Origin of the sequence: Bradyrhizobium iriomotense (assembly GCF_018130765.1) — a bacterium.
Classification (GTDB): Bacteria; Pseudomonadota; Alphaproteobacteria; order Rhizobiales; family Xanthobacteraceae; genus Bradyrhizobium; species Bradyrhizobium iriomotense_A.
Map to the genome: position 1 here is coordinate 1 of NZ_JAFCJZ010000003.1, position 52,278 is coordinate 52,278.

The 52,278-nt window shown below is 64.4% G+C and carries 71 protein-coding genes and 1 pseudogene (1 of these 72 only partly in view); 56 read left to right on the forward strand and 16 right to left on the reverse strand.

What is annotated here, in order from left to right; all coding sequences use genetic code 11:
- From JQ635_RS06060 to JQ635_RS06080, 5 genes are all read left to right on the forward strand, one after another.
- Positions 1–497: SufD family Fe-S cluster assembly protein (locus tag JQ635_RS06060; protein WP_211408971.1), on the forward strand; the 497-nt coding region annotated here is incomplete at its 5' end.
- A gap of 34 nt (positions 498–531) precedes the next feature.
- Positions 532–1,290, forward strand: coding sequence for a Fe-S cluster assembly ATPase SufC (gene sufC / locus JQ635_RS06065; RefSeq protein ID WP_211408972.1), 759 nt, complete (start codon positions 532–534; stop codon positions 1,288–1,290).
- Positions 1,291–1,294: 4 nt separating this feature from the next.
- Positions 1,295–2,614 (forward strand): Fe-S cluster assembly protein SufD, encoded by a 1,320-nt coding sequence (gene sufD / locus JQ635_RS06070; protein WP_211408973.1) that lies wholly within the window; start codon positions 1,295–1,297, stop codon positions 2,612–2,614.
- Positions 2,615–2,618: 4 nt separating this feature from the next.
- On the forward strand, positions 2,619–3,860 hold the full coding sequence (locus JQ635_RS06075; protein ID WP_211408974.1) for a cysteine desulfurase: 1,242 nt from the start codon (positions 2,619–2,621) through the stop codon (positions 3,858–3,860).
- A gap of 77 nt (positions 3,861–3,937) precedes the next feature.
- The gene (locus JQ635_RS06080; protein WP_211408975.1) at positions 3,938–4,195 is read left to right on the forward strand and encodes a nitrogen fixation protein NifZ; all 258 of its coding nucleotides are present in this window, start codon (positions 3,938–3,940) and stop codon (positions 4,193–4,195) included.
- Positions 4,196–4,209: 14 nt separating this feature from the next.
- Here JQ635_RS06080 and JQ635_RS06085 read toward each other — a convergent pair whose 3' ends face one another.
- Positions 4,210–4,653 (reverse strand): SufE family protein, encoded by a 444-nt coding sequence (locus JQ635_RS06085; protein ID WP_211408976.1) that lies wholly within the window; start codon positions 4,651–4,653, stop codon positions 4,210–4,212.
- 33 nt (positions 4,654–4,686) lie between these two features.
- Entirely contained in the window at positions 4,687–5,235 is a 549-nt protein-coding gene (locus tag JQ635_RS06090; RefSeq protein ID WP_211408977.1) for a hypothetical protein, read from the reverse strand.
- A 331-nt stretch (positions 5,236–5,566) separates the two neighbouring features.
- On the opposite strand from JQ635_RS06090, the gene nifD reads away from it, so the two are divergent.
- The 9 genes from nifD (at position 5,567) to hspQ (ending at position 13,643) form a co-directional block, all read left to right on the forward strand.
- Positions 5,567–7,069: a nitrogenase molybdenum-iron protein alpha chain gene (gene nifD / locus JQ635_RS06095; RefSeq protein ID WP_131870822.1), complete on the forward strand. Its 1,503-nt coding sequence runs from the start codon at positions 5,567–5,569 to the stop codon at positions 7,067–7,069.
- A gap of 86 nt (positions 7,070–7,155) precedes the next feature.
- Positions 7,156–8,715: a nitrogenase molybdenum-iron protein subunit beta gene (gene nifK, locus JQ635_RS06100; RefSeq protein WP_211408978.1), complete on the forward strand. Its 1,560-nt coding sequence runs from the start codon at positions 7,156–7,158 to the stop codon at positions 8,713–8,715.
- A 122-nt stretch (positions 8,716–8,837) separates the two neighbouring features.
- Positions 8,838–10,505, forward strand: a complete 1,668-nt coding sequence (gene nifE, locus JQ635_RS06105) for a nitrogenase iron-molybdenum cofactor biosynthesis protein NifE (RefSeq protein ID WP_211408979.1) — start codon at positions 8,838–8,840, stop codon at positions 10,503–10,505.
- A 10-nt stretch (positions 10,506–10,515) separates the two neighbouring features.
- Positions 10,516–11,898 (forward strand): nitrogenase iron-molybdenum cofactor biosynthesis protein NifN, encoded by a 1,383-nt coding sequence (nifN, locus tag JQ635_RS06110; protein WP_211408980.1) that lies wholly within the window; start codon positions 10,516–10,518, stop codon positions 11,896–11,898.
- A gap of 21 nt (positions 11,899–11,919) precedes the next feature.
- Positions 11,920–12,315, forward strand: a complete 396-nt coding sequence (nifX, locus tag JQ635_RS06115; protein WP_100178669.1) for a nitrogen fixation protein NifX — start codon at positions 11,920–11,922, stop codon at positions 12,313–12,315.
- 11 nt (positions 12,316–12,326) lie between these two features.
- Positions 12,327–12,797 carry a NifX-associated nitrogen fixation protein gene (locus JQ635_RS06120; protein ID WP_211408981.1) on the forward strand — a complete coding sequence of 157 codons (471 nt, stop codon included), beginning with the start codon at positions 12,327–12,329 and terminating at the stop codon, positions 12,795–12,797.
- Positions 12,798–12,806: 9 nt separating this feature from the next.
- Positions 12,807–13,007, forward strand: a complete 201-nt coding sequence (locus JQ635_RS06125) for a CCE_0567 family metalloprotein (RefSeq protein ID WP_028137114.1) — start codon at positions 12,807–12,809, stop codon at positions 13,005–13,007.
- 13 nt (positions 13,008–13,020) lie between these two features.
- Complete coding sequence (gene fdxB, locus JQ635_RS06130; protein ID WP_188096640.1) at positions 13,021–13,308, forward strand: ferredoxin III, nif-specific; 288 nt, start codon at positions 13,021–13,023, stop codon at positions 13,306–13,308.
- A 17-nt stretch (positions 13,309–13,325) separates the two neighbouring features.
- Positions 13,326–13,643 (forward strand): heat shock protein HspQ, encoded by a 318-nt coding sequence (gene hspQ / locus JQ635_RS06135; protein WP_211408982.1) that lies wholly within the window; start codon positions 13,326–13,328, stop codon positions 13,641–13,643.
- A gap of 25 nt (positions 13,644–13,668) precedes the next feature.
- On the opposite strand, the gene JQ635_RS06140 is transcribed toward hspQ, so the two are convergent.
- Positions 13,669–13,983, reverse strand: coding sequence for a hypothetical protein (locus JQ635_RS06140; RefSeq protein ID WP_246583341.1), 315 nt, complete (start codon positions 13,981–13,983; stop codon positions 13,669–13,671).
- Complete coding sequence (locus JQ635_RS06145; protein ID WP_211408984.1) at positions 13,983–14,429, reverse strand: hypothetical protein; 447 nt, start codon at positions 14,427–14,429, stop codon at positions 13,983–13,985. Before JQ635_RS06145 ends, JQ635_RS06140 begins: the two co-directional genes overlap by 1 nt.
- A 245-nt stretch (positions 14,430–14,674) precedes the next feature.
- Between JQ635_RS06145 and JQ635_RS06150 the strand changes: the two genes are divergently transcribed.
- Positions 14,675–15,079, forward strand: a complete 405-nt coding sequence (locus JQ635_RS06150; RefSeq protein WP_211408985.1) for a Rieske (2Fe-2S) protein — start codon at positions 14,675–14,677, stop codon at positions 15,077–15,079.
- Positions 15,080–15,089: 10 nt separating this feature from the next.
- Here JQ635_RS06150 and JQ635_RS06155 read toward each other — a convergent pair whose 3' ends face one another.
- Entirely contained in the window at positions 15,090–15,680 is a 591-nt protein-coding gene (locus tag JQ635_RS06155; RefSeq protein WP_211408986.1) for a hypothetical protein, read from the reverse strand.
- Positions 15,681–16,015: 335 nt separating this feature from the next.
- On the opposite strand from JQ635_RS06155, the gene JQ635_RS06160 reads away from it, so the two are divergent.
- From JQ635_RS06160 to JQ635_RS06255, 20 genes are all read left to right on the forward strand, one after another.
- A complete protein-coding gene (locus JQ635_RS06160; protein ID WP_080136068.1) occupies positions 16,016–16,336 on the forward strand; it encodes an iron-sulfur cluster assembly accessory protein in 321 nt (106 codons plus the stop codon).
- Positions 16,337–16,377: 41 nt separating this feature from the next.
- Positions 16,378–16,671 carry a NifU family protein gene (locus JQ635_RS06165; RefSeq protein WP_211405654.1) on the forward strand — a complete coding sequence of 98 codons (294 nt, stop codon included), beginning with the start codon at positions 16,378–16,380 and terminating at the stop codon, positions 16,669–16,671.
- A 29-nt stretch (positions 16,672–16,700) separates the two neighbouring features.
- Complete coding sequence (nifS, locus tag JQ635_RS06170) at positions 16,701–17,897, forward strand: cysteine desulfurase NifS (RefSeq protein ID WP_211408987.1); 1,197 nt, start codon at positions 16,701–16,703, stop codon at positions 17,895–17,897.
- Positions 17,894–18,115, forward strand: a complete 222-nt coding sequence (nifT, locus tag JQ635_RS06175) for a putative nitrogen fixation protein NifT (RefSeq protein WP_211408988.1) — start codon at positions 17,894–17,896, stop codon at positions 18,113–18,115. The genes nifS and nifT overlap by 4 nt, the downstream gene beginning before the upstream one ends.
- On the forward strand, positions 18,115–18,981 hold the full coding sequence (locus tag JQ635_RS06180; RefSeq protein ID WP_211408989.1) for an SIR2 family NAD-dependent protein deacylase: 867 nt from the start codon (positions 18,115–18,117) through the stop codon (positions 18,979–18,981). Before nifT ends, JQ635_RS06180 begins: the two co-directional genes overlap by 1 nt.
- Positions 18,982–19,263: 282 nt before the next feature.
- On the forward strand, positions 19,264–20,820 hold the full coding sequence (gene nifB, locus JQ635_RS06185) for a nitrogenase cofactor biosynthesis protein NifB (protein WP_211408990.1): 1,557 nt from the start codon (positions 19,264–19,266) through the stop codon (positions 20,818–20,820).
- A 10-nt stretch (positions 20,821–20,830) separates the two neighbouring features.
- Positions 20,831–21,055 carry a 4Fe-4S binding protein gene (locus JQ635_RS06190; protein WP_211408991.1) on the forward strand — a complete coding sequence of 75 codons (225 nt, stop codon included), beginning with the start codon at positions 20,831–20,833 and terminating at the stop codon, positions 21,053–21,055.
- Positions 21,056–21,065: 10 nt separating this feature from the next.
- Positions 21,066–21,374 (forward strand): HesB/IscA family protein, encoded by a 309-nt coding sequence (locus JQ635_RS06195; RefSeq protein WP_211408992.1) that lies wholly within the window; start codon positions 21,066–21,068, stop codon positions 21,372–21,374.
- 13 nt (positions 21,375–21,387) lie between these two features.
- Complete coding sequence (locus JQ635_RS06200; protein WP_211408993.1) at positions 21,388–21,918, forward strand: hypothetical protein; 531 nt, start codon at positions 21,388–21,390, stop codon at positions 21,916–21,918.
- A complete protein-coding gene (locus JQ635_RS06205) occupies positions 21,911–22,684 on the forward strand; it encodes a 4Fe4S-binding leucine-rich repeat protein (protein ID WP_211408994.1) in 774 nt (257 codons plus the stop codon). Before JQ635_RS06200 ends, JQ635_RS06205 begins: the two co-directional genes overlap by 8 nt.
- Positions 22,681–22,998, forward strand: a complete 318-nt coding sequence (locus JQ635_RS06210; RefSeq protein ID WP_211408995.1) for a nitrogen fixation protein NifZ — start codon at positions 22,681–22,683, stop codon at positions 22,996–22,998. Before JQ635_RS06205 ends, JQ635_RS06210 begins: the two co-directional genes overlap by 4 nt.
- Positions 22,998–23,237 (forward strand): nitrogen fixation protein NifZ, encoded by a 240-nt coding sequence (locus JQ635_RS06215; RefSeq protein ID WP_100181328.1) that lies wholly within the window; start codon positions 22,998–23,000, stop codon positions 23,235–23,237. Before JQ635_RS06210 ends, JQ635_RS06215 begins: the two co-directional genes overlap by 1 nt.
- A 10-nt stretch (positions 23,238–23,247) precedes the next feature.
- Positions 23,248–23,607 (forward strand): hypothetical protein, encoded by a 360-nt coding sequence (locus JQ635_RS06220; protein WP_211408996.1) that lies wholly within the window; start codon positions 23,248–23,250, stop codon positions 23,605–23,607.
- 14 nt (positions 23,608–23,621) lie between these two features.
- The gene (locus JQ635_RS06225; RefSeq protein ID WP_211408997.1) at positions 23,622–23,891 is read left to right on the forward strand and encodes a hypothetical protein; all 270 of its coding nucleotides are present in this window, start codon (positions 23,622–23,624) and stop codon (positions 23,889–23,891) included.
- Complete coding sequence (locus tag JQ635_RS06230) at positions 23,888–25,096, forward strand: DegT/DnrJ/EryC1/StrS family aminotransferase (protein ID WP_211408998.1); 1,209 nt, start codon at positions 23,888–23,890, stop codon at positions 25,094–25,096. Before JQ635_RS06225 ends, JQ635_RS06230 begins: the two co-directional genes overlap by 4 nt.
- Before the next feature lie 34 nt (positions 25,097–25,130).
- Complete coding sequence (locus JQ635_RS06235; protein WP_211408999.1) at positions 25,131–25,439, forward strand: 2Fe-2S iron-sulfur cluster-binding protein; 309 nt, start codon at positions 25,131–25,133, stop codon at positions 25,437–25,439.
- Between the two features lie 16 nt (positions 25,440–25,455).
- Positions 25,456–25,680, forward strand: coding sequence for a hypothetical protein (locus JQ635_RS06240; protein WP_211409000.1), 225 nt, complete (start codon positions 25,456–25,458; stop codon positions 25,678–25,680).
- Between the two features lie 17 nt (positions 25,681–25,697).
- Complete coding sequence (locus JQ635_RS06245) at positions 25,698–26,147, forward strand: Rieske (2Fe-2S) protein (RefSeq protein ID WP_211409001.1); 450 nt, start codon at positions 25,698–25,700, stop codon at positions 26,145–26,147.
- A 13-nt stretch (positions 26,148–26,160) separates the two neighbouring features.
- Entirely contained in the window at positions 26,161–26,328 is a 168-nt protein-coding gene (locus JQ635_RS06250; RefSeq protein ID WP_167523652.1) for a hypothetical protein, read from the forward strand.
- A gap of 24 nt (positions 26,329–26,352) precedes the next feature.
- On the forward strand, positions 26,353–26,781 hold the full coding sequence (locus JQ635_RS06255) for a group II truncated hemoglobin (RefSeq protein ID WP_211409002.1): 429 nt from the start codon (positions 26,353–26,355) through the stop codon (positions 26,779–26,781).
- A gap of 37 nt (positions 26,782–26,818) precedes the next feature.
- Here the strand turns inward: JQ635_RS06255 and JQ635_RS06260 are convergent, their stop codons facing one another.
- From JQ635_RS06260 to JQ635_RS06280, 5 genes are read right to left on the reverse strand one after another with little or no spacing between them, the layout of a single operon-like run.
- Positions 26,819–27,064 (reverse strand): hypothetical protein, encoded by a 246-nt coding sequence (locus JQ635_RS06260; RefSeq protein WP_211409003.1) that lies wholly within the window; start codon positions 27,062–27,064, stop codon positions 26,819–26,821.
- Positions 27,065–27,087: 23 nt separating this feature from the next.
- Positions 27,088–27,333, reverse strand: coding sequence for a hypothetical protein (locus tag JQ635_RS06265; protein ID WP_211409004.1), 246 nt, complete (start codon positions 27,331–27,333; stop codon positions 27,088–27,090).
- A gap of 11 nt (positions 27,334–27,344) precedes the next feature.
- Complete coding sequence (locus JQ635_RS06270) at positions 27,345–28,112, reverse strand: dienelactone hydrolase family protein (RefSeq protein ID WP_211409005.1); 768 nt, start codon at positions 28,110–28,112, stop codon at positions 27,345–27,347.
- Positions 28,113–28,147: 35 nt separating this feature from the next.
- Positions 28,148–28,495, reverse strand: a complete 348-nt coding sequence (locus JQ635_RS06275; RefSeq protein WP_433996551.1) for an iron-sulfur cluster assembly protein — start codon at positions 28,493–28,495, stop codon at positions 28,148–28,150.
- Positions 28,482–28,961, reverse strand: coding sequence for a tetratricopeptide repeat protein (locus tag JQ635_RS06280; protein ID WP_211409007.1), 480 nt, complete (start codon positions 28,959–28,961; stop codon positions 28,482–28,484). The genes JQ635_RS06275 and JQ635_RS06280 overlap by 14 nt, the downstream gene beginning before the upstream one ends.
- A 356-nt stretch (positions 28,962–29,317) precedes the next feature.
- On the opposite strand from JQ635_RS06280, the gene JQ635_RS06285 reads away from it, so the two are divergent.
- Genes JQ635_RS06285 through JQ635_RS06295 form a run of 3 tightly spaced genes read left to right on the forward strand, consistent with a single transcriptional unit; the run spans position 29,318 to position 30,255 of the window.
- Positions 29,318–29,551 carry a BolA family protein gene (locus JQ635_RS06285; RefSeq protein WP_211409008.1) on the forward strand — a complete coding sequence of 78 codons (234 nt, stop codon included), beginning with the start codon at positions 29,318–29,320 and terminating at the stop codon, positions 29,549–29,551.
- Positions 29,552–29,569: 18 nt separating this feature from the next.
- A complete protein-coding gene (gene grxD / locus JQ635_RS06290) occupies positions 29,570–29,905 on the forward strand; it encodes a Grx4 family monothiol glutaredoxin (RefSeq protein WP_211409009.1) in 336 nt (111 codons plus the stop codon).
- Complete coding sequence (locus JQ635_RS06295; protein WP_211409010.1) at positions 29,902–30,255, forward strand: (2Fe-2S) ferredoxin domain-containing protein; 354 nt, start codon at positions 29,902–29,904, stop codon at positions 30,253–30,255. Before grxD ends, JQ635_RS06295 begins: the two co-directional genes overlap by 4 nt.
- 3 nt (positions 30,256–30,258) lie before the next feature.
- Here JQ635_RS06295 and JQ635_RS06300 read toward each other — a convergent pair whose 3' ends face one another.
- Positions 30,259–30,669: an ArsC/Spx/MgsR family protein gene (locus tag JQ635_RS06300; RefSeq protein WP_211409011.1), complete on the reverse strand. Its 411-nt coding sequence runs from the start codon at positions 30,667–30,669 to the stop codon at positions 30,259–30,261.
- A gap of 10 nt (positions 30,670–30,679) precedes the next feature.
- The gene (locus JQ635_RS06305) at positions 30,680–31,114 is read right to left on the reverse strand and encodes a response regulator (protein ID WP_211409012.1); all 435 of its coding nucleotides are present in this window, start codon (positions 31,112–31,114) and stop codon (positions 30,680–30,682) included.
- Positions 31,115–31,506: 392 nt separating this feature from the next.
- Here JQ635_RS06305 and nifH point away from each other — a divergent pair, with 392 nt between their 5' ends.
- The 11 genes from nifH (at position 31,507) to JQ635_RS06360 (ending at position 40,131) form a co-directional block, all read left to right on the forward strand.
- Positions 31,507–32,391, forward strand: coding sequence for a nitrogenase iron protein (nifH, locus tag JQ635_RS06310; protein WP_211409013.1), 885 nt, complete (start codon positions 31,507–31,509; stop codon positions 32,389–32,391).
- A gap of 76 nt (positions 32,392–32,467) precedes the next feature.
- Positions 32,468–33,184 carry a nitrogen fixation protein NifQ gene (locus JQ635_RS06315; protein ID WP_211409014.1) on the forward strand — a complete coding sequence of 239 codons (717 nt, stop codon included), beginning with the start codon at positions 32,468–32,470 and terminating at the stop codon, positions 33,182–33,184.
- A 2-nt stretch (positions 33,185–33,186) separates the two neighbouring features.
- Positions 33,187–33,678, forward strand: a complete 492-nt coding sequence (gene irr / locus JQ635_RS06320) for a Fur family transcriptional regulator Irr (RefSeq protein WP_246583342.1) — start codon at positions 33,187–33,189, stop codon at positions 33,676–33,678.
- Positions 33,679–33,819: 141 nt separating this feature from the next.
- Entirely contained in the window at positions 33,820–35,001 is a 1,182-nt protein-coding gene (gene nifV / locus JQ635_RS06325) for a homocitrate synthase (protein ID WP_246583343.1), read from the forward strand.
- Positions 35,002–35,008: 7 nt separating this feature from the next.
- Positions 35,009–35,779 (forward strand): serine O-acetyltransferase, encoded by a 771-nt coding sequence (gene cysE / locus JQ635_RS06330; protein WP_211409016.1) that lies wholly within the window; start codon positions 35,009–35,011, stop codon positions 35,777–35,779.
- Positions 35,772–36,101, forward strand: coding sequence for a nitrogenase stabilizing/protective protein NifW (gene nifW / locus JQ635_RS06335; RefSeq protein ID WP_211409017.1), 330 nt, complete (start codon positions 35,772–35,774; stop codon positions 36,099–36,101). Before cysE ends, nifW begins: the two co-directional genes overlap by 8 nt.
- A gap of 194 nt (positions 36,102–36,295) precedes the next feature.
- On the forward strand, positions 36,296–37,138 hold the full coding sequence (locus tag JQ635_RS06340) for an electron transfer flavoprotein subunit beta/FixA family protein (RefSeq protein WP_211409018.1): 843 nt from the start codon (positions 36,296–36,298) through the stop codon (positions 37,136–37,138).
- Positions 37,139–37,157: 19 nt separating this feature from the next.
- On the forward strand, positions 37,158–38,264 hold the full coding sequence (locus JQ635_RS06345) for an electron transfer flavoprotein subunit alpha/FixB family protein (RefSeq protein WP_211409019.1): 1,107 nt from the start codon (positions 37,158–37,160) through the stop codon (positions 38,262–38,264).
- A gap of 16 nt (positions 38,265–38,280) precedes the next feature.
- The gene (locus JQ635_RS06350) at positions 38,281–39,588 is read left to right on the forward strand and encodes an FAD-dependent oxidoreductase (protein WP_211409020.1); all 1,308 of its coding nucleotides are present in this window, start codon (positions 38,281–38,283) and stop codon (positions 39,586–39,588) included.
- 36 nt (positions 39,589–39,624) lie between these two features.
- The gene (locus tag JQ635_RS06355; RefSeq protein WP_061026949.1) at positions 39,625–39,921 is read left to right on the forward strand and encodes a ferredoxin family protein; all 297 of its coding nucleotides are present in this window, start codon (positions 39,625–39,627) and stop codon (positions 39,919–39,921) included.
- Between the two features lie 3 nt (positions 39,922–39,924).
- Positions 39,925–40,131 (forward strand): TOBE domain-containing protein, encoded by a 207-nt coding sequence (locus JQ635_RS06360; protein ID WP_211409021.1) that lies wholly within the window; start codon positions 39,925–39,927, stop codon positions 40,129–40,131.
- Here JQ635_RS06360 and JQ635_RS39370 read toward each other — a convergent pair.
- The 4 genes and pseudogenes from JQ635_RS39370 to modA form a co-directional block, all read right to left on the reverse strand.
- Positions 40,105–40,728, reverse strand: a complete 624-nt coding sequence (locus JQ635_RS39370) for a DUF2478 domain-containing protein (protein WP_433996556.1) — start codon at positions 40,726–40,728, stop codon at positions 40,105–40,107. The two genes, JQ635_RS06360 and JQ635_RS39370, sit on opposite strands and share 27 nt — an antisense overlap.
- 45 nt (positions 40,729–40,773) lie before the next feature.
- Positions 40,774–41,472: pseudogene (gene modC, locus JQ635_RS39375) on the reverse strand (molybdenum ABC transporter ATP-binding protein); the annotation flags it as partial.
- Positions 41,469–42,155 (reverse strand): molybdate ABC transporter permease subunit, encoded by a 687-nt coding sequence (gene modB, locus JQ635_RS06375; protein ID WP_211409022.1) that lies wholly within the window; start codon positions 42,153–42,155, stop codon positions 41,469–41,471. The gene modB and the pseudogene modC, both read right to left, overlap by 4 nt.
- 5 nt (positions 42,156–42,160) lie before the next feature.
- On the reverse strand, positions 42,161–42,913 hold the full coding sequence (gene modA / locus JQ635_RS06380) for a molybdate ABC transporter substrate-binding protein (protein ID WP_211409023.1): 753 nt from the start codon (positions 42,911–42,913) through the stop codon (positions 42,161–42,163).
- Positions 42,914–43,149: 236 nt separating this feature from the next.
- Here modA and modD point away from each other — a divergent pair, with 236 nt between their 5' ends.
- The 7 genes from modD to JQ635_RS06415 form a co-directional block, all read left to right on the forward strand.
- Positions 43,150–44,073 (forward strand): ModD protein, encoded by a 924-nt coding sequence (gene modD / locus JQ635_RS06385; RefSeq protein ID WP_211409024.1) that lies wholly within the window; start codon positions 43,150–43,152, stop codon positions 44,071–44,073.
- Positions 44,074–44,447: 374 nt separating this feature from the next.
- Positions 44,448–45,527: a HoxN/HupN/NixA family nickel/cobalt transporter gene (locus tag JQ635_RS06390; RefSeq protein WP_211409025.1), complete on the forward strand. Its 1,080-nt coding sequence runs from the start codon at positions 44,448–44,450 to the stop codon at positions 45,525–45,527.
- A complete protein-coding gene (locus tag JQ635_RS06395; RefSeq protein WP_211409026.1) occupies positions 45,508–47,832 on the forward strand; it encodes a TonB-dependent receptor in 2,325 nt (774 codons plus the stop codon). Before JQ635_RS06390 ends, JQ635_RS06395 begins: the two co-directional genes overlap by 20 nt.
- A 39-nt stretch (positions 47,833–47,871) precedes the next feature.
- Entirely contained in the window at positions 47,872–49,191 is a 1,320-nt protein-coding gene (locus JQ635_RS06400; protein WP_211409027.1) for a DUF3422 family protein, read from the forward strand.
- Between the two features lie 83 nt (positions 49,192–49,274).
- Positions 49,275–50,291 carry a HupU protein gene (locus JQ635_RS06405; protein ID WP_211409028.1) on the forward strand — a complete coding sequence of 339 codons (1,017 nt, stop codon included), beginning with the start codon at positions 49,275–49,277 and terminating at the stop codon, positions 50,289–50,291.
- On the forward strand, positions 50,288–51,727 hold the full coding sequence (locus JQ635_RS06410) for a nickel-dependent hydrogenase large subunit (RefSeq protein ID WP_211409029.1): 1,440 nt from the start codon (positions 50,288–50,290) through the stop codon (positions 51,725–51,727). Before JQ635_RS06405 ends, JQ635_RS06410 begins: the two co-directional genes overlap by 4 nt.
- A 339-nt stretch (positions 51,728–52,066) precedes the next feature.
- Positions 52,067–52,278, forward strand: the 5' end (the start) of a protein-coding gene (locus JQ635_RS06415) for a hydrogenase small subunit (protein ID WP_211409030.1). Its footprint extends 880 nt past the window's final position; 212 of the gene's 1,092 nt are visible here — the first part of the coding sequence; it begins with the start codon at positions 52,067–52,069; the stop codon falls past the right edge of the window.

Sequence of the window (52,278 nt, forward strand, 5' to 3'; positions counted from 1 at the left end):
GCTGCATTCTGCGCGGCGACAATTCGCGCGGCGAGTTCTACTCGATCGCGATCTCGAACGGCTTCCAGCAGGTCGATAGCGGCACCAAGATGATCCATCTCGGCAAGAACACGTCGAGCCGCATCATCTCCAAGGGCATCGCCGCCGGCAAGTCGCAGAACACCTATCGCGGTCTCGTCACCGCGCACCGGAAAGCCATCGGCGCGCGCAACTTCACCGCCTGCGACTCCTTGCTGATCGGCGACAAATGCGGTGCGCACACCGTGCCGTACATCGAGGCCAAGAACTCCTCGGCGACGTTCGAGCACGAGGCGACGACCTCGAAGATCTCCGAGGACGTGCTGTTCTACTGCATCCAGCGCGGGCTCAGCCAGGAAGAGGCCGTCGGCCTCGTCGTCAACGGCTTCGTCAAGGACGTGCTGCAGCAGCTGCCGATGGAATTCGCGGTGGAAGCGCAGAAGCTGATCTCGATCTCGTTGGAAGGAAGCGTCGGATGACCATCTTCGGACCCAACAGGCAAGGAGAAGTATGATGACGGCGCTCCTCGACATCCGCGGACTGAAGGCCGAGATCGACGGTCGCCAAATTCTCAATGGTCTCGATCTCACGGTGAACAAGGGCGAGATCCACGCCATCATGGGCCCGAATGGCGCCGGCAAATCGACGCTGTCCTACGTGCTGTCGGGCAAGCCGGGCTACGAGATCACCGGCGGCGAAGTGTTCTTCAACGGCGAGGATCTGCTTGCCATGGACCCCGACGAGCGGGCCGCCAAGGGGCTGTTCCTGGCCTTCCAATACCCGCTCGAGATCCCTGGTGTTGCGACGCTGACATTCCTGCGAACCGCGCTCAACGCCCAGCGCAAGAAGCGCGGCGAGGAGGAGCTGTCTTCGCCGGACGTGCTGAAGCGGGTGAGGGATCTCGCCAAGCAGCTCAGCATCGACCCGGAGATGCTGAAGCGGCCGCTCAATGTCGGCTTTTCGGGCGGCGAGAAGAAGCGCAACGAGACGCTTCAGATGGCGCTTTTGGAGCCGAAGTTATGCGTGCTGGACGAGACCGATTCGGGCCTGGACATCGATGCGCTGCGCATCGTCGCTGACGGCGTCAATCGCCTGCGCGCGGCCGACCGCGGCATGATCGTGATCACCCACTACCAGAGGCTGCTCGACTACATCGTGCCCGACGTCGTGCACGTGCTCTCGGCGGGCCGTATCGTCAAGACCGGCGGCAAGGAGCTCGCGCTCGAGCTGGAGGCAACGGGCTACGCGCAGTATCAGAGCGAGGCGGCGTGATCCCATGAATGCCGAGATCCGCGCCGTGAAGACCGCCGCCGAAATCGGCCTGGCCGATCTGTTCGCTGCTGTGCGAAAGGACCTGCCCGGCGGCAGCAGCACCGAGGCGATCCGGTCTGATGCCTTCGATCGCTTCGCGGCCCAGGGTTTGCCCCACTCCCGCGTTGAGGCGTGGAAGTACACCGACCTGCGGCGCCTGGTGCGCGATGCCAAGCCGCTGGCGTCTCGACCTGATGCGGCCGCCAAGACCGCGGCCGGCGGAGCCGGGGCGGTGTTCGCCGGTCTTGACGTTCGGCGGCTCTTGATTGTCGACGGCGCCTTCGTGCCCGAACTCTCCGATCTCGCTGCTCTCGAAGCCGGCGTCGCCATTCGTGCGACGGTCGAGGCGCTGGCGGCGGAGGAAATGGTTCTCCCATTGGGGATGGCTGGGACCGATCCGGTTGCGGCACTCAACACCGCGCTCGCCGGCGACGGTGTCGTGATCACGGTTGCCGCCGGTGCCGTCGTGGCGCGGCCGATTCATCTCGTCTTCGTAACGACGAGTGCTGCGCCGGCGGCGATGTTTACGCGATCGCGGCTGGAGCTCGGTAATGGCGCCTCGCTGACGCTGATCGAGACGCATGAAGGACCGGATCAGTCCGACTACCAGGTCAATGCGGCCTTGCAAGTGGACGTCGGTGACAAGGCCAGCCTGGATCACATCAAGATCACGAGCGAAGGTGCGGCTGCGCTGCACATCGCGACGCTGGAGGCGTCGATCGGTGCGCGCGCGAACTACCGTGAGTTCGGGTTCACGACGGGCGGCGCCGTGGTGCGCAACCAGCTCTTCCTGAGACTGGCCGGCGAGGGGAGCATCGCCAGTGTGCACCAGGCGAGCCTTCTGTCCGGCCGGCAGCACGCAGACACCACACTCACCGTCGATCATGCCGCCGCAGGCTCGCAGAGCCGCGAGGTGTTCAAGGCGGTGGTCGACGACGAGGCGCGCGCGGTGTTCCAGGGCAGGATCACGGTGCAGCCGGGCGCGCAGCAGACCGATGCCAGGATGATGGCCCGGGCGTTGCTCCTGTCCGACGAAGCCGTAGCCAATTGCAAGCCGGAGCTCGAGATCTTCGCGGATGACGTCCAGTGCGGCCACGGCACCACCACCGGCGCGCTGGACGATCAACTGAAGTTCTACCTGATGGCCCGCGGCATAGCGGAAAAGGAAGCCGAAGCGCTGCTGATCGAGGCCTTCGTCGGCGAGGTGATCGACGCCGTCGCGCGGGATGATCTGCGCGAGGCACTGTCGAGCAAGATGCTCGACTGGCTCAAGGGGCGGGAATGATCCCATGCATCCGGCGGTCAGCAACGGAAGCTATGATGTCTATCGCGTCCGGCAGGACTTTCCGATCCTGTCGATGCAGGTGCACGGCAAGCCGCTGGTCTACCTGGACAACGCGGCCTCGGCACAGAAACCGAAGGCCGTGCTGAGCCGACTAACCGAGGCCTACACCAGCGAATACGCCAACGTGCATCGCGGACTGCATTACCTCGCCAACGCCGCCACTGAGGCTTATGAGGGCGCGCGCGACAAGATCGCGAAGTTCCTCAACGCGGAGCGGCGCGAGGAGATCATCTTCACCCGCGGTGCCACGGAGGCGATCAATCTCGTGGCCCAGACGTTTGGCCGGGAGCGGATCGGCGAAGGCGACGAGATCGTGCTTTCGATCATGGAGCACCACGCCAACATCGTGCCCTGGCACTTCCTGCGCGAACGGCAGGGCGCCGTGATCAGATGGGCGCCGGTCGACGACGACGGCAGTTTTCTGATCGACGAGTTCGAAAAGCTGCTGAACGAGCGGACCAGGCTGGTCGCCGTCACCCAGATGTCGAACGTGCTCGGCAGCGTCATCCCAGTGAAGGAGGTCGTTCACCTCGCCCATTCACGCGGAATCCCTGTCCTGGTTGACGGCTCGCAAGCCGCTGTCCACATGGATGTCGATGTCCGAGACATCGACTGCGACTTCTACGTCGTTACCGGACACAAGCTGTACGGGCCGACCGGCATCGGTGCGCTCTATGGCAAGTACGCGCATCTGTCGGCCATGCCGCCCTTCAACGGCGGCGGAGAGATGATCCGCCAGGTCTCCCGCGACACCGTCACCTATGGCGAACCGCCGCACCGCTTCGAGGCCGGCACGCCGCCGATCGTGCAGGCGATCGGCCTCGGCGCCGCGATCGACTATGTCGGATCGATCGGAAAGGAACGAATCCGCCGGCACGAGAGCAGCCTCCTGGCCTACGCCCAGGAACGGCTGCGCGGGATCAACTCGTTGCGGATCATCGGGACGGCGACTGACAAGGGGCCGGTCGTGTCGTTCGAGATGAAGAATGCCCACGCCCACGACTTTGCAACCGTCATCGACCGCTCGGGCGTCGCTGTGCGCGCGGGCACCCATTGCGCGATGCCGTTGCTCGATCGCTTCGGGGTGACCGCGACCTGTCGTGCTTCGTTCGCGCTCTACAACACCATGGAAGAGGTCGACGCTCTGGCCGAGGCCTTGGTCAAGGCCCAGGAGATGTTCTCATGAGCGACCAGATCGCTACCAAACCACGGCCCGTGGCCCGAATCGTATGCGATGCCCATCGACGCCGTGCGGTGCGGAACATGGAACGGCGGTTCACCGGTGAGTTCTCGCCTGGCGAGCCGATCCGCGCCGCGGCCGTGATCAGGAACGACGGCATGTATCCGCACAAGGACATCGGCGAGCCGCTGGTGCATCCCGGTGACGCCGGCGTCGTCCGCGAGAGCTGGCGCTTCCTCGGCGAGGTCTACTACACGGTCGAGTTCGTGGCTCGCTCGGTGTTCGTCATCATGCGCGGCCACGAAATGGCGCGAATGGGGACCGCGTTCGACGCTGCCTGACGCGCTGCCGGATATCACACGGCTTCCGCCAGCGCTGCGGTCGCGTCGGCCCGCATCCGCGACACCATGGACCGGAAGCCGTTCGAGCGTTGTGGCGTCAGGTGTTCGCCGAGTCCGAGGCGCTCGAACAGGGCCAGGGCATTTTCGCCGGCGATCTCCGCCGCGGAGCGCCCGGACAAAAGCGCAATCAGGATGGCGACCAGGCCGCGGACGATGTGAGCATCGCTGTCGCCGGCAAAGCTGAGGAATGGCCGCCCGTCCCGGTGCTCGACGGTGGTCGCCAGCCAGACCTGGCTGACGCAGCCCTGTACCTTGTTGGCGTCAGTGCGCCGCGCTTCGGGAAATGGCGCCAGCTTGCGACCGAGCTCGATCACATAGCGGTAGCGATCATCCCACTCATCGAGCAGGGCGAAGTTCTCGATGATGTCGTCGATCGGCGTTGGCTGGGATGGGGTCATGAAATATCTCCGGGGTCGGTGACTGATCAGTCGTCAGCCAGAGGCTGCGTGGATGAGGCGCGATGAGCCGTCGCGAGAGGTCGGATCTGCCAGCGCCCGATCGACCGCATCACAGACGGAGTCGAACGAGATCGGCTTGCGAATAATCCCGCAAACGCCATGTTCGAAAGACAGCCGTGCGAGCGGATCCGAATTGCTGTCGGCGACAAGCAGGATCGCGGCTCTGCCGAATGGCCAGGATTGCGCTGGCGGCAACACGTCACGCCGTTCCTGCAGAAATGACACTCCCAGCAGCACCGCATCGGGCGCGTCCATGACGCCGGCCGCCGCCTCGTCGAGAGATGCGAATGCGCGGGTCCGGTGGCGCTCACGCAGGATATAGTGGAGCGCGGATCGCACCACCTGTTCGCGCTCGATCACGAATATTGTCGCCGGCGTTCCGGTCGGCTGAAATCTCGGTTCGAACTGCATGAGCGCCTCAATGCGTTGGTCAAAGGCGTCAAGCAAGCTCCATACCGCAGCGCGGATCGGTCCTGCCGTACAGGAAAATGCATGTTCAACGTCATTTGGCGACGCGCGCATTGTTTTGTTTCGAACAGCCGTCCGTGCACGCACATGTCGGCATGAAGCGATGTCGGGTTTGCAACAAAGACGAGGAGCTGAGCTATCTCTCTCCAATCGCTTCGTTTTTTGTCTTCGGCGAAGGCTGGCACACTCGTTGCAAAAGTCCTTATGCAACGCGACCTCGCGGAAAGAGATCGCGAGAGCGGCGCGCCGGTTGAGGGCAATCGGCCGAAGGAGAGCAGAGTGACCACATCGGGACAGGTCGCGTTGTGAGGCCTGTCGATCGTCTATCAGGCGCTTCGGAGGAGGCGTCCGACCCCTCGCACAGGGATAACCGAAGGATATTCGTATGAGCCTAGCAACCACAGAGAGCGTCGCGGAGATCAAGGCCCGCAACAAGCAACTGATCGACGAAGTCTTGAAGGTCTATCCGGAGAAGACTGCCAAGCGTCGCGCCAAGCACCTCAACGTACACGAGGCCGGCAAGTCCGATTGCGGCGTCAAGTCGAACCTGAAGTCCATACCCGGCGTGATGACCATCCGCGGTTGCGCCTATGCCGGCTCCAAGGGCGTGGTGTGGGGTCCGATCAAGGACATGATCCACATCAGCCACGGACCGGTCGGTTGCGGCCAGTATTCCTGGGCCGCCCGCCGCAACTACTATATCGGCACGACCGGCATCGACACCTTCGTCACGATGCAGTTCACCTCCGACTTCCAGGAGAAGGACATCGTGTTCGGCGGCGACAAGAAGCTCGCCAAGATCATCGACGAGATCCAGGAGCTGTTCCCGCTCAATCACGGCATCACCATCCAGTCGGAATGCCCGATCGGCCTGATCGGTGACGACATCGAGGCGGTGTCGAAGGTGAAGTCCAAGGAGTACGACGGCAAAACCATCGTTCCGGTGCGTTGCGAAGGCTTCCGCGGCGTCTCGCAGTCGCTCGGCCACCACATCGCCAACGACGCCGTGCGGGACTGGATCTTCGACAAGGTCAACCCGGAGGCAAAGCCGGCCTTCGAATCCACGCCCTACGACGTCGCGATCATCGGCGACTACAACATCGGCGGTGACGCATGGTCCTCGCGCATCCTGCTTGAGGAGATGGGCCTGCGCGTGATCGCGCAATGGTCCGGCGACGGCAGCCTCGCCGAATTGGAAGCAACGCCTAAGGCGAAGCTCAACGTCCTGCATTGCTACCGTTCGATGAACTACATCTCGCGCCACATGGAAGAAAAGTTCGGTATTCCCTGGTGCGAGTACAACTTCTTCGGCCCCTCCAAGATCGCGGAATCACTGCGCAAGATTGCCAGCTTCTTCGACGACAAGATCAAGGAAGGCGCCGAGCGCGTCATCGCGAAGTACCAGCCGCTGATGGATGCGGTGATCGCCAAGTACCGCCCGCGCCTCGAAGGCAAGACCGTGATGCTGTTCGTCGGCGGCCTGCGTCCCCGCCACGTGATCGGCGCCTATGAGGACCTCGGCATGGAGGTGGTCGGCACCGGCTACGAGTTCGGCCACAACGACGACTACCAGCGCACTGCCCAGCACTACGTCAAGGACGGCACGCTGATCTATGACGACGTCACCGGCTACGAGTTCGAGCGCTTCGTCGAGAAGATCCAGCCCGATCTCGTCGGCTCCGGCATCAAGGAGAAGTACGTCTTCCAGAAAATGGGCGTGCCGTTCCGCCAGATGCACTCCTGGGACTATTCCGGTCCCTATCACGGCTATGACGGGTTCGCGATCTTCGCGCGCGACATGGACATGGCGATCAACTCCCCGATCTGGAAGAAGACCAAGGCACCCTGGAAGGATGCCCCGCGGCCGAGCTTGATGGCGGCGGAATAACAGAGGCGACGTCAGGCTCTTCCCGATGCTTTCGGGAAGAGCCTGAGGACTGGCGATCGAACACGAAATCCAACGAAGGTGCCAAGATGACACAGAATGCAGAACACGTGCTCGATCACTTCGAGCTGTTCCGAGGTCCGGAATACCAGCAGATGCTGGCCAACAAGAAGACGCTGTTCGAAAATCCGCATGATCCCGCGGAAGTCGAGCGGATCAGGGAATGGGCCAAGACGCCCGAATATCGCGAGAAGAATTTTGCTCGCGAGGCGCTGACCGTCAACCCCGCCAAGGCATGCCAGCCGCTGGGCGCGGTGTTCGTCGCGGTCGGTTTCGAGGGCACGCTGCCTTTCGTGCATGGCTCGCAGGGGTGCGTCGCCTATTACCGCAGCCATCTGTCGCGGCACTTCAAGGAGCCGAGCTCCTGCGTTTCGTCCTCGATGACGGAGGACGCGGCGGTGTTCGGCGGCCTCAACAACATGATCGACGGGCTCGCCAACACCTACAACATGTACAAGCCGAAGATGATCGCCGTCTCCACCACCTGCATGGCGGAAGTGATCGGCGACGACCTCAACGCCTTCATCAAGACCGCGAAGGAGAAGGGTTCAGTCCCGGCGGAGTACGACGTTCCCTTCGCCCATACGCCGGCCTTTGTCGGCAGCCATGTCACCGGCTACGATAATGCGCTGAAGGGCATCTTGGAGCACTTCTGGGACGGCAAGGCCGGCACCGCGCCGAAGCTCGAGCGCAAGGAGAACGGCAAGGTCAATTTCATCGGCGGCTTCGACGGCTACACCGTCGGCAACATCCGCGAGATCAAGCGGATCTTCGAGCTGATGGGAATCGAATACACGATCCTTGCCGACAACAGCGACGTGTTCGACACCCCGACCGACGGCGAGTTCCGCATGTACGACGGCGGCACCACGCTGGAGGACGCCGCGAACGCGATCCATGCCAAAGCGACCATCTCGATGCAGCAGTACTGCACGGAGAAGACGCTGCCCTTCATCGAGAACCACGGCCACGAGGTCGCGGCCTTCAATCACCCGGTTGGAGTCAGTGCGACAGACGAGTTCTTGATGACGCTCTCGCGCATCACCGGAAAGCCGATCGCGAAGGCGCTGGAGCAGGAGCGCGGTCGCCTGGTCGACGCCATGGCCGACTCCAGCGCGCATATCCACGGCAAGAAGTTCGCGATCTACGGCGATCCGGACCTCTGCTACGGCTTGGCGGCCTTCCTGCTCGAGCTCGGCGCTGAGCCGACCCATGTACTCTCCACCAACGGCAACAAGGCCTGGGCGGAGAAGATGGAAGGGCTGTTTGCCAGTTCGCCGTTCGGCAAGAACTGCCATGCCTATCCCGGCAAGGATCTCTGGCACATGCGCTCGCTGCTGTTCACCGAGCCGGTCGATTTCCTGATCGGCAACACCTACGGCAAGTACCTGGAGCGCGATACCGGCACGCCGCTGATCCGCATCGGCTTCCCGGTGTTCGATCGCCACCATCACCACCGCTATCCGGTGTGGGGCTATCAGGGCGGAATGAATGTGCTGGTGAAGATCCTCGACAAGATTTTCGACGAGATCGACAAGAACACCAACGTACCGGCCAAGACCGACTACAGCTTCGACATCATCCGCTGACGTCGCGAAAGAGCTGCCGCCGCCTCGGAAAACGGGGCGGCGGCGGACGACAAGTCTAGCCAGAGCGATCGAGACTGCGGGGCACAGAGCTCGCGCAGCGGGTCGGGGAATAGGAGAGACGAATGAGCTCGCTGTCGGCCACCATCCAGGACGTCTTCAACGAGCCGGGCTGCGGCAAGAACGCCAACAAGACGGAAGCCGAGCGCAAGAAGGGCTGCACCAAGCAATTGCAGCCGGGAGGGGCCGCCGGCGGCTGCGCCTTCGACGGTGCCAAGATCGCGCTGCAGCCGTTCACCGATGTTGCCCATCTGGTTCACGGCCCGATCGCCTGCGAGGGCAATTCCTGGGACAACCGCGGCAGCGCCTCGTCAGGATCCGATCTCTGGCGGCGCAGTTTCACCACCGACATGAACGAGACCGACATCGTGTTCGGCGGCGAGAAGCGGCTATACAAGGCGATCAGGGAGGTCATTGAGAAATATGATCCGCCAGCGATCTTCGTCTACCAGACCTGCGTGCCCGCCATGATCGGCGACGACATCAACGCGGTCTGTAAGGCGGCGGCGACGAAGTTCGGCAAGCCGGTCATTCCCGTCAATTCGCCTGGCTTCGTCGGGCCGAAAAACCTCGGCAACAAGCTCGCCGGCGAAGCGCTGCTCGAGCATGTGATCGGTACCGAGGAGCCGGACTACACCACGCCCTACGACATCAATATCATCGGAGAATACAACCTCGCCGGCGAGTTCTGGCAGATCAAGCCGCTGCTTGATGAGCTCGGCATCCGCATCCTCTCCTGCATCTCCGGCGACGGGAAATACCGTGAGCTCGCCTATTCGCACCGCGCCAGGGCGGCGATGATGGTTTGCTCCAAGGCGATGATCAATGTCGCACGCAAGATGGAGGAGCGCTACGGCATTCCGTTCTTCGAGGGTTCGTTCTACGGCATCCAGGACTCCAGCGACTCCTTGCGCGAGATCGCGCGCATGCTGATCGAGCGTGGCGCGCCGGCGGAGCTGATGGAGCGCACCGAGGCGGTGATCGCCCGGGAGGAGGCCAAGGCCTGGGCTGCGATCGAGCGCTTCAAGCCGCGCTTCAAGGACAAGAAGGTGCTGCTGATCACCGGCGGCGTGAAGTCGTGGTCGGTGGTCGCCGCGCTCCAGGAGGCGGGGCTCGAGATCGTGGGCACGTCCGTGAAGAAGTCCACCAAGGAGGACAAGGAGCGGATCAAGGAGCTGATGGGCCAGGACGCCCACATGATCGAGGACATGACGCCGCGCGAAATGTACAAGATGCTGAAGGACGCGAGCGCCGACATCATGCTGTCCGGCGGCAAGTCGCAGTTCGTCGCGCTGAAAGCGGCGATGCCCTGGCTCGACATCAACCAGGAGCGCTGCCACGGCTATATGGGCTACATCGGCATGGTCAAGCTGATGGAGGAGATCGACAAGGCGCTCTACAATCCGATGTGGGCGCAGCTCCGCAAGCCGGCGCCATGGGACGATGCGGGCGTCAACTGGCAGACGAAGGCGATGGCGCAGATGGATGCCCAGGCCGCCGAGATCGCCGCCGATCCGGTCCGCGCCGAGGAGGTCCGGCGCGCCAAGAAGATCTGCCACTGCAAGACGGTCGACCTCGGCACCATCGAGGATGCGATTGCCGCCCACGGCCTCTCCACCGTCGACGGGGTAAAGGAGCATACCAACGCCTCAGGCGGTTGCGGCGCCTGCAAGGGGCGGGTCGAGGACATCCTGGCCGCCCAGCCGGCCCCCGTCCTTCAGGCGGCGGAGTAGGGCGCAGCAAATGGCGATCGTCACCACCTCGAAGAAGGCCTGCTCGGTCAATCCGCTCAAGATGAGCCAGCCGATCGGCGGCTCCTTCGCCTTCATGGGCCTGCGCGGCGCGATGCCCCTGCTGCACGGCTCACAGGGCTGTACCTCGTTCGGCCTGACGCTGTTCGTCCGGCACTTCAAGGAAGCTGTGCCGATGCAGACCACCGCGATGAGCGAGGTCGCGACCGTGCTCGGTGGTTATGAGAATGTCGAGCTGGCGATTCTCAATATCTACAATCGTACCAAGCCGGAGATCATCGGCATCAATTCGACCGGCGTCACCGAGACCAAGGGCGACGACGTCGAGGGCTTTATCCGCCTGATCCGGCAAAAGCACGCGCAGCTCGAAAAGCTCCCGCTGGTGTATGTCTCGACGCCCGATTTCAAGGACGCCTTCCAGGACGGCTGGGAGAAGACGGTGGCGCGCATGGTCGAGGTTCTTGTCGATCCGGTCGAGGCGGGAACGGCGCACGATCCGACACGCGTGAACGTCCTGCCAGGCTGCCATCTCACGCCCGGCGATCTCGACGAGCTGCGCACGATCATCGAGGATTTCGGGCTCAAGCCGTCCTTCCTGCCGGATCTCGCCGGCTCGCTCGATGGACACATCCCGGATGAGTTCACGCCCACCACGATTGGCGGCATCGGGGTCGACGAGATCGCCACCATGGGGCAGGCGGGCTGGACCATTGCGGTCGGCGCGCAGATGAAGCGTGCGGCCGAGGCCATGCAGCAGAAGACCGGCGTGCCGTTCCGCCTGTTCGAGCGGCTCTGCGGCCTCATCCCCAACGACGAGTTCATCGCGTTCCTGAGCGAGATCAGCGGCCGGCCGGTTCCCGCGAAGTACCGCCGGCAGCGCGGCCAGCTGGCGGATGCGATGCTGGATACGCACTTCCACATCGGCGGCCGCAAGCTTGCGATCGGCGCCGAGCCGGACCTGCTGTTCGATCTGTCGAGCATGCTGCACGAGATGGGCGCCGAGGTCGCGGCGGCGGTGACCACGACACTCTCGCCCGTGCTCGAACGCGTCAAGGCGCAGGAGGTCCTGATCGGCGATCTCGAGGACCTCGAAGATCTCGCCAAGGCGCGCGGCTGCGATCTCCTTATCACTCACTCGCACGGCCGCCAGGCGGCCTCGCGGCTGAAGATCCCGTTCTATCGCGCGGGCTTTCCGATGTTCGACCGGCTCGGCGCCGGGCACCAGATGTCGGTCGGCTACCGCGGCACGCGCGATCTGATCTTCGACCTCGCCAATCTTGTCGTTGCCGACCGCGAGGATAACCACCAGGCGACGCCCGACACCTGGCGGACCACGGACGCCGGCCTCCAGGTCGTCCCACCGCAATTGCATTGACGAAGAAGAGGGACCAGATCGATGAAAGTCGCCTTTGCCACCCAGGACCTGAAGCGCGTCGACGCGCATTTCGGCTGGGCCAAGAACATCGCCATCTATGACGTCAATCCGGACGGCCATCGCTTCGTCGAGGCAATCCAGTTCGACGGCGACCTCAAGGAGGACGGCAACGAGGACAAGTTGGCGCCGAAGATCGAGGCGATCAAGGACTGCACGATCCTCTATGTCGCCGCGATCGGCGGCTCGGGCGCTGCGCGGGTCGTTGCCAACAACATCCACCCGATGAAAGTGGCGCAGCCCGAGGCGATCGACGACCTCTGCGTCAAGCTCGAAGACGTGCTGAAGGGCTCGCCGCCGCCGTGGCTGCGCAAGGTGCTGGCCAAGGGCCAGGAACGCAGCTTTGATTTCGAAGACTGAAGGAGACCGCCATGAGTGAAGCGGCTGAACTGATCCAACCGGATACCGCGGCCGAGGCGCCGTTCGTCAAGGAGCTCGTCAAGATCTGGCGGGCCCAGGATACCCACGGTGCCTGGGAAGGCAAGAAGGACCTCGATCTGCTCGAGCCCTACATTCTCGACAAGGAGAAGCGCCGCGCGCTGCCGATCGTCGGCGATCCTGATCCGGATACGATCTGGCGGATGGAGCTGTTCTTCAATGCGGTCGCACTCTCGATCGAGAAGGCGACCGGCGTGATGATTTCGCCGATGCTGAAGATGCATCACGAAGGCTTCGGCCGCATGGTCCTGATCGGCGGCCGGCTGATCGTCGTCAACAAGCAGCTCCGCGACGTGCACCGCTTCGGCTTCGACAATCTCGGCAAGCTCGCGGCCGAAGGCGACAAATATGTCGCGGGCGGAGTCGAGATGATCCGCAAATTTCCCGACGTGGCGAATTATTGAGGTCTAAGCATGAGCGATCTTGAAACCCTGAAGGCCGAGATCAAGAAGCTGTCGGCCAAGGCCACGCAGGCCAAGATGGACCTCCACGATCTCTCGGAGGAACTGCCGATCAACTGGACCTCGATCCTGAGTGTGGCGCAGAAGGCCCACGATGCCTTCGCCGAGCTCGAGCGCAAGCGCGAGGACCTCAAGACGCTGGAAAAGGCATAATCGGATCTCGACCATGTCCTACGCAACCCGCGACGGCCGCGACTGGAAGCCGGACTATCTGGTGTCGATCGATGCCCAGAAATGCATTGGCTGCGGCCGCTGCTACAAGGTCTGCGGCCGCGAGGTCATGACGCTGAAAGGCATCAACGAGGACGGCGAGATGATCGACCTCGACGACGATGACGACGAGGTCGAGAAGAAGGTCATGGTGATGAACGACGACGGCGCCTGCATCGGCTGCGGTGCCTGCGCGCGGGTCTGCCCGACCAACTGCCAGACCCACGCCCCCGCGGCCGCCTGAGGCGTGCGGAACCTGCAATGAGCAAGACCCGGTTCGCCAGGTACAATATCGGCCAGGTGATCCGCCACCGGCTCTATGCGATGCGCGGCGTCATCTTCGACGTCGATACGTCGTTCGCCGGCACGGATGGTGAACCGGTGCCCGAAGGGGCGGCAACGGGCCTGGTCTACCGGTTGTTCGCCGAAGACGACGAAGTCCCCTATGTGGCCTGTATCTCCGAACGCGACCTGGAGCCCGATGATTCCGGGGAGCCAGTCAGCCATCCCGGGATCGGGGCGATGTTCGAGGTCGGCGAGGCAGGCAACTATCGCCGGCGCAGGCACGCAATGAACTGACACGCGACGGACACCGCGATCTGCCTTACTCTATCCCCTGTTCGCGTGCCTTCATCATTGCAGCGATCCGGAAACGTTCGTGGATGGCGACGGGATTGGCGAGCATGTCGGCTTCCGCCCGCTTGAACGCAGCAAGCACGATTTCGGCTTCCTCGCGCGTCAGCGGCACGCGGCCGGCCATGTGGGTCGCCTCCGGTGCCGTGGCACGGATCGCGCGGCGATAGGGGTGATCCTTCACCTCGATCAGCTCATTCGCTTCGAGCTTGCCGCCCAGCGTGATCGCGAGCCCGACCACTTCGAGCTTGCGGCCGTCCTGTGTGGTCTTGACCAGTGTCGCCATCACGGCACCATCGGCATGGCAAAGCCGGGGCGGGGATGTGCGTCGTAATAGTCGGGGCGCTCCGGCCAGCCGCCTTCGGCGATGAACTTGAACGTGGTGATCTTCACAGGCGCGCCTTGCGAGCAGGAGACCTCGGCGAACTTGATCTCGCGCGGGCCGGGGCCGGCGGAGAAATCCGCAACCACGGTGCCGTCCGCCTTGCAGGCGCGGGCAAAGCCCGGTGTGCCCACGCTGCTTGCCGGCACAGGATTGGCCGCGAAGTTCGCGCCGGTGTCGCCGCTGAAGGCGGGGCTCGCAAACTTGAACGTGGCGAGCACACCGCTGCGATCGACCGGGCGATCGGCGGTGATCGGGCGCGCAACCGAATAGACGGTCAGGGTGCCGCCATCGAGCAGCGCCTTGATCTCGTCTTCCGAGCAGGTGGCGAATTCGGACGCAACGTTCATGTCATTCTCCATGCCAACGGGCCTGACTGGACAAGATCAATTTCCATGCCACCTCGCACGTGCGTGTCGAGGGGCACGACGTCGTCGAATCCGGGTGAATCGGCGTGCAATCCGCGCTGGTACGCCGAGCCAGGTCGGGTCGTTGTGACAACGGCGTCGTTGTGTCGGATTCCGTTCAGAACGAACGGGACGCAGCGCCTAGCGCGATTCTTGCAACGAGATATCCGACCGCAAACGAGGACAGCATGGACCAGAATACCGCTTATGCGATCTGCGCCTTCAGCGACATTCCGAGCCAGCGGGCGATCGGCTTTCATCTCATGATCGTCGGCGAGGACGGCGCGCCACGGCCCTGGTCGATCGTGATCGTGCGTTGGGGCAAGCAGGTATTCGGCTATCTCAACCGCTGCCCGCACAACGGCGTGAACCTGGACTGGGAGCGCAACCAGTTCCTGGATGGCAACGGCACCCGGCTGCTGTGCGGCAAGCACGGTGCCACCTTCGAGCTCGGCACTGGCCGGTGTGTGGACGGGCCCTGCAAGGGTGAGAGCCTGACGCCGATTGCGCTCGCCGTGCTCGACGGCGATATCTGCGTGACCGGCGTGACGCTGGTCGAGGACGACGAGACTGCCTGCGAGGAAGAGGTCTGACGCCGATGCGTCAGACCGGGCGGTTCTCGTTGCGGTTCTTCACCGGCTCCATCTTTGCGACGCCCTCCTCGAAGGAGATGTCGGTATAGGAGCCGTCGAGGTCCTTTGCGGCGTCGAGCAGGTAATCGAGCTTGCCGGCGGTATCCAGCTTCTTGATGTCGTTCTTGTCGACACCGGCAAGGTCCATCATCTCCTTCCAGACCGTCGATTCATCGCACGGCAGCACACGGAACTCGATGTCGCCGATCTTGGTGCGGTATTTCGCCAAGAAGTCGATGTTGTTGCAGAACATGAAATAGCTGCCCTTCGGGCTGAGCGCGCCGTCCAGCACCTTCGCGACGTCGGCGAGATAGGCGTAGGAATGCAGGTAGCCGGCAAGCACCGGGATGGTCGCTTCGCCCTCCTGCGCCACGGTCAGCACCTGCTCGATCGAATAGTCCGGCGGGCGCTTCTCGTCGGCGACCTGGGCCTGGAATTTCAGCGCGATGTCGCCGCGAAAGCCGAAGCGGCCGGGCTTGGTGGTATCGCCCTTCAGCACCGCGTTCAGCAGCCGGCCCTCCTTGTCCAGGCGGCCAAGGGCGGTGTTGTCGATCGTCGTCATGAATCTCTCCTGGTCTTGTTGGCCGCGCGGCTGCCGGCCAGCGCGAAGGTCTCGATGGCCCTTATGCAAGGAGTTTGCCGACCGCCCGCGCATGAAACGAAAGTTCGAGTGCAGCGCGAATCCGGACCGGTTTGTGCGGCCGCTGCGCATCGTCCGGTATTGCGTTGCCGTCCAGTTTGTCCCGGCGTCGCCAAGGCCGCGTGTCGCAAATGCGACAAGCGTCGCAAAGGCAACAGCCGAAGGCCTCGCGAAAACGCAGCAGTTTCAGGTGCATGTGCTCTGGCACGGGACTTGCGATCCCTCGTTGCGACAGACCCAGACAGCGAGGGCGAGCGATGATCAACCTGACGGACAGCGCGGTGAATGCGGTGAAGACCGCGATCTCCTCGGCAGCGCAGCCGGCGAGCGGCTTGCGCATCATGGTGGAAACCGGCGGCTGCGCCGGGTTCAAATACATGATGGGCCTCGCCGAGGAAGCCAAGCCCGACGACACCGTAATCGAGCGCGGCGGCGTGAAAGTGTTCGTCGACAATGCGAGCCACGAGCATCTCAACGGCACCACGATCGACTTCGTCGTCGCACTGGAAGGCTCCGGGTTCACCTTCGACAATCCCAACGCGAAGTCCAGTTGCTCCTGCGGCAAGTCGTTCAGCTGAACCGTATCCTTCGATCCGATCCGCAAGAAAGAGAATGTGAAATGCTCGTCGAATCCGAACATCTCAAGCAAGCGCCGGCTGCCGAACCGGGCGATCGTGAGCGCATCATTCGCGCTGTGCTCGACGAGGTCAGGCCAAATCTCAAGCGCGACGGCGGCGATTGCGAGCTGCTCGAGATCGACGGCAACAAGATCATGGTCAGGCTCACCGGGGCCTGCGTATTCTGCAAGCTCGCCAGCGCGACGCTGGAGGGCATCCAGGCGCGCCTGATCGAACGGCTCGGCGAATTCGTCCGCCTGATCCCCGTTGCCGGGGCGGCCAAGCCCCGTCACTGAACTAGGCTCGCCACTGAAAGAGGACTTCCGTGCGGCCGATCTATCTCGACAACAACGCGACGACCCGCACGGACCCTTCTGTCGTCGCGGCGATGCTGCCGTTCTTCTCGGAGCAGTTCGGCAACGCGTCCTCAGCGCATGCCTTCGGCAGCGACGTCGCCCCGGCGGTGAAGGAGGCGCGGCGCAACGTGCAGGCGCTGGTTGGCGCGGCCTTCGACCACGAGGTCGTCTTTACCTCGGGCGGCACTGAATCTGACAACGCGGCAATCCTGTCGGCGCTCGCCGTGCAGGAAGGGCGCGACGAGATCGTCACCACGGCCGTGGAGCATCCAGCCGTGCTGTCGCTGGTCGAGGAACTGGGCCGCCGCGGCATCAGGAGCCATCTCATCCCCGTCGACAGGCGCGGTCGGCTGGACATCGAGGCCTACCGGCGCGCACTCGGCCCCCGCACGGCGATCGCGTCGGTGATGTGGGCCAACAACGAGACCGGCACGATCTTCCCGGTCGAGTTCCTGGCGAAGATGGCCCGCTCGGTCGGCGCGCTGTTCCACACCGACGCGGTGCAGGCGGTCGGACGGATTCCGATCGCGCTGGGCGCTACCGAGATCGACATGCTGTCGCTCTCCGGTCACAAGCTGCACGGTCCCAAGGGGATTGGCGCGCTCTATGTGCGCAAGGGAACGAAATTCAAGCCGCTGATCCTGGGTGGTCCGCAGGAGCGCCGCCGCCGCGCCGGGACCGAGAACATTCCCGGCATCGTTGGTCTCGGCAAGGCAGCCGAGCTTGCGGCGGCGCAATTGGATCAGGAGCGCGCCGGGGTCGCCTTGCTGCGCGACCGGATGGAGCAGGGGATCCTGCAACTCGGTCACTGCATGGTGCTGGGCGACGTCAAGAGCCGGCTGCCGAACACGTCAAACATCGCCTTCGAGCATGTCGAGGGCGAGGCGATCATCCATCATCTGAACCGCGCCGGCATCGCCGCCTCGCTCGGATCGGCCTGCGCCTCCGGCTCGATGGAGCCATCGCACGTGCTGCGCGCGATGAACGTGCCGCGGCAGGCGTTGCGCGGGGCGATTCGCTTCTCCCTGTCGCACGAAACCACGGTCGATGAAGTCGACCGCGTCCTGCACATACTGCCGGATATTCTATCGAAACTGAGAGCATTGTCTCCGTCGTGGCAAGAGCGCGCGAGCGACACCTCTCTTCCCGCGGAGCTCAGCCTATGAAAGTCATGATTCGTCGCTCGCCTGAGACCGGCCTGTCGATCTACGTGCCGAAGAAGGATCTCGAGGAGCCGATCGTCGAATCCGAGCACGAGACGCTCTGGGGCGGTTGGATCAAGATCGCCAATGGCTGGGTACTCGACCTGCCGCAGATGGCCGCTGATACCAGCCTGCCTATCACGATCAACGCCAAGAAGCGCGGCGGAGAGGGAGACGAGTGATGAACGCGCCGGTCCCGCAGATCGACTTCGCCGCTCCGGCGGACGCCGAAGCCATCCTCAGTGAGGTCGTCGCGCGCCTGCGCGGCGGCACCGTCATTCCCTATCTCGGGCCCGGCGTCGCGGAGCTGGGCGGAGCGGCCGTTCCGATGAATCCGGAAGCGCTGGCAGCATTTTTCGGCACCAAAGTCGCGCTGCCGCGACGTGCCCGGGGCAATGCCTGGGCCTCGGCACAGCACATCGAGAGCACGAGGCACCGCGCCACGGTGACTGCGCTGATGGCGGACGCCTTTGCCAGCCCGGTCGCGCCAACGGTGCTCCACCGTCATCTCGCCACCATGCCGCTGCCGCTGATCGTCGACAGCTGGTACGACGGCGCGATGCGTGGCGCGCTCGCCGGGCGCAGTGATTGGGGCGAGATCCAGGGCATCACCCGTGCCGGCATCGGCGAGGACCGCTGGTACCGCTTCTACGATGCCGCAGGCCTGGAGGTCGATCGCGCCCAGGCCAAGGCCTGGACCACGATCCTCTACAAGCCACACGGTAGCGTCGCGCCGGCGAAGAATTTCCTGATCTCAGACGCCGACTATGTCGAGGTGCTGACCGAGATCGATATCCAGACGCCGATTCCGGACGACGTGAAGGCGCGGCGCACAGGCCGCAGCTTCCTGTTCCTCGGCTGTCGCTTCAACGACCAGCTCTTGCGCACCTATGCGCGGCAAGTGTCGAAGCGTTCGGCGGACAGCCACTATGCCGTCGTCGAGCCCGATGCGCTCTCGAAGAACGAGCTGCGCTTCCTGGTCAACCAGGGGCTCACCCCGCTCGCCATCCCGCTCGCGCGTGCAATCGAGATCGTGCTGGCGGGCTGATCTTAATCGAATGATCGACCTGACATCTCCGCGCGAATTGATGTTCGCGCGGAGATCGTTGTGCGTCGATGCATGCCGAAGATGATGTCTGTCACCTTTCCAACATGCGTTGACAACCCGACATTCGCCGACATGCGCGCTAACTCCTTGAAGCAAGCCATAAAACCGAGCGGCGCCGCGATGGCATGCGGGTTGCTAATACCTTTCTAGAATGAATCTTAGGACGCTTCTCGAAATCAGAGCCCCGCAAAATCTGTTCGGCCTGCAAGGAGAACTGAGTAAATGGACATTTCAGCGCAACACGACGCGAGCAGCAACGTCGCCGATGTCGGCGAGATCATGCAGGCCATCGCCGAGCACAAGGGGTGCGGCACCACCGGTGGCAGCGGCAAGGCGAGCTGCGGATCGGGAGCCGGGCAGGGCGATCTGCCGACCGAGATCTGGGAGAAGGTGAAGAACCATCCGTGTTACAGCGAAGAGGCGCATCATCACTACGCGCGCATGCATGTCGCGGTCGCGCCAGCCTGCAACATCCAGTGCAACTACTGCAATCGCAAATACGACTGCGCCAACGAATCGCGCCCGGGCGTGGTCAGCGAGAAGTTGACGCCCGAGCAGGCCGCCAAGAAGGTTTTGGCTGTGGCCTCCACCATCCCCCAGATGACCGTGCTCGGCATTGCCGGCCCCGGCGATCCCCTGGCCAATCCGGAAAAGACCTTCAAGACCTTCGAGCTGATCTACAATACGGCGCCCGACATCAAGCTCTGCCTGTCGACCAACGGCCTTATGCTGCCCGACCACGTCGACACCATCGCGAAGTACAACGTCGACCACGTCACCATCACCATCAACATGGTGGATCCCGAGATCGGCGCGCAGATCTATCCGTGGATCTTCTACAAGCACAAGCGCTACACCGGCTACGAGGCCGCCAAGATCCTGACGGATCGCCAGCTCCAGGGCCTGGAGATGCTCACCGAGCGCGGCATCCTCTGCAAGATCAACTCTGTGATGATCCCCGGCATCAACGACAAGCACCTGGTTGAGGTCAACAAGGCCGTGAAATCGCGCGGCGCCTTCCTGCACAACATCATGCCGCTGATCTCCGCGCCCGAGCACGGCACCGTGTTCGGCCTGAACGGCCAGCGCGGTCCGAGCGCGCAGGAGCTGAAAGCGCTCCAGGATTCCTGCGAAGGCGAGATGAACATGATGCGGCATTGCCGCCAGTGCCGCGCCGACGCCGTCGGCTTGCTCGGCGAAGACCGCAGCGCCGAGTTCACCACCGACAAGATCATGGCGATGGAGGTCAAGTACGACGCCGACACCCGCAAGGCCTATCAGGCCAAGGTCGAGGAGGAGCGCATTGCCAAGGTCGCGGCCAAGAAGGAGGAGCTGGCCGAACTCGCCGGCGCGTCCAGCGACATCAAGGTGCTGGCTGCGGTCGCGACCAAGGGCTCCGGCCTGATCAACGAGCATTTTGGTCACGCCAAGGAGTTCCAGGTCTACGAGCTCTCGACGGCAGGTGCGAAATTCGTCGGCCACCGGCGCGTCGATCTCTACTGCCAGGGCGGCTACGGCGAGGAGGATAGCCTCGAGACCATCATCCGCGCCATCAACGACTGCCATGCGGTGTTCGTGGCCAAGATCGGCGGCTGCCCGAAGGGCGATTTGATCAAGGCCGGCATCGAGCCTGTCGATCAATACGCCCACGAGTTCATCGAGAAATCGGCGATCGCCTGGTTCAAGGCCTATCTCGACAAAGTCAACAGCGGCGAGATCACCCACGTGGAGCGCGGCGATGCCGCCATCCGCCAGGGCGCGCTGATTTCGGCGGCTTGAGGAGAGATCGATGCCGTTCAAGATCATTTCCTCGCAATGCACGAGCTGCTCGGCCTGCGAGCCGGAATGCCCGAACGTCGCCATCCGCGAGAAGGGCGGGACGTTCGTGATCGATCCCAAGAAATGCACCGAATGCATCGGCCATTTCGACGAGCCGCAATGCGTGGCGGTGTGTCCGGTCGACAATACCTGCGTCATCGACACGTCGCTGCCGCGCTATCAGGCGCCCGCCTAGGAGGACAGACATGAACTTCACGATCACGCCTGCGGCACAGAAATTCATGCGCATGATGCTCCGTGTGGACGGTGCTGCGGGGAGCGGCTTCCGCCTCGCAGTCAGCCCCGGTGGTTGCTCGGGCCTTGCCGCCGACATCCACGTGCTCGCCGAGCCCAGGGCCGGCGATGCCGTGGTCGAGCGTGACGGCGTCAAGTTGTTCCTGCCGGCCGAAAGCCGGCTGCTGCTCGACGGCGTCACCATCGATTTCGCGGATACGGCGACCCAGACTGGGCTCGTGTTCCACGATCCGAAGCAGGTCTCCTACGGACATCATTGAACAGGCGAAAATGATGCCCGACACGTTTGTCAGCCCGCAGGTCGAGATCAACGAGGCGCTGGTCACCAGCGCCTTGCTCGGGCGCGGGCTGCCGAGCGAGGCGGAGCATCATTTGTGGGAGGCGGGCCTCTCCTATCACCTGGACGACATCGCGGAACATCATTTGCGTGAAGCCGAGGCGCTGGCCCCCGGGCACGCCGCGGTGCTGATCGGCCTCTATCGCTTCTACTTCTACAAGGGCCGTCTTGCCGAAGCGCTCGACGTCGCCAGACGCTGTCTCGTCAAGGCGGCGGAGGAGAACAATCTCCCTGCCGACTGGCGCTGCGTGCGTACGAGCGACGCCGAGTTCGGCCGATACGAAAACATCCTGCCGCGCTTCTTCCTGTTCTCGCTGAAGGGCTACGCCTATTTGCAGATGCGCCTCGGCGAGACCGATGAGGGGCGGCTCGCGGTGCAGAAGCTGCTGGAGCTCGATCCCACCGACAAGATCGGCGCCAGTGTGCTTCTGGGCGTGCTCGACCGAATGGGGCAGGACGATGATTGATGACATCGATGAGGCCCTTGACTGGCAGGGTCATCAGGTCGAGTGCACGGGTTGCACCCATCTGGCGCTCAACGCCGCCGGCGGCTGCCGGATCAGGCACGCCTGCGTCAACGATCGCTATGCTCGCCGGATCGACCGCTTCTTCAACTGGAATCCCGGTCTCGCCGACGGCTACCTCGGCCATCCGCATTTCGAGGTACGCGCGATCGCCGCGAAATTCGCCAATCTGTTCTTGCTCCCGCCGCTGCTCAGCGATGCCGACGAGACCGTGCGCTGGAACGCCGTTCGCCGCCTGCCCAGGCGCTATGCGCTGCAATTGCGCGGAGATCCGCATCGCGAGGTCAGGATGCGGGTTGCCACACTGATCGAGGGCGACGAGTTACTGCCGATGGCGTCGGACGAGGACTACTATGTCCGCCTCGTCGTCGCGCGCAGGCTGGCGTCGTTGTTGCTCGGCCGGATGATCAATGACGAGGAGGCGGAAGTGCGCCGCGTCGTGGCCCGACGCATCCCGGACGAATGGCTGCTCGGCATGATCAACGACGGCGACGCCGCCGTGCGGCTCGAGGTCGCGCAGCGCTTGTCGCCGGATCGTCTTGCGCTGATGCGCTGCGATCCGGACTGGCGCATCCGATACGAGGTCGCAAGCCGCGCGGCGACCGGCGAGTTGATGGGGCTCGTCGAAGATCAGGATGGCTTGGTGCGCGAGGTCGCACGGTCGCGGGTCGCCGTTCGGCTGGAACGAGAAACCGGAGCCTCCCTATGAGCAACATCGTCCGCGACAGCGATGTCGTCGAGCTGACGGCTGCACCGTTCTTCACCTTCGGCGAGAAGGTCCGGGCCAAGCGCACCATCCGCAACGATGGCACTTATGCCGGCAAGGAGATCGGCGACATCCTCGCCAAGAAAGGCGAGATCGGCTACGTGGTCTCGATCGGCACCTTCCTCCAGCAATTCTACATCTATGGCGTCGAATTCCTCGATAGCGGCAACCGCGTCGGGATGAAGCGCAAGGAGCTCGACCCCGTTACCCCGCGCGATGCGGTCGAGGACATTCCGCTGCCGGAGGCCGCATCATGATGATCGAACCAAAACTGCCGAAATATCAATGGGGCCAGCGCGTGAAGGCGGCGGTGGACCTGCACAATGACGGCTCGTTTCCGGACGCGCCGGCCGAGGGCCTCCTGGTCGGAGTCGGCCACACCGGCGAGATCGTCCAGGTCGGCCGGCATACTGATGCCAATCTGCCGATCTACCTCGTCGAGTTTGGCGAGCGGCTGGTGGTCGGTTGCCTCGAAGAAGAAATCAGTCCGCTGTAGGGATGCCACGATGAATGCCGCGGTCCTCAGACAGCCAGACGTGCACTTGCCCGCGCATCCCAACGAGCTCGACCGCAGGCGGATCGAGCGCGCACTCGGATCGCGCAAGCGCTATCGCTACGTCTCGCCAGTCGTCAAGGGCGTGACCGGCGGCTACGTCATCGAGAGCCCCTGCTGTTCGCGAAACATCGACGCCGAGGGCGGCATCATCGATGTCGCGCTGCTGCATCACGATGCGGCAAGCGCAAGCTGGAAGCTGTTTCGCAAGGATCACGCGACCGGCGCCTGGGAGCTGCACGGCGTGCATCAGCGGTTGGCGTCGGTGACAGAGGTCCTGAACGCCGACCCCGAGCGCGTGTTCTGGCAATAGCGGGGGGAGGGGAGATGGCATTGGCGGCAATCGAACTCGCTGAAATCGAGCAGGTGCTGGCGTCGTACGGCGCCGCGCCGCAGGCCTATCTCGAGCTGCGGCAGAAATTCCCGCACCTTGCCTGGATCCGCTGCGATGCCTCCGACGTGACGGAGACGCCGTACCGCAGCTTTGGGGCGTTCGACCTGCACCTGCTCGACAGCGCCGATCATTGCGCTGCGATCACCGATGATCCGGCGCGCGCGACCGGTATTGTGCTGGCAAAGCGGGCGACGGGATCATGACGGAACCTGCTCTCGCCTATGATGACGTTGCGGAAACCGGCGAGGCGCCGGCCGAGACGGGCCATGATTTCATTCCGCTGTCGGACCCCGACATCACGCTGGCCGAGATCGGGGCGGTGGATGCCGTCCTGCGTTCACCGCGAATCTCCAACGGTACGCTCGCAGAGGAATTCGAGGCGGCGTTTGCCGCCTATGTCGGCCGGGCCTATGCGATCGCGGTGCCGAGCGGGACCATCGGCCTCGTCCTCGCGCTGAAGGCCTACGGCATCGGCGCCGGCGACGAGGTCATTGCCTCGTCCTATTCGTTCCGGGAAACGGCGCATGCGATCAGTCTCGCCGGCGCGCGGCCCGTATTCGCCGACATTGACTACTGGTCCGGCACGCTGGCGCCGCAGAAGGTGGAAGAGCGCATTACGCCGAAAACGCGAGCCGTTCTCGCGGCGAACACCAATGGCCATCCGGCGCCCTGGTCGGAACTGCGCGACATCGCGGTTCGGCACGGTCTCCTCCTGCTGGAGGATTCCACCGAGGCGATCGGCTCGCGCTACAAGGACAGGCTGGTCGGCAGTTTCGGCGACGCCGCCGTGTTCGATTTCGCGCAGCCCTCGCTCCTGACTTGCGGCGAGGGCGGCATGGTCGTGACCGACGACATCGATCTGGCCGTGACGCTGCGGCGTCACCGCTCGCACCGGCTGAATGAGCGCGCCTCGGTCGTGGTCAGCTCAGCGGCGTCCTATCAGGCCGGGATCAGCGATCTCGCGGCCGCGCTCGGGCTGGCGCAGCTGAGGCGCATCGACGAGATCGTCGAACGCCGCCGGCTCATCGAGCAACTCTACGCGACGCATGTGCAGTCCTTCGAGGGCATCAAGCCGCCCTATATCGCACCCGATGTGACCGAGGTGAACTGGTTCCTCTATCTCGTGCATTTGGGCACGCGTTTCACCCGCTCGAGCCGGGATGCCATCGCCGAGGACCTCCGGGTCGAGCAGGTCGAGGCCGCCGCTTACAGCCATCCGTTGCATTTGCAGCGGCACTATTTCGACCTCGGTTATCGCCGCGGCGATCTGCTGGTGACCGAGAAGATTGCGGATCGTGCCGTCGCGCTCCCGTTCCACACCCATCTGACGGACAGCCAGATCGAATTCATCGTCGAGACCATGAAGGACGCCTCGATCAATGTGGGGGCAGGCGCGGCGATCTATTGAACCAAAGACACGCACAACAGAGAGGATGAAGATCATGACCACACTGACCATCATGCCTGAAGGCAAGACCATCGAGGTTTCCGAAGGAACGACGCTTCTGGCCGCGCTGCTTGGGGCCGAGATCGCGATCCCGCACAAATGTGAGGGCCAAGCCAAATGCGGCTCCTGCCACATCTTCGTGCAGGAGGGCCGCAAGGGCCTGTCGAAGATTGCGCGGCTCGAGAACGAGAAGCTCGATTCGATCGTCGGCGTCGGCTCGAAGTCACGGCTCGCCTGCCAGGCCACCGTGCTCGGCACCGAAGACGTGAAGATCGAACTGCTCGGCTTCTCGTCCGGTCTTTGAGCGCGGGAGCGGAACGATGGATACGCAGAACGTCATTCTTCACGTGCGCTTTGCGCCGAACGGCACCGTGGTCGAAATCAGCGAACGGCCCCAGAGCCTCGTGCCGCAGGCCTGGTTCGACTTCCTCAGTGACAAGGCGGGTGATGTCTATCAGGCATTCGCCGGCGGCAGGGGCGTGTTCCGCCTGACGCGGACCGAGCTCGACGCGCTCAAGCAGGCCGCCGTGCCGGCTGTGGCCTAGCCTCGGAGGTAGCAGACATGGACGCGGAGGGGATCGAGGTCTTCGTCATCTGCGCCAGCGATGCGATCGAGCGTGGCGGCGCCAAGGCGTTCAGCCTGTCCCGCATCGACACGTCCGGTGAGAGCCGCCCGTTCCCGATTGTCGTGATCCGAACCCACGGCAACGACTATATCGGTTACGTCAACTCCTGCCCGCATGACGGGGTCTGGCTCAATATCGGCAGCGGCGACTTCTTCACGCAGGATCGCGCGTTCCTGAAATGCGGCCGTCACGGCGCAACGTTCGAGATCGACACCGGGCTCTGCATCGACGGTCCCTGCAGCGGCAAGAGCCTCCAGCCGATCGCACTCGCGGTGGTCGACGGTGAGGTCTGCCTGTGCGGCGAGCGGCTGGTCGAGGACGACCGCCCGTTCGGCGCCTTCGACGACACTGATGAGACCATGGAAATCATGATCCATCCGGACTAGCGGAGGACCGGTCGTGACCGTTGCTCAACTGCTCGATCGACTGAAGGGGTTGCCGGAGGACGCCGTGGTGCTGATGGACAGCGGTGACGGACTTTCGCGCGTGTCCACGCTGGAATTTGTCGCCGATCAAGGCCCAGGCGCGCCGGCGGAGGTTATCCTGTCACCCAGCATGGACGAGTAGGCGCCTGTAGCGGAAGGCATCGGCATGAGCGATACGGTGGTCACGGTTTCAATGTTCGAGCGGATCGGCGGCCCTGTCGTCATCGACCGCCTGGTGGAAAGCTTCTATCGCCGGATGGATGCGCTGCCCGAAGCCGCCGGCATTCGCGCCATGCATGCGGACGACCTCACATCGACCAAGCAGGTGCTGAAGCGCTACCTCACCGAATGGACTGGCGGTCCAAAGCTCTATTCGCCGGAGAAGGGGCACCCGCGGCTGCGGCAGCGTCACATGGGCTTTCCGATCGGCAGCGCCGAGCGCGACGCGTGGCTGTTGTGCATGCGCGGCGCGCTGGCGGAGACGGTTGCCGACGAGGCGGCGCGGGGAGAGGTCGATGCTGCGCTCACCAAGCTAGCCGACTGGATGCGCAACCAGGCCGGCAACCCGCACGACGCACGCGGTGGTCACGGGTAGGTTCCCTTGTCCCACAAGGGAGAAGGGAAGAGCGTGTTCAATCCGACAGCGGGATGCCGAAAAACTCTTCCTCCGCTCCGCCCCAGGCCTTGTGCAGGGCAAGGCCGCTCTGCCACCGTCCCAATTCCAATTCATTCGCCAGCCGATGGGTGACCTTGCCCTCCGGCTTTTCGGCCAGCAAAAATTCCTTGCCGTTGCGGATGAAGCGGTTGAGGTCCTTGGTGTCGGTCGGCCGCACGACGCAGCGTGGCGAATCGTCGATCAGAATGGTCGTCGGAAGCATCCTGGCAAGACTCCTGCGATCGGCTAGAACCCGTCTTCCTTGCGGCCCCAGGGGTGGGATCCCGGGACCAGAGCAGCCTTGATCCCCGCCTTGGTAATGTCGGCCATGCTGGCGTAGAGCGTGCCTTCGTGCACGAGGGCGCCACTCTTGGTCGTGATAGCGACATAGCGCGAAGCCGGATCGGTTTCGCAGAGATAGCCGCCGCCGGGGTCGAGCGTGTTGCGTGCGTTGCCGTCCCAGTCGATGAAGAATCCGTCCGTCGTGGACATCGGTCGCTCCCTCAATCCATCGGCGGTCCGAGGTCGTCGTCTGCCTTCTTCTTTTTCTTCTTCTCGGTCTTCGCCTGTGCATAGGCTCCCGCATTCTTCAACAGGATCGGCTGCTGTCCTTCGACATATTGTGAGATCCAGAACAGGGTCCGTTCCAGCGCCTTCGCGGCCGCGTCCTCGCGATAGTTGCCGCGCTCGTTGCAGCCAAAGCCCTGGGCGGCTTCGGGATAGGTGAAGGCGCTGACGTCGGGACGCCAGGCGCGGAACTGCGTGATTGTCTCGAGCGGAAGCTCCGGATCGCACTCACCGAAATGCAGGAGCGTCGGGACCTTGCGCTTCTCGCGATAGTCGGCGACGGTTTTGCTGCCGTCATAGCCGATCACGCAGGCGATGCCGTTGACCCTGTTGGCTGCGGTGTAGGCGAGGTCGCCGCCCCAGCAATAGCCGACGACCGCGACCTTGCCGGCGTCCTTTACCGCGTCGACAGTCGCCTGGATGTCCGAGATCGCCTGCTCGTTGCCGATCTGCGCGCTGATCGCCGCACCCTCGGCCTTGCCGCCGTCGTCGTGGCCGAGGCTGACGCCGGGCTTCACCCGGTCGAACAAGGATGGCGCGATCGCGACATAGCCCTGGGCCGCGAAGGCGTCGGCGACCTTGCAAATCTCGGGTGTGACGCCAAAAACGTCTTGAAGAACGACCACGGCACCCTTGGGGGCGTCCGCAGGCTCGGCACGATAGGCGGAGAAACTTGCTCCGTCGCTGGCGGTCAGTTCGATCATTGCATCCTCTCCTCTCCGATGGTCTTTGGTTGTTTCTAGAGCAGGCCGAGTTCGAGCTTGACGTCGTCGGTCATCCGCGATGAGTCCCATGGCGGATCGAACACCAGCCGCACCGCGACCTTCTCGACGCCGCTGACCTCGGCCACCGCCTTCTCCACCCAACTCAGCATCTCGCCCGCAACCGGACAGCCCGGCGCGGTCAAGGTCATGTCGATCTCGACAAGGCCGCCGTCCTTCGGCTCGATCCGGTAGATCAGGCCGAGGTCGTAGATGTTCACGGGGATTTCCGGATCGTGGACAGTCCGCAGCGCAGCGATGATGCCGGCGATCAACGTGTCGTCTGCGAGACCTGTCATCGACATCGGAGCCTCACTGAAGTCCATCGGCGAGTGCGGCGACGACCGGCCAGCCGACCGCGCCGGTGGGGTCGAGCCGGCGCAGGGCGGCGAGCAGCTCGAGGGCCTGGGCCTGGTCGTCCTTTCGTAGATGGATGAACGCCAGCGCCTTCAGCGTGTACAGCGCGAAGCGGCCGGCACCGTCAGGCAGTTCGGTCTCCGGCCGCCAGTTGCGCCAGTCGGGATCCCATCCCGCCTGCTGCGCCGCTTCGCGCAGGCCGCGCTCGGCGATGCTTTGTGCCTCGTCGAGGCGGCCGCGATAGGTGTGGGTCTTGTAGAGGCAGAAATAGACCGCAAGCTCGCTCGGCGCCGCGTCGAGCGCCTTGCGAAAGATACGGTCGGCCTCGAGCGGATCGCGCCGGTAGCTGACCACGCCCTGCTGAAGCAGCGAATCGATCTCGGGCGGAAGCTCGCCGAAGTTGATGGAGTCGGAATCGACGAGCACGGGCGTCATGAAGCGCTCGCAATCGTCGGGATCAGGCACGGAGCGCCCAATCTGCTGAAGTCCGGGTCAGGCAATGTCGAGTCCTCTTCTTGCGTCTCGGAATACCGATGTTGCCGCTTGCAAAGCAAAAGCCGGGCCGCGCGGGAAACCGCATGAAAGCGCGTCAATTCGAGACGTCAGAAACGATCGTCGCCACATCTGGTGCCGGGCGGGCTCCGTCCGTCATGTCAGCGACACGCGCGTGCACGGCCGTGTCGGAAGTCGGACATGACGACGGCGCGAACGCCGCAAGTCCCTCTGAAAGCACGGCTTCCGGAACTGGTTTGGCGCTTGCATGAGAGGGGTGCAGAGCAGGAGTGTGCGACATGGCGATGGCGGGACCGGATATCGAGCAATTGATCAAAGAGGCATTTCCGGATGCCCATGTGATCGTGACCGATCTTGCCGGCGATGGCGATCACTATGGCGCGCGCGTCGTCTCGCAGGCCTTTGCCGGCAAGAGCCGGATTCAGCAGCACCAGATGGTCTACGCCGCCCTGAAGGGGCACATGGGCGAGGCGCTGCATGCGCTCGCGCTCGAAACGGCCGTGCCGAAATGAACATGGAAGGACGAAAGTATGAGTGAACCGACCGAGCAACGCATCAAGGACCTTATCGCGGGCAGCGACGTCGTGCTGTTCATGAAAGGTGTTCCGGCCGCGCCGCAATGCGGCTTCTCCGGCGCGGTGGTGCAGATCCTGAACGGCCTTGGCGTGCCCTTCACCGGCATCAACGTGCTTGCCGATCCTGACATCCGCGACGGCATCAAGTCGTTCTCGAACTGGCCGACCATTCCCCAGCTCTACGTCAAGGGCGAGTTCCTCGGCGGCTGCGACATCGTGCGGGAGATGTTCAAGCTGGGTGAGCTGACCGCGGTGCTGAAAGACAAGGGCGTTGCGGTGGCGGCGTCATGAGCGATGGTTTGACCGAGGATTTCGAGCTCCCGCAGCTCTACCGCCACCACGTCTTCGCCTGCCACACCCAGCGACCGCCGGGCCACCCGCGCGGAAGCTGCGGCGCGGCCGGCGGCGGGCCGTTGTGGGAACGGCTCGGCAAGGCGATCGAAGCGAAAGGGCTCACCGACATCGGTTTCACGGCGTCGGGCTGTCTCGGCTTCTGCGGAGCGGGTCCGTTGATGGTCGTCTATCCCGATGGTGTCTGGTATCGGCCGACCACGCCGGAAGACATCGACGAGATCGTCGAGGAGCACCTGAAGCAGGGCCGCCGCGTCGATCGCCTGGTCATGGTGCTCGCGCGGAGCTGAGCTTCACGACTCCGCGCAATGCGGCATCACCTCCGGCCGCGTGCAGCCGTCTAGATCGCTACGCGTGCCGCCGAGCAGCGACAGCACCGGCTCGCGGTCGAACCCGGCGCATCTAGTGCCGTCGGCTTCGATCAGCGGGCGCCGGATCAGCAGGGGATCCTCGAGCATCAGGGCGATCGCGCCCGCTGCACCGATCTCCGCCGGCTTCACCTCGCCGGATTTGATCCGCGGCGCGGCCGGGTTGAACCAGGACATGAAGGGCGTCTCGCCGAAGAAGGCCTGGAGGTCCTTGGCAGTCCACGGCTCTGTCAGCAGGCTCTTCGCGATCACCTGATGACCCGCTGCTTCCAGCGCCCGAATTTGCCGGGCGTTGGTTCCGCAGCCTGGCTTTTGGTAGAACAGGACTGTCGCCACGTCCGGGTTCCTATTTCATCATGCTGAGCTGAACCAGTGGCGCGGCGCCGCCGCGGCCGAGGATCGTGTCGACCTTCTTGCGCACGCCTTCCAGCGTCAGCGGCTTCACCACCGCGCCGTGGGCACCCGCCTTCATCGCCTCGACCGCGGTGGCCTCGTCGGATTTGTCGGTGACGACGAGAATGCGGACGCCCGGAAACCTGGTGCCGAGATCGCCGATCAGGGCAGGGCCGCGGGCCTTCAGGAACGAGACCCCGAGCAGCACCACGTCGGGCTTCAGCCAGTCCACGCCCTTTGCATAGGCCTCTTCCGGCGTGGCGAGCTCATGAGTTTCGATCTCGTCATGCAGCATGAACTGGAGCGCTGCGCGGGTGATCTCGTCGTCGTCGACCACGAACACGCGCCGCTGGTCGACGGCCTTGGCTGTCTCGACACCGATCTGCATCTGTCGTTCTCCTCAAATCGCTTCTTCTCTTGGGTTAGCAATTTCCGTTCCGCCTGCGCGCCGCGGAAATAGCGGTGCATTTGCACCGCCGTCACTGAGATCCTTGTCCGGTTTCTGACAGAGGCCCTACCTCTGTAGGGTTCGACACAGCTTCTGTCGGCCGCGCGCGTCGAAATATTTCGCGAGTGCGATCAGCGTCTTAGTGCGCGCGCAGCGAATGGCACGCCAGTTGCTATTTGGATGCAGCAACAACGAGTGAGGGCTGAGAACACGCCGACGCTGCTGGCGAGCGATGTTCTCCTTCCCGAACCCCGCGGGCCCACGCTTCTGAGAGAGAAGCAATCTCGCGCGAGAAGCGCGATGTCATTGGCAATCGGTTGATGGAGAGCAACATGTCTTCACTGAGACAAATCGCGTTTTACGGCAAGGGTGGTATCGGCAAATCGACGACGTCGCAGAACACGCTCGCGGCGCTTGCCGAGATGGGTCACAAGATCCTGATCGTCGGCTGCGATCCCAAGGCGGACTCGACCCGCCTGATCCTGCACGCCAAGGCGCAGGATACGATTCTGAGCCTGGCGGCGAATGCAGGCAGCGTCGAGGACCTCGAAATCGAGGACGTCATGAAGGTCGGCTACCAGAATATCCGCTGCGTCGAGTCCGGCGGTCCGGAGCCGGGCGTCGGCTGCGCCGGCCGTGGTGTCATCACCTCGATCAACTTCCTGGAAGAGAACGGCGCCTATGAGGACATCGACTACGTGTCCTACGACGTGCTGGGCGACGTCGTCTGCGGCGGTTTCGCGATGCCGATCCGCGAGAACAAGGCGCAGGAAATCTACATCGTGATGTCCGGCGAGATGATGGCGATGTATGCCGCCAACAACATCTCCAAGGGCATTCTGAAATACGCCAATTCCGGCGGCGTCCGCCTCGGCGGCCTGGTCTGCAATGAGCGGCAGACCGACAAGGAGCTGGAGCTGGCGGAAGCGCTGGCCAAGAAGCTTGGTACCCAGCTCATCTACTTCGTGCCGCGCGACAACATCGTGCAGCACGCGGAGCTGCGCCGCATGACGGTGCTGGAATATGCACCGGAATCCAAGCAGGCGGATCACTATCGCAACCTCGCGAACAAGATCCACAACAACGGCGGCAAGGGCATCATCCCGACCCCGATCAGCATGGACGAGCTCGAGGATATGCTGATGGAGCACGGCATCATGAAGGCGGTCGACGAGAGCCAGATTGGCAAGACCGCGGCCCAGCTCGCGACGGCCTGATGATCCTGCCGGTCTCCCCGGATCGGGGAGGCCGGCACATTTCGACGATCCTGCGGCATAACCGGCGGAGCGTTCCGTGATCGCGGCGCAAGCGAGTACGACCGAAGCGACAGTGCGTCTGCCGGCAGGCTCCGACACCGGCGGGCCGCATGCAGGAATAGAATTCTACCGCCTGCTGACCGGGCGCGATCCGGCAGAAGCCGATATCAGCACCGACGATGATTTCGACCGCCACGTCCTAGCCTCGATCCTGGCCGCGGCCGTGATGGATGGCGGTCCGATCGCAGAGCGCGTCGGTCTTTCGGAGCAGGAATTCAACAATCTGCTGACCGGCCATTTCCCGTCGGCCACGCTCCGCGCCTTCGCGTGGATACCGAAATCGACCTCCGAGATCGATGACGAGACCATCATGGTACGCGACCTCCTGCTCGCTCAGCGCTCGAGCGACGGCGAAGTCGGCCATTGGCTCGCGGCGATGGTGGCACGGCGCGCGATGGAGCCGAACCATCTCTGGGAAGATCTCGGCTTGCGCGAGCGAGCGGAACTATCGCGCCTCCTGACACGTCATTTCGCGCCGCTGGCGACCCGCAACACCAGGAATATGCGCTGGAAGCGCTTCTTTTACCGCATGCTCTGCGAGGACGACGGCTTCGTGATGTGCACGACCCCGGTCTGCACGGAGTGCAACGATTTCGCGCTTTGCTTCGGCGAGGAAAGCGGCGAGAGCCGCATGGCCGAGCGTCGGCGGGAATTTTTGCGCGGCGGCGGCGATCATATCGATGACCCGAGGTGATCATGGACGCGTATCCGGAAATGTTCGTCATCGATACTTTGGATGCGGAACTGTCTGCGCAGAGCGAAATCCGGGACAGCGAATGTTCCGCATTCCGGCGGTTGCGCGACGCCGGCCTGCGACCGACGCGCCAGCGTGTGCTGTTGGCAGATTTGCTATTCGGCCAGGGACAGGGACACCGTCACGTCACCGCCGAGATGCTCTTTGCCGAGTCCGTTGAGGCCAACATTCAGCTTTCCCTGGCAACCGTCTACAACACGCTCAACCAATTCACCCAGGCCGGACTGTTGCGCCGCATTGGCCCGGATGGCTCGCGCTCGTTCTTCGATACCAACACGACGGTCCATCCGCATTTCTACCTTCACGGCGAGGATTGGCTGATCGACGTGCCGGAGACGCTCGTCCTCGAGCAGATGCCCGAACCATTGCCGGGGCATGAGATCTCGCGGCTCGACATCATCATCCATATCCGCCGCAAGTCCGGTGATACCTGACACGCCTGTCTGACGCTGTCGCATTCGCGACAAAGCGGACAGCGTCGATAAATCCATCAATTTCAACTGTTTGGCGGTCGTTCTGGCGATGGCACGAGGGTTGCTGAACTGTTGATCGGAATGAATGATTGGAGGACGCGGATGGCGTTTCCCGACCCAACGACCCGATCGAACGGAGTTCAGCCCCGATCCGTCGTTCTCAACGACACCACCCTGCGCGACGGCGAACAGGCGCCGGGCGTCGCCTTCACCACCGCGGAGAAAGTCTCGATCGCACGTGCGCTGGCTTCCGCTGGCGTCACCGAGATCGAAGCGGGCACGCCCGCCATGGGCCATGACGAGGTGAGCGCGATCCGGGCCATCGTCGAAGCTGACCTTCCAGCAACCGCGATCGGCTGGTGCCGGATGCGGACATCGGACGTCGATGCGGCGATTGAAGCCGGCGTCTCCATGGTGAACGTCTCCATCCCGGCCTCCGACGTGCAGATCGCCGCGAAGCTCGGCGGCAGCCGGTCAGCAGCGCTGGAACAGGTGAGGCGGGTGGTCGGCTATGCCCGCGACAGGGAGCTCGACGTAGCTGTCGGCGGCGAGGATTCGTCCCGTGCCGATGTCGGCTTCCTCGTCGAGCTGATCGCTGCCGCAAAGGCTGCCGGTGCACGGCGCTTCCGTATTGCCGACACGTTGAGCGTGCTCGACCCCGATGCCGCCTTCGCGTTGCTGGCGGCACTTCGCGCCACCACCGACCTCGAGCTCGAATTCCACGGCCACGACGATCTGGGCCTCGCAACCGCCAACACGCTTGCCGCGATCAAGGCCGGTGCGACGCATGCGTCCGTCACCGTGATCGGTCTCGGCGAGCGCGCGGGCAATGCCCCGCTGGAGGAGGTCGCGGTCGCGCTCAAGCAGCTCTATGGCTGCGACACCGGTGTGGTGCTGTCCGAACTGGAGAAGGTGGCGTCCGTGGTTGCCACTGCGGCCGCACGCGCCATTCCCCTCAACAAGGCGATTGTGGGCGAGCACGTCTTCACCCATGAGTCCGGCATTCACGTCGACGGTCTTTTGAAAGATCAGCGCACCTACCAGGCGCTGGATCCGCGCCTGCTCGGCCGCTCCAATCGCATCGTGATCGGCAAGCATTCGGGGCTTGCCGCGATCACCGCGCTGCTCGCCGAGCTCCAGCTGTCCGTCAGTGCGGACGAAGCAAAGTCCGTCCTCGCCCGTGTCCGTCGACATGCCGTCGAGCACAAGGGCGCCGTTGCGCGCGAGACGGTAACGGCGATCTGGCGCGAGGTGCGCGAGCGCTCGCTTCTCAATTGCGCGTGAGGTGGTTATGACCTGTGTCGTCGATATTCCGCTCGCCGAACCTTCCCCGTCCACACCGGTAAAGCCGTCCTTGCTGAAGTTGGTCCGCGAAGACGTCGGCTGCGTGCGCCAGCGCGATCCGGCCGCGCGGGGCCAGCTCGAGACGCTCCTGACCTATCCCGGCATCCACGCCCTGATCTGGTATCGTATCGCCAACCGGCTGTGGCTCTCGGGCTGGCGCTTTCCTGCGCGGCTGCTGTCCTGGTTCGGGCGCTTTGTCAGCAATGTCGACATTCATCCGGGTGCACGTATCGGTCATCGCTTCTTCATCGACCACGGCGCCTGTGTCGTCATCGGCGAGACCGCGGAGATCGGCGATGACGTTACGCTCTATCACGGCGTCACGCTCGGCGGCACGTCCTGGTATCCGGGCAAGCGCCATCCGACGCTCGAGGACGGCGTCGTGGTGGGGGCGGGTGCCAAGATCCTCGGGCCGATTACGGTCGCGGCGGGCGGGCGCGTCGGCGCCAATTCGGTCGTGATCGAGAGCACGCCGCCCGACGTCACCGTGGTCGGCATCCCCGCCCGCGTGGTGCGCCCGCAATTGAGCCATCGCCGCGTCGTCGGCCGGATCGACCTCGACCATCATCTGATGCCGGACCCCGTTGGGGACGCCATCGAAGTGCTGCTCGACCGCGTCGAGTTTCTCGAGGCGCGCCTGACCCACATGCAGAAGCGCCTGCGTGGTGCCGGCGAGCCGGTCCGCGGCGCAGCGATTATGGAGGCCGACAATGACTGACGGGATTCTCGCGCAACTGAACAAGGCATCCGCGGCCGAGGAATTCTTCACGCTGCTCGGCGTCGACTACGATCCCAAGATCGTCAACGTGGCGCGGCTGCATATCCTGCGGCGCATGGGCCAGTACCTCGCCGGAGAAGACTTTGCTGGCGCTACGGATGAGATCGTGGCGGAGCGGTGCAGGGCCGTTCTGGAGCGTGCCTATGCCGACTTCGTCGCATCCTCGCCGATCGATCAGCGTGTCTTCAAGGTCCTGAAGGACGCCGTCGCGCCGCAGCCCAAGCAGACGCCGACATTGGTGCAGATCGGTACGCTGAAGTGAACGTCCGCTCTGTCGCATTTGCGACGCGTGTCGCAGCAGCGTTGTCGGCTCCGCTGCCTGAAGTGGATGCAACCGATACCGTCGCTCTTCTAAGTCGCTGTATCGACGTCTGATTTTGATCGTTCGCGCAGTTGGTACGACACTTGCTGTTCTTGCTCTGAACCGAGTTCTGGAGACGAGTCCTGGAGAAGCACATGCACATCGTCGTCTGCATCAAGCAGGTCCCCGACTCCGCGCAGATCCGCGTACATCCCGTGACCAACACCATCATGCGTCAGGGGGTGCCGACCATCATCAACCCCTACGATCTCTTCGCGCTGGAGGCGGCGCTCGAGCTGCGCGACCAGTTCGGCGGGGAGGTCACGGTGCTGACCATGGGACCGCCTTCGGCCGAGGACAGTCTGCGCAAGGCGCTGACCTTCGGCGCCGATCGTGCGGTGCTGCTGACCGACCGATTCTTCGCCGGCGCCGATACGCTGGCCACGACCTATGCGCTCGCGACCGCGATCCGCAAGATCTCGACCGAGTTCGGCGCGCCCGATCTCGTCTTTACGGGCAAGCAGACCATCGATGGCGACACCGCGCAGGTCGGCCCCGGCATCGCCAAGCGGCTCGGCCTGTTGCAGCTCACCTATGTCGCCAAGATCAGTGCGCTGGATTTACAGGCCCGCACTATTGACGCCGAGCGACGCTCCGAGGGCGGTGTGCAGCTTCTGCGCACCAGGCTGCCGTGCCTCGTCACTATGCTGGAGGCGACCAACCAGATCCGCCGCGGCGCAATGGCTGACGCGTTGCGCGCCGCGCGCGCGCCAATCGTGAAATGGAGTGCGCAGGATGCCGGCGTCGAGGACATCTCGAAATGCGGCCTGCGCGGCTCGCCCACCATCGTCAAGCGGGTGTTCGCGCCAGCCGCGCGCAGCGAGAAGGCGGTGCTGATCGAGTCTGGCGAACAGCCAGCGGAAGCGTTGATCGACGCCATCTTCAAGCGCCAGCCGGCGCTCGAGACCGAGCTGGCGGCGCTGGCGCGCGGCTATTGAGGCGAGGGGAGCAAGCATCATGAGCACCGCACCAAAGACTGCCGCACCCGCCGCGGGGCGCGCCGCGACCAAGAAGGAGCTGCCCGAGCATTTCAAGGCCTACAAGCACGTCTGGGTCTTCATCGAACAGGAGCGCGGCCAGGTTCATCCCGTCTCCTGGGAGCTGATGGGCGCCGGCCGCAAGCTCGCCGACAAGCTCAAGGTCGATCTCGCCGCGGTCGTGATCGGGCCCGAAGGCGAGGCGACCCAGAGCGCCGCCGCCGAGGCCTTCTGCTACGGCGCCGATCTCGTCTATATGGTCGCCGACAATCTGCTCACCGACTACCGCAACGAGTCCTACACCAAGGCGCTGACCGACGTCGTCAACACCTACAAGCCAGAGATCCTGCTGCTCGGCGCCACCACGCTCGGCCGCGATCTCGCGGGCTCGGTGGCGACGACACTGCTCACCGGTCTCACCGCCGACTGCACCGAGCTTGACGTCGATGCCGACGGCTCGCTCGCCGCGACGCGCCCGACCTTTGGCGGCTCGCTGCTCTGCACGATCTACACGCTGAACTACCGGCCGCAGATGGCGACGGTGCGGCCGCGCGTGATGCCGATGCCGGAACGCGTCGTGCGCCCGGTCGGCCGCATCGTCAGTCATCCGCTCGGCCTCGTCGAGGACGACATCGTGACCAAAGTGCTGTCGTTCCTGCCCGATCGCGATTCCGCAAAGTCCAATCTCGCCTACGCGGACGTCGTCGTCGCCGGCGGACTAGGGCTGGGATCACCAGAGAACTTCCAGCTCGTGCGCCAGCTCGCCACCGTGCTCGGGGCCGAATATGGCTGCTCGCGGCCGCTGGTGCAGAAGGGCTGGATCACATCCGACCGGCAGATCGGCCAGACTGGTAAAACCATCCGGCCGAAGCTCTACATCGCCGCGGGCATCTCCGGCGCGATCCAGCATCGCGTCGGCGTCGAAGGGGCCGACCTCATCGTCGCCATCAACACCGACAGGAACGCGCCGATCTTCGATTTCGCCCATATGGGCATCGTCGCCGATGCCATCCGGCTGCTTCCGGCCCTGACCGCGGCGTTCCGTGCCCGGCTGTCACCGCATTCGCGCGACCGGATCGCGAGCTAGAAGAGGGAGAGGCGTCATGATCGAGGAGAAATTCGATGCCATCGTCGTCGGCGCCGGCATGGCCGGCAACGCGGCGGCGCTCACGCTGGCCCAGCGCGGGCTGAAGGTGCTCCAGCTCGAGCGCGGCGAATATTCCGGTTCGAAGAACGTGCAGGGTGCGATCCTCTATGCCGACATGCTGGAGAAGCTGATCCCCGATTTCCGCGAGGACGCGCCGCTGGAACGGCACCTGGTCGAGCAGCGCTTCTGGATGATGGATGACCGCTCGCACACCGGCCTGCACTATCGTTCCGATGACTTCAACGAGGAGAAGCCGAACCGCTACACCATCATCCGCGCCCAGTTCGACAAATGGTTCTCCCAGAAGGTCCGGGAAGCCGGCGCGACGGTGCTGTGCGAGACGACGGTGACCGAGCTGGCACAAGATGCCTACGGCAGGGTGATCGGCGTGCGCACCGACCGCGCGGATGGCGAGATCCATGCCGACGTCGTGGTGCTGGCGGAGGGAGTCAACGGCCTGCTTGGGACCCGCGCGCACCTGCGCGAGCGGCCCAAGCCCGACAAGGTCGCGCTCGCCGTGAAGGAGATGCATTTCCTGCCGCGTGAGACCATCGAGGCCCGCTTCAACCTCAAAGGCGACGAAGGCATGGTGATCGAAGCCGCAGGCACCATCTCCCGCGGCATGACCGGCATGGGCTTCATCTACGCCAACAAGGAGTGCATCTCGCTCGGCATCGGCTGCCTGGTCGCCGATTTCCAGCGCACCGGCGAGACGCCGTACGGCCTGCTCGATCGGTTCAAGCGCCATCCTTCGGTCGCCCCGCTGATCGAGGGCTCCGAAGTGAAGGAATATGCCGCGCACCTCATCCCCGAGGGAGGCTTCAAGGCGATCCCGCAGCTTTACGGCGAGGGCTGGGTTGTGGTCGGCGACGCCGCCCAGCTCAACAATGCCATCCATCGCGAGGGCTCGAATCTGGCGATGACGTCGGGCCGGATCGCGGCGGAGGCGATCTTCCAGGTCAAGTCGCGCAAGGATCCGATGACGGCGGAGAACCTGGCGCTCTACAAGACGATGCTGGACGAGTCCTTCGTCATCAAGGACCTGAAGAAGTACAAGGACATGCCAGCGCTGATGCACACCCAGTCGCAGAACTTCTTCCTGACCTATCCCGAACTCGTCTCCAGGGCGATGCAGAACTTCCTGCGCGTCGACGGCACGCCGAAGGTGGAGAAGGAGAAGACGACATTCAAATCGTTCATCAAGGCGCGCTCATGGAGCGGGCTGTTCGGCGATGCCTTCCGCCTCGCGCGCGCCTGGCGGTGACAAGGAAATAGATCACCAAGGACGGAGACCCAAACCATGTCGATCGAGCCATCCGTGCGTGTCGAGGACAAGCTGTTCTACAACCGTTACCTGGTCGATGCCGGCCGCGCCCATATCAAGGTGCGGCCCCACACCACGCCGTCGCCTGAGCTCCTGACGATGCTGAAGGCCTGCCCGGCGCGCTGCTATGAGCTCAACGACAAAGGGCAGGTTGAGATCACGGTCGACGGCTGCATCGAGTGCGGGACCTGCCGCGTGATTTGCGAGGGGAGTGGCGACATCGAGTGGAGCTATCCGCGCGGTGGCTACGGCGTGCTGTTCAAGTTCGGCTGACCCATGAAGCTCAGCGCCCGAAACATTCTCCCGGGGCGGATCGTCGCCGTCACCAAGGGGACGACAACGGCCCATGTGAAGATCGAGCTCGCGCCGGGACTGGTCGTGTTTTCCGCGATCACCAACGAGGCAGTGGACGATCTCGCCCTGAAGGTGGGCGATACCGTCTCCGCGGTGATCAAGTCATCCGACGTGATGATCGGCAAGTAGCGCCGCAGATGCATCAGAGGGCAGGCGCGCGTCGCGCGCCCGCTTCATGCGCGACGACAGGTCCTGCCACCAGCCCTCGATCGCACTTCGCTCGCACAAGAGGCTGGTGCCGATACCGCCGGTAAAATCATTCCAGGCGTCCAGGCATTTTTCCGGCACGGCCGTGAGCACGGGAATACCGGCGGCGATGGCGCCGGCTAGCTCGTCGCGCAGGCCTTCGCCGGCGGCCTCCTGCTTGGAGAACTTGTTGATCACGACCAGGTCGACATCCGCTGCGATCGCGCGTGTGACGGCGACCGCCGCTTCGGCCAGTCCCGCCGCGTCGAGCTTGCAGGCCATCGCGCCCGAGCCGAGCGGCTGGCAGATCGAAATCTCGCGGCCGGTCATCAGGTCGATTGCCTGCATGCCGACCTGACAGCCGGCGCCGTCCTTGATGTTGCGCTGGACGACCCCGCCGATCCGCTCGCCCGACCGCGCCAGAGTCTCGGCGAAGTCGGCGAGCAAAGCATCGACGTCGTCCTGCGAGCGGTAAAGGATTGCGGCGACGCGGTTCGGATCAATGTCGTGGAAGTCGATAGGCATGGAAGTCATCCTCATCCGGTTTCCTACGCTCTTCCGTCGTGGTGAGCAATCTCCATGCCGATCGCTGCTCCCGGCCAGCGGTATCGGATGGAGGGTATGCAGCGGGCCGGAGCCGACGACGCGGCCCTGTTCCATCAGCACCAGATGATCGGCAAAGCGCTCGATCTCCGTCATGTCATGGCTGATATAAAATACCGGCAGCGACAGCCGCTCGTGCACCCGCTCGAGGAATGGCAAGATCTCATTCTTGGTGGTGCGGTCGAGCGCCGCCAGCGGCTCGTCCATCAGCAGCAGCTTCGGCTGCGACAGCAGCGCACGGCCGATTGCGACGCGCTGCCGTTCGCCGCCGGAGAGGCGGTTCGGCGCGCGATCGAGCAGCGCGGAAAGGCCAAGCAGCTCCACGACCTCGTCGAAGCCGATCTGCACCCCTGCGGCCTTCGGTGCGCCGAATAGCAGATTGCTGCGTACCGAGAGATGCGGAAACAGGCTCGCTTCCTGGAACACATAGCCGATCGGTCGCCGATGCACGGGGCGAAACGACTTGCGGTCCTGCCAAATATCGCCGTCGACCGCGCAAAAGCCGTCGGCCATGCGTTGCAGGCCGGCGATGCAGCGCGCCACGCTGGTCTTGCCGCAGCCGGAAGGGCCGAAGATCGCGGTAACGCCTGTAGCTGGCACGCTGAGCGCGACATCGAGCGTGAAGGTGCCCAGCCTGCCGCGGAAGGCCGCATTGATCTGGCCGGGTTCGGCGTGCCTCACGCGGCGATCCTCCTGCCGCGCTTGTCGATCAGCGTCATGGTCAGGATGACGGCGAAGGCGAAGATCACCATGAAGCCCGCGAGGATGCTCGCCTCGCGCCAGCGTGAGGTCTCGACATAATCGAAGATCGCGACCGACAGCACTTTTGTGCGGCCGGGAATGTTGCCGCCGATCATCAGCACGAGGCCGAACTCGCCGACGGTGTGCGCAAAGCCGAGCACCGCGCCGGTCAGGAAACCTGGCCGCGCCAGCGGCACCGCGACGGTCCAGAACGTACGCAGGGGTGAGGCGCGCAAGGTCGCGGCGACCTCGAGCGGCCGCTCGCCCATCGCGGCGAAGGCATTCCGGATCGGCTGAACCACGAAGGGCATCGAATACACCACCGAGCCGATGACCAAGCCCTCGAAGGTGAAGGCGAGCGTGCGCGCGCCCCACAGGCGTGCGATCCATCCGCCCGGTCCATCCGGGCCGAGCAGCACCAGGAGATAGAAGCCAAGCACGGTCGGCGGCAGCACCAGCGGCAGCGCGACCACGCTTGCGATGATCTCGGTCCACCAGCCCTTGGCGTGCGCCAGCCACCAGGCCAGCGGCGTCGCCAGCACCAGCAGGATCGCAGTCGAGATCGCGGCGAGCTCGATCGTGAGCAGGACCGACTGACGGATCTCCGCCGACCAGATCTCCATGCGCGTCAGCTCTGCCCGTCCAGCACGTAGCCGTACTTCTCGATGATGGCACGTGCCTCGGGTCCCCTAAGGAAGGCGATGAACGCGCCGGCGGCCTCGTTTCCGGCGCCGGTCTTCAGCAGCACCGCGTCCTGGCGGATCGGATTATAGAGCGCCTGCGGCACCACCCAGCGCGAACCGGCATCGCTGCCGGTCAATTGCGACAGCGCGACGAAGCCGACTTCGGCATTCCCGGTCTCGACGAATTGATAGGCTTGGGTGATGGTCGCGCCCTCCACCAGCTTCGGCTTCAGGGCGTCGTACAGGTTCAGCGACTTCATCGTTTCCACGGCGGCGAGCCCGTAAGGCGCGGCGGCCGGATTGCAGATCGAGAGTTTTGCGAAGGAGGCGGTCTTCAGCGTCTCCTCGCCGGTGACGATGCCGGGCGACTTGCTCCACAGCACGAGCTTGCCGATCGCGTAGGTGAAGCGGCTGTCCGCGACGGCAAGACCGTCCTCGACGAGCTTCCTCGGTCGTGAATCGTCGGCGGACAGCAACACCTGGAACGGCGCGCCCTGCGTGATCTGGGTGTAGAACTGGCCGCTCGCCCCGAAGCTCAGCACAGCCTCGTGTCCCGTCTTCTGCTTGAAGAGGGCGGCGATCTCCTTGGCAGCATCGGTGAAGTTGGCGGCGACGGCCACATTGGTCTGTGCGGCTTGCGCCCCGGTGGATGTGAGCAGCAGGCCTGCGGCGACGGCGATCGTACGAAACAGTTTCATGATGAACTCCAGCGGACGGTAACCGCCTCCGCGCCAGCCTGATTGCTGCGAGGCGACGACCATGATGGGCTCAGCAATCGGCGTGCCGGATGCGCCGATCGGAGTCTGGTGCGCGCCTTGCAGAAATGAACGTCAAAAGCGGAACTTCCAGCCCCTTGCGGCGGCGGGACCGACGATCCGTGTCGGGTTTGCGACAAAGTCGTCGGCAAGCCGACAGCAACGAAGGGAAGCACGACATGACAACGGTTGCGTCGCGCGCCGAGCTCGAGCGCCTGTTGGAGGACGACGTGCCCTACGGCGATCTCACCACTGAGGCGCTCGGGGTAGGCGCGATCAGGGGCGTCATGCAATTTGCCGCGCGCACGCCGATGGTGCTGGCGCTCGCCGAGGATGCCGCCGCGATTATCGCGCTCGCCGGCTGCGAGGTGGAGCTGTTCGCCGCATCCGGCGCGGCGCTGGAGCAGGGCGCGCCGATCCTCGAGGCGCGCGGTCCGGCTGCTGCACTGTTGCGGAGCTGGAAGGTCGCGCAGACCCTGATCGAGATCTGGTCGGGCGTGGCCAGCGAGACCCGCGCCATCGTCGTCGCCGCGAGGGCGGTCGCGCCGCAGATTCCGGTTGCCTGCACGCGCAAGAACGTGCCGGGTACCAAACGCTTTGCGGTAGCTGCCGTGAAGGCGGGCGGCGCCGTCATGCATCGGCTCGGCCTCTCGGAGACGGTGCTGGTGTTTCCCGAGCACCGCGCGTTTCTCGGTGATCTGCCGCTGTTTCAGGCGGTCGGGCGATTGCGCCGGGCGGCGCCGGAGAAGAAGCTTGTCATCGAGGTGAAGACGGCCGACGCCGCGCTTGCCGCGGCAGTCGCCGGCTTCGATGTGATCCAGGCCGAGAAATTCTCGCCTGCCGAGATTGCGGCGCTCGTCGAGCGCATTGCATCGATGGCCTATACGCGGACGCGTCCGATCATCGCCGCCGCCGGCGGCATCAACACGGCGAACGCCGCAGCCTATGCGGAGGCCGGCGCCGACGTCCTGGTCACGTCGTCGCCCTATCTGGCGAAGCCCAAGGACGTGCAGGTGCGGATCGTGGCGGCCGACGAAAGGGGGAGCCGGGCGCGTGATATGAACGGCTCAACGCCGGGACCGCGAATTGGCGCAATCCTGTAACGAAGCCAGGAATCTCTGCCCGCTCCAGCCAGTCCTCTGATCTCGTTATGTGAGCAGGTTATTCCCGTCGCATCCTTCGGGCGCCGCCGACCGGGTTTGGCGGCGAGGCGAGGCCCTTTTGCGTAGCTGCGAAGGTCCCTCGTCCGAACGGGGCCACCGGTCAACTTGCCACTCCGATGGATAGCATCTTGCCAGCAGAGGCGTCGCGCTTCGCCTCCGTGCATTGACGCGCCCGGCGCCAAATTCCCTCGCAATGACTACACGTTGGCAGCCATCGTCGCTGGCGTCCTGGAGCACGCGCCGGGAGTGGCCTGGCCTTTGCTCTCCTCAGTATGACAGTTCTAGACAATGATCATACCGCGGGGCTCGGGCCGATGCAGCAAGTGACGAAGTTGTCTTCGCGGGTGGTCGAGCCCGCCACCGTGCTGCTGTTCGGCGGGCTGATTGCCGCCAACGTCATCGCATGGGCCTTTGCCTTCGCGCTGTTCGGCGCTCGGCCGGCCGCGATGGCGACCGCGCTGCTCGCCTGGGTGTTTGGCCTGCGCCATGCCGTCGATGCCGACCACATCGCTGCCATCGACAATGTGGTGCGCAAGCTGATGCATGCGAGCGTTGCGCCGCGATCCGTCGGGCTTTATTTCGCGCTCGGCCATTCCAGCGTCGTTGTGGTCGCGACCACGCTGCTTGCGCTTGGCGTGGTGAGCCTCGGCGGCGACAGCCTGCTCAAGGAGATCGGCGGCCTGATCGGCACCTCGGTGTCGGCGTTGTTCCTGCTGGTGATCGCGGCCATCAACGTCGCCATCTTCGCCGGCCTGTGGCGGACTCTTCACATGGCGCGCGAGCATGGCGTTCACGATGTGGAGGGCCTCGAAGCGCTGCTTGCGAGCCGCGGATTTCTCGCGCGGCTGCTCGGGCCCATGTTTCGTCTGGTGACGAAGTCCTGGCACATGTATCCGCTCGGCTTCCTGTTCGGGCTCGGCTTCGACACCGCAACCGAGATCGGATTGCTCAGCATCTCGGCCGGCGAAGCCACGCACGGCGCGTCGCTCGTCGATGTCCTGGTCTTTCCCGCGCTGTTCGCATCAGGCATGGCGCTGGTCGACACCGCCGATTCCGCGCTGATGGCCAGCGCCTATCGCTGGGCCTTCGTCGATCCCTGTCGCAAGCTCTGGTACAACCTCGGCGTCACCGGGGCCTCCGTCGCGGTTGCGCTGTTCATCGGCGGCATCGAGGCGCTCGGGCTGGTCAGCGACCGGCTCGGCCTGTCCGGCGGGCTGTGGGCGCTGGTCGATGGCCTCAACGATTCGCTCGCCAATTTCGGCTTCGCCGTGATTGCGCTGTTCGCGCTCGCCTGGTTCGCCTCGGTCGTGCTTTATCGCCGCGCATTCACCGATGATGCGCGTCGTGCCGCGCCTGAACCGCTGGACTGCGCCGATGCGACCGAGGCGGCATGATAGCGCCTGGACCGGGCGACGATGCGGAGCGCTGTCGGTCCTGGTAACCTGCATCCTCGTCAGTGATGGCGGACACGCCCGCGCCCAGGAAGATGGTTCCTCCCGTGAGCTGCCGCCGATCCTGATCGACGGCGGCGAGGTGCCGCGTCGCAAGAAGCCACCTCAATCGCGACACGCCGCAAAGCCGGCGTCGACCGATCGCCGCATCTTCGTCTCTCCGGCAGCACCGCCTGTCTCGGATGCCGGCAATGTCGCCTCGGGCACGAAGGGCTCTCCAGGCATGGCGAGCGAGCTCACCGTTTCCGGTGAAACGCTCAATGCGCGTCCCTTCGCGCGGCCGGGCGAGGTGCTCGAAGCCGTGCCGGGGCTGATCGTGACCCAGCACTCCGGCGAGGGTAAAGCCAACCAGTATTTTCTGCGCGGCTACAATCTCGACCACGGCACCGATCTCGCCATCTATGTCGACGATGTTCCCGTCAACATGCGCACCCACGCCCATGGCCAGGGTTATGCCGATCTCAACTGGCTGATCCCGGAGACCATCGGTGCGATGGATGTTCGCAAGGGGCCGTATTTCGCCGACGAGGGCGATTTTGCATCGGTCGGCAGCGTCCATATCGGCCTGATCGACCGCACCGAAAAGGGCCTTGCGCAGGTGACGGCCGGCGGCTTCGGTTATCGCCGGCTGCTCGGCACGGACTCCGCCAAGGCCGGCGATGGTTCGTTGCTCGTCGCCGGCGAACTGGGCACTTACAACGGCCCCTGGGACAACCCGGACAATGTGCGCAAGCTGAACGGGTTGGTGCGCTACACCCAGGGCACCGCGACCGATGGCGCCTCTGTCACCGGCATGGCCTATGTCAACAGATGGAATTCCACCGACCAGGTGCCGCAGCGCGCGATCGCCGCCGGACAGCGCGGCCGCTTCGGCTCGGAGGATCCCACCGATGGCGGCAACACCAACCGCTTCGCGCTCTCGGGCCGCGTCGCGCAGAGCGACGATCTCGGCGCCTGGAAGGCCAATGCCTATGTCGTGAAGAGCCAGCTCGACCTCTACAACAACTTCACCTATTTCCTCACCGACCCCGTGTTCGGCGACCAATTTCACCAGCATGACGACCGTCTGATGGCCGGCGCGAACATCTCGCGCACCCTGAACGGCTCGTTCGCCGGCCTGCCGATGCAGACCATTTTCGGCCTGCAATCGCGCTATGACGCGATTGATCTGGCGCTGACCAACACCTTCCAGCGCAGCTTCCTCTCCAATGTCCGCAGCGACAAGGTCGGCGAGGGCAGTATCGGCCTCTATGCCGAGAACACCGTACGCTGGACCGATTGGCTCCGGACCACGGTCGGCTGGCGCGGCGACTATTATGCGGCAAACGTGAGCTCGCTGTTCAATTCGAACAATTCCGGCCACGTGAATGTCTCGCTCGGCAGTCCTAAACTCCGGATGGTGCTCGGTCCCTTCAGCCAGACCGAATTCTTTCTCGGCGCCGGCTACGGCATGCACTCGAATGACGCGCGCGGCGCCACGACGACCGAAGACCCCAGTGATCCCGCGACAAAGCTCTCGCCTTCCCCGCTGCTGGTGCGCACCCGAGGCGCCGAGGTCGGTGTTCGCAGCAAAATCGTTCCGGGTCTCGACACCTCGTTCAGCGTCTTCATCCTCGACCAGGATTCCGAGATCCTGTTCGCTGGCGACGCCGGCGACACCGAGGCGAGACGCGCCAGCCGCCGCTATGGTTTCGAGTGGACCAACCATTACCGTCCGCGATCCTGGATCGATGTCGACGTCGATCTTGCGATGACCCATGCGCGTTTTCGCGGCTATGACGGCGACCAGGCCGCGGTCTATGCCTCGCTCGCCGGCTATCCGGAGGCGCAAATAGGCAACGCGCCCGGCAATTACATTCCGAACGCGCCGCCCATGGTGGCATCGGCCGGCATCACGCTCGGCGAGAAGACCGGCTGGTTCGGGACCTTACGCTGGCGCTATCTCGCCGCCAGCCCGCTGACGGAGGATAATGCGTTCCGCTCGTCTGCCACCAGCGTCTTCAACGGACGCCTCGGCTATCGCGCCGACAATGGCTGGCGTATCCAGCTCGACGTGCTCAATCTGTTGAATACAAGAGCCAATCAGATCACTTATGCCTATGGCTCCCTGCTGAAGACCGATACGCTCTACAATCTCTGTACGTCAGGTGCGGCGCCGACGATCGTGTGCCAGAACGGGGTGATGGATTACGTGCTGCACCCGGTCGAGCCGCTGACGTTCCGCCTGACTGTGGCCGGGACGTTCTAGAAGAGGCGTACCGTGCAACCAGGAGCCGAGGACGTGTCGATGAGCAATGGTCCAGATCTCGCCGACTTTACGCTGCATCCGCAGCGCGATGCGGTGCTGAGCGAGGTGCACGCCCGCCCATTCACGCGGCTGACCGCCCCGCTCGGCGTGCTGCGTTTTGCGTTTCTCAGCCAGGGCGATGTCGCCGCCGCCGATCGGCAAAGCTTTGCGGCTTTTTGCGCGGCGCAAGGGCTGCCCGCGCCGGAGGTCTCGGCCAAACACCATCAGGTGACGATCGGCGCAATCATGCTGCGCTGGGAGCAGCATTCTGAATTCACGACGTTCACCTGGATCTGGAGCCGCGCGAGCTCCGCGCAGCCGTTCGGCGCCATGGACAAACAGCTCGCCGCGCTGATCCGCGCGCTGCCGCAGACCGGGCAATTGCTGGTCGCGCTCAAGCTGGAGGTCGAGCAGACATCGGCCGCGGTCGAGCGCGCCGAGCAGCTGTTCGAGAGGGGCAGCCTCGCCATGGCGACTGTGCGCAGCGGTCCGGCCGTCGTCGCCTCCGACTTCCGCGCGGACGAGCAGGGTTTTGTGCGCATCCTGGTCTGCAACGACGGCCTGTCGCCGGGCCGTCTGGGCGCGCTGGTGCAGCGCGTGCTGGAGATCGAGACCTATCGAACGCTGGCGCTGCTCGGCCTGCCGGCCGCGCTCGAGCTGGCGCCTTCGGTCGATCATATCGGGCGCCGGCTGGTCGAGGTGCTCGAGGAGATGCAGGGCTCGGCGGATCTCAAGCTCAACAACCACCTGCTGACCGAGCTGACCGCGCTTGCCGCCACGCTCGAGCGCGGCGCCGCCGGCAGCCTGTTCCGGTTCGGTGCCAGCCGGGCCTATTACGACATCGTGCAGGCGCGCCTTGCGGTGATCGAGGGCGGCGAGATTGCAGGCTATCCGACCTGGTCGTCGTTTCTTGCCCGCCGGATGGCGCCGGCGATGCGGACCTGTGCAGCCCTGGGGGATCGCCAGGCCGATTTGTCGATCAAGCTCGCGCGCGCCGCCGACCTCCTGCGCACCCGCGTCGACGTCGAGCTCGAGGAGCAGAACCGCGACCTCTTGCGTTCGATGAACGAGCGCACCAAGCTGCAACTGCGCCTGCAAAGCACGGTCGAGGGCCTGTCGGTGGCGGCGATCGGCTACTACGTCGTCAGCCTGTTCGGTTATCTTGCCAAGGGCGCGCATGACGGCGGCCTGCATGTCGAGCCGTCGCTGGCGACCGCCTTGTTCGTGCCGGTGGCGGTCGGCTTGGTCTGGATCGTCACGCACCGGATCCGCCAGCGGCACCTGAAGCACGACGGCGGGACGTCGGCCGGACATGATTGAGTTCCCTCAAGCCGGGGCCTTGCTCTTGTGCTACGAGCGGCCGATGCTCGGGGGCTTTGGGATTGGGGCCTTCAGGAGGAGCCATGAGCCGATCGGATGGGATGACCAACGTGCTTTGGCTGCAGGGCGCAAGCTGCGGCGGCTGCACCATGTCGATCCTGGAAAGCGGCGCCTCCGGCTGGTTCGACGAGCTCAGGCAGTTCGGCATCAACCTCTTGTGGCATCCCTCGGTCAGCGAGGAGACCGGCGAGGAAGCGGTCGAGGTGCTGCAATCGGTGCTGGACGGCGAGGTGCCGCTCGACCTGCTGCTGCTCGAAGGCTCGGTCGCGCGCGGCCCGAACGACAGCGGCCGCTTCAACATGCTCGCGGGCACCGGCCGCTCGGTCTATCGCTGGATGCTCGATCTCGCGCCGCGCGCGGACTATGTGGTCGCAGTCGGAAGCTGCGCCGCCTATGGCGGTGTGCCGGCGGCGGGAATCAACCCGACCGACGCGGTCGGCCTGCAATTCGAGGGTGCCGAGTCCGGCGGCGCGCTCGGTGCCGGCTTCCGCTCCCGGCTCGGCCTGCCGGTGATCAACGTTGCCGGCTGCGCGCCGCATCCGGGCTGGATGATGGAAACCATCCTGGCACTGACGGCCAAGGACCTGTCCGCGACCGATCTCGATGGCTACGGGCGGCCGAAATTCATCGCCAACCATCTTGCTCACCACGGGTGCTCGCGCAACGAGTTCTACGAGTTCAAGGCCAGCGCGGAGACGATGTCCGAGCGCGGCTGCCTGATGGAGCATCTCGGCTGCAAGGCGACGCAGGCGGTCGGCGACTGCAATCAGCGTTCATGGAACGGCGGCGGCTCCTGCACCAAGGGCGGCTATGCCTGTATCGCCTGTACCTCGCCGGGCTTCGAGGGCGCGCAGAATTTCCTGGAGACCGCCAAGCTTGCCGGTATCCCCGTCGGCCTGCCGACCGACATGCCGAAAGCCTGGTTCGTGGCGCTCGCCGCCTTGTCGAAATCGGCAACGCCGCGGCGCGTGCGGCTGAACGCGACCGCCGATCACGTGGTCGTGCCGCCCGGCCGCCCCACGGGCAAGCGCACTCCATGACCAGGATCACGATCGGTCCGTTCAACCGCGTCGAGGGCGATCTCGAGGTGCGGCTCGACGTCGAGGGCGGCCGCGTTGCGCGGGCCGAGGTCACGGCGCCGCTCTATCGCGGCTTCGAGCAGATCCTGGAAGGGCGTCCGCCGCTCGATGCGCTGGCGCTGGCGCCGCGAATCTGCGGCATCTGCTCGGTCTCGCAATCGGTGGCGGCTGCGGCCGCGCTTCGCCACGCCATGGCGATCGATGCTGCGCCGAACGGATTGCTCGCCACCAACATCGCGCATGCGGCCGAGAATGCCGCCGATCACCTCACGCATTTCTACATCTTCTTCATGCCGGACTTCGCCCGCGAGGCCTATGCTGCGCACCCCTGGCACGAGGCGACCCGCGAACGTTTTGCGGCGACGCGCGGCAGTGCCGCGCGCGATGCCCTGCCGGCGCGGGCGCGGTTGCTCGAGACCATGGGCATCATCGCCGGCAAATGGCCGCACAGCCTGGCGTTCCAGCCCGGCGGCACGACGCGGGCGATCGATCTCGGTGAGCGCGTGAGGCTATTCTCGATCGCTGCCGCCTTCCGCTCCTTCCTGGAGCGTATTGTCTTCGCGGATACGCTGGACAACGTGCTGGCGATCTCGACCGCCGAAGAGCTCGATCGCTGGCGGGACGGCCGCGGCGGCGATTTCGCGCATTTCCTTCGGCTCGCGGACGCGCTGTCCCTGAGCGAGCTCGGCAAGGGCCCGGGACTGCTGATGAGCTATGGCGCCTATCATGGTGCCGACGGCGAATTGTTTCCGCGCGGCCTGTTCGGGCCGCGAGCGATGATCGAGCCGCTGCCGCTGGCGCGGATCACCGAGGACGTCTCGCACGCCTGGATGCGGGATTCATCCGCCGATCCCGCGCACAGCACCACCGTGCCGGACCCGGACAAGGCGAGCGCCTATAGCTGGTGCAAGGCGCCGCGACTTTCGGGTCAGCCCATCGAGGTCGGCGCGATCGCGCGCCAGACGGTTGCCGGGCAGCCGCTGATCAATGATCTCGTCGGGGCCGGCGGCACCAACGTCCGCACCCGCGTGATCGCGCGACTGGTCGAGCTCGCGCGCGTCGCGCTCGCAATGGAGCAGTGGACCCGCGCGTTGAAGCTGTCGGAGCCGTTCTGCAATCCCTCGCAGGCGATGCCCGACGGCGCTTACGTCGGGCTGGTCGAGGCCGCGCGCGGCAGTCTCGGGCACTGGATGGCCGTGCGTGACGGCAAGATCGAGCGCTACCAGATTATCGCGCCCACCACCTGGAATTTCTCGCCGCGCGATTCGTTCGATATCGGCGGTCCCCTGGAGCAGGCGCTGGTCGGTACCGATGTCGGCGATGCCGGACCGCGTGCCGTCGCGATCCAGCATATCGTCCGCTCATTCGATCCCTGCATGGTGTGCACTGCGCACTAAAGCATGATCCGGACCCGAAGGGCCGCGTTAGCGCAAAGTGCGAAGCGGTTTTCCGGAAAGATCATGCGTAAGCAACAATCTAAAGCGCGATGACGATCCATCCGAATCTCATCGCGCTTTAGGAAAGATATTTCCGGCGAGATTCCGGAAACTTCGTTGCCGCCTGCAAATCGAGTTGTTTCCGCTTCTCGTCGTTTCAGCGTCCTCGCGTATCGCCTGCGCGCGGAATTCGAACCCCAACATTCTGGAATCGTTTCACTTTTGAATCACTCCAGACTGTTGGCCTGCTTCTTGCTGTCCTTGGGAATCGAAAAGTCAAAGCCGAAGACGGGAGGATTCATGGGCGCGGCGACGGAGACGTTCTACAGCGTGATCAGGCGGCAAGGGATCACGCGTCGAAGCTTTCACAAATTCTGCAGCCTGACGGCGACGAGCCTCGGGCTCGGCCCGCTCGCGGCGAGCCGAATTGCGAATGCGCTCGAGACCAAGCCGCGCGTGCCCGTCATCTGGATGCACGGCCTCGAATGCACCTGCTGCTCGGAGAGCTTCAT

Coding starts and splice junctions, on each gene's coding strand:
- JQ635_RS06125 (WP_028137114.1), top strand. CDS start 12,807: ATGAGCGATCTTGAAACCCTGAAGGCCGAGATCAAGAAGCTGTCGGCC.
- JQ635_RS06395 (WP_211409026.1), top strand. CDS start 45,508: ATGCGACCGAGGCGGCATGATAGCGCCTGGACCGGGCGACGATGCGGA.
- JQ635_RS06340 (WP_211409018.1), top strand. CDS start 36,296: ATGCACATCGTCGTCTGCATCAAGCAGGTCCCCGACTCCGCGCAGATC.
- JQ635_RS06400 (WP_211409027.1), top strand. CDS start 47,872: ATGAGCAATGGTCCAGATCTCGCCGACTTTACGCTGCATCCGCAGCGC.
- JQ635_RS06405 (WP_211409028.1), top strand. CDS start 49,275: ATGAGCCGATCGGATGGGATGACCAACGTGCTTTGGCTGCAGGGCGCA.
- nifH (WP_211409013.1), top strand. CDS start 31,507: ATGTCTTCACTGAGACAAATCGCGTTTTACGGCAAGGGTGGTATCGGC.
- JQ635_RS06195 (WP_211408992.1), top strand. CDS start 21,066: ATGAACTTCACGATCACGCCTGCGGCACAGAAATTCATGCGCATGATG.
- JQ635_RS39370 (WP_433996556.1), bottom strand. CDS start 40,728: ATGAGGATGACTTCCATGCCTATCGACTTCCACGACATTGATCCGAAC.
- fdxB (WP_188096640.1), top strand. CDS start 13,021: ATGTCCTACGCAACCCGCGACGGCCGCGACTGGAAGCCGGACTATCTG.
- JQ635_RS06295 (WP_211409010.1), top strand. CDS start 29,902: ATGAGCGATGGTTTGACCGAGGATTTCGAGCTCCCGCAGCTCTACCGC.
- nifW (WP_211409017.1), top strand. CDS start 35,772: ATGACTGACGGGATTCTCGCGCAACTGAACAAGGCATCCGCGGCCGAG.
- JQ635_RS06090 (WP_211408977.1), bottom strand. CDS start 5,235: ATGCGCGCGTCGCCAAATGACGTTGAACATGCATTTTCCTGTACGGCA.
- JQ635_RS06150 (WP_211408985.1), top strand. CDS start 14,675: ATGGACCAGAATACCGCTTATGCGATCTGCGCCTTCAGCGACATTCCG.
- nifV (WP_246583343.1), top strand. CDS start 33,820: ATGGCGTTTCCCGACCCAACGACCCGATCGAACGGAGTTCAGCCCCGA.
- sufD (WP_211408973.1), top strand. CDS start 1,295: ATGAATGCCGAGATCCGCGCCGTGAAGACCGCCGCCGAAATCGGCCTG.
- nifX (WP_100178669.1), top strand. CDS start 11,920: ATGAAAGTCGCCTTTGCCACCCAGGACCTGAAGCGCGTCGACGCGCAT.
- JQ635_RS06355 (WP_061026949.1), top strand. CDS start 39,625: ATGTCGATCGAGCCATCCGTGCGTGTCGAGGACAAGCTGTTCTACAAC.
- JQ635_RS06225 (WP_211408997.1), top strand. CDS start 23,622: ATGGCATTGGCGGCAATCGAACTCGCTGAAATCGAGCAGGTGCTGGCG.
- JQ635_RS06350 (WP_211409020.1), top strand. CDS start 38,281: ATGATCGAGGAGAAATTCGATGCCATCGTCGTCGGCGCCGGCATGGCC.
- JQ635_RS06145 (WP_211408984.1), bottom strand. CDS start 14,429: ATGAACGTTGCGTCCGAATTCGCCACCTGCTCGGAAGACGAGATCAAG.
- nifD (WP_131870822.1), top strand. CDS start 5,567: ATGAGCCTAGCAACCACAGAGAGCGTCGCGGAGATCAAGGCCCGCAAC.
- JQ635_RS06245 (WP_211409001.1), top strand. CDS start 25,698: ATGGACGCGGAGGGGATCGAGGTCTTCGTCATCTGCGCCAGCGATGCG.
- JQ635_RS06305 (WP_211409012.1), bottom strand. CDS start 31,114: ATGCAGATCGGTGTCGAGACAGCCAAGGCCGTCGACCAGCGGCGCGTG.
- JQ635_RS06085 (WP_211408976.1), bottom strand. CDS start 4,653: ATGACCCCATCCCAGCCAACGCCGATCGACGACATCATCGAGAACTTC.
- sufC (WP_211408972.1), top strand. CDS start 532: ATGACGGCGCTCCTCGACATCCGCGGACTGAAGGCCGAGATCGACGGT.
- JQ635_RS06285 (WP_211409008.1), top strand. CDS start 29,318: ATGGCGATGGCGGGACCGGATATCGAGCAATTGATCAAAGAGGCATTT.
- JQ635_RS06345 (WP_211409019.1), top strand. CDS start 37,158: ATGAGCACCGCACCAAAGACTGCCGCACCCGCCGCGGGGCGCGCCGCG.
- nifB (WP_211408990.1), top strand. CDS start 19,264: ATGGACATTTCAGCGCAACACGACGCGAGCAGCAACGTCGCCGATGTC.
- JQ635_RS06180 (WP_211408989.1), top strand. CDS start 18,115: ATGAACGCGCCGGTCCCGCAGATCGACTTCGCCGCTCCGGCGGACGCC.
- JQ635_RS06165 (WP_211405654.1), top strand. CDS start 16,378: ATGCTCGTCGAATCCGAACATCTCAAGCAAGCGCCGGCTGCCGAACCG.
- nifE (WP_211408979.1), top strand. CDS start 8,838: ATGAGCTCGCTGTCGGCCACCATCCAGGACGTCTTCAACGAGCCGGGC.
- JQ635_RS06220 (WP_211408996.1), top strand. CDS start 23,248: ATGAATGCCGCGGTCCTCAGACAGCCAGACGTGCACTTGCCCGCGCAT.
- hspQ (WP_211408982.1), top strand. CDS start 13,326: ATGAGCAAGACCCGGTTCGCCAGGTACAATATCGGCCAGGTGATCCGC.
- nifN (WP_211408980.1), top strand. CDS start 10,516: ATGGCGATCGTCACCACCTCGAAGAAGGCCTGCTCGGTCAATCCGCTC.
- JQ635_RS06235 (WP_211408999.1), top strand. CDS start 25,131: ATGACCACACTGACCATCATGCCTGAAGGCAAGACCATCGAGGTTTCC.
- JQ635_RS06255 (WP_211409002.1), top strand. CDS start 26,353: ATGAGCGATACGGTGGTCACGGTTTCAATGTTCGAGCGGATCGGCGGC.
- JQ635_RS06190 (WP_211408991.1), top strand. CDS start 20,831: ATGCCGTTCAAGATCATTTCCTCGCAATGCACGAGCTGCTCGGCCTGC.
- JQ635_RS06230 (WP_211408998.1), top strand. CDS start 23,888: ATGACGGAACCTGCTCTCGCCTATGATGACGTTGCGGAAACCGGCGAG.
- JQ635_RS06360 (WP_211409021.1), top strand. CDS start 39,925: ATGAAGCTCAGCGCCCGAAACATTCTCCCGGGGCGGATCGTCGCCGTC.
- JQ635_RS06270 (WP_211409005.1), bottom strand. CDS start 28,112: ATGATCGAACTGACCGCCAGCGACGGAGCAAGTTTCTCCGCCTATCGT.
- JQ635_RS06155 (WP_211408986.1), bottom strand. CDS start 15,680: ATGACGACGATCGACAACACCGCCCTTGGCCGCCTGGACAAGGAGGGC.
- JQ635_RS06080 (WP_211408975.1), top strand. CDS start 3,938: ATGGAACGGCGGTTCACCGGTGAGTTCTCGCCTGGCGAGCCGATCCGC.
- JQ635_RS06260 (WP_211409003.1), bottom strand. CDS start 27,064: ATGCTTCCGACGACCATTCTGATCGACGATTCGCCACGCTGCGTCGTG.
- JQ635_RS06075 (WP_211408974.1), top strand. CDS start 2,619: ATGCATCCGGCGGTCAGCAACGGAAGCTATGATGTCTATCGCGTCCGG.
- JQ635_RS06280 (WP_211409007.1), bottom strand. CDS start 28,961: ATGACGCCCGTGCTCGTCGATTCCGACTCCATCAACTTCGGCGAGCTT.
- JQ635_RS06410 (WP_211409029.1), top strand. CDS start 50,288: ATGACCAGGATCACGATCGGTCCGTTCAACCGCGTCGAGGGCGATCTC.
- modB (WP_211409022.1), bottom strand. CDS start 42,155: ATGGAGATCTGGTCGGCGGAGATCCGTCAGTCGGTCCTGCTCACGATC.
- JQ635_RS06200 (WP_211408993.1), top strand. CDS start 21,388: ATGCCCGACACGTTTGTCAGCCCGCAGGTCGAGATCAACGAGGCGCTG.
- nifK (WP_211408978.1), top strand. CDS start 7,156: ATGACACAGAATGCAGAACACGTGCTCGATCACTTCGAGCTGTTCCGA.
- grxD (WP_211409009.1), top strand. CDS start 29,570: ATGAGTGAACCGACCGAGCAACGCATCAAGGACCTTATCGCGGGCAGC.
- JQ635_RS06120 (WP_211408981.1), top strand. CDS start 12,327: ATGAGTGAAGCGGCTGAACTGATCCAACCGGATACCGCGGCCGAGGCG.
- JQ635_RS06240 (WP_211409000.1), top strand. CDS start 25,456: ATGGATACGCAGAACGTCATTCTTCACGTGCGCTTTGCGCCGAACGGC.
- JQ635_RS06275 (WP_433996551.1), bottom strand. CDS start 28,495: ATGGACTTCAGTGAGGCTCCGATGTCGATGACAGGTCTCGCAGACGAC.
- JQ635_RS06215 (WP_100181328.1), top strand. CDS start 22,998: ATGATCGAACCAAAACTGCCGAAATATCAATGGGGCCAGCGCGTGAAG.
- JQ635_RS06265 (WP_211409004.1), bottom strand. CDS start 27,333: ATGTCCACGACGGACGGATTCTTCATCGACTGGGACGGCAACGCACGC.
- nifT (WP_211408988.1), top strand. CDS start 17,894: ATGAAAGTCATGATTCGTCGCTCGCCTGAGACCGGCCTGTCGATCTAC.
- JQ635_RS06210 (WP_211408995.1), top strand. CDS start 22,681: ATGAGCAACATCGTCCGCGACAGCGATGTCGTCGAGCTGACGGCTGCA.
- JQ635_RS06390 (WP_211409025.1), top strand. CDS start 44,448: ATGCAGCAAGTGACGAAGTTGTCTTCGCGGGTGGTCGAGCCCGCCACC.
- modA (WP_211409023.1), bottom strand. CDS start 42,913: ATGAAACTGTTTCGTACGATCGCCGTCGCCGCAGGCCTGCTGCTCACA.
- cysE (WP_211409016.1), top strand. CDS start 35,009: ATGACCTGTGTCGTCGATATTCCGCTCGCCGAACCTTCCCCGTCCACA.
- JQ635_RS06160 (WP_080136068.1), top strand. CDS start 16,016: ATGATCAACCTGACGGACAGCGCGGTGAATGCGGTGAAGACCGCGATC.
- JQ635_RS06205 (WP_211408994.1), top strand. CDS start 21,911: ATGATTGATGACATCGATGAGGCCCTTGACTGGCAGGGTCATCAGGTC.
- JQ635_RS06140 (WP_246583341.1), bottom strand. CDS start 13,983: ATGGCGACACTGGTCAAGACCACACAGGACGGCCGCAAGCTCGAAGTG.
- irr (WP_246583342.1), top strand. CDS start 33,187: ATGGACGCGTATCCGGAAATGTTCGTCATCGATACTTTGGATGCGGAA.
- modD (WP_211409024.1), top strand. CDS start 43,150: ATGACAACGGTTGCGTCGCGCGCCGAGCTCGAGCGCCTGTTGGAGGAC.